The sequence below is a fragment of the Eubacterium coprostanoligenes genome, from assembly GCF_900167205.1.
GTDB classification, from domain to species: domain Bacteria; phylum Bacillota; class Clostridia; order Oscillospirales; family Acutalibacteraceae; genus Eubacterium_R; species Eubacterium_R coprostanoligenes.
On record NZ_FUWW01000017.1, the window covers coordinates 1 to 41710 of the forward strand.

A 41710-nucleotide genomic window follows, 5' to 3' on the forward strand; every position below is an offset into this window, starting at 1 on the left:
GTGCATTTTTTGGTATTACAATTTGCCCCTTGCTTCCGATAGTAACTGTTCCCCAAAGATGTTTGCCGATAGGTGCAGGTGCTATCTTTGTTTTGCCTATTTTTTCATCAGAGTGAATCAGTGAGTCAATAGTAACGCCATAAAACTTTGCCAGCTTATCGCATTTATCAATATCGGGAAAAGTATCTCCTTGTTCCCATTTGGAATACGATTGACGAGAAATTCCGACTGCTTCGGCAACTTGTTCCTGCGATAAACCTTTAATGTTTCTTAAATATAATAAATTATCCGAAAACATAAATACGCCCCCTTAACTATAAATTATTATAGCATTGAGGGAGCGTACTTTCCACCATATAAACTTGTCAGATAAGTAATTCTTTTGTTAAGTTTGCCTGCGTTGGTAAAGATTACTGTATTAAGATTTTTTACTTAGTGGTTATATTAAGTATTTTATTACTTTCCGAGGTCGAAAAGTTGTTCTCTTGTGAGGGTTGCTTTTCGTGAGGTTTCGTCATCCGGAATTACACGGATGGTTTTGCCGTCATAGGCGGAAACCTTAACCTTTGCGGTCTTGCCGTCAATTGTAACCTCTTTTTCGCTGTATTCTTCTTTGAGCGGAACTTGCTTTGTAAGTGCTGATTTTTCTGTCAAAGCACCTGTTGGGCAAAGTTCAACGCAAAGTCCGCAGTTTGTGCACTTGGTTTGGTCAAGCGGAAGATTAAACGCAGGAGCAACCTCTGTTTTGAAGCCTCTGCCCATAAGACCGATTGCCGAAATATTCATAACTTCCTTACAGCTTCTTACACACAATCCGCATAGAATACATTTTGCACTGTTGCGTTCAATGAATTCGTTTGAATTTGCTGTGTATTTCTGTGGCATTTCGCCCTTGAATCTGGCAGGATTGATGTCGTATCTCTGTGCAACGCTTAAAAGTTTACACTTGAAGTATTCCTTGCATCCGCATTCAAGGCAACGGCTTGCTTCAGCCTTTGCTTCTTCCTCTGTAAAACCGAGGCTGACTTCGTCAAAGTTGTTTCGTCTGTATTCAGGGTCAAGAACCTTTGGATTGGTCCTTGCACATTTTTGCTTTGCAGAGTAGTCAATGAGTTCTTCATCTCTTCTGCTGATGTACGGCACTCTTGTGTCGATTGCTTCGCCGTTCAAAAATGCGTCAACAGCTTCTGCACATCTGTCTGCTTCGCCTATTGCTTCAATAGCTATTGATGCACCTCTGTTTGTTGCGTCACCGATAGCAAACACTCCGTCAAGATTTGTTTGGAATGTGTCTATATCAGCCTCAATGTTGCCTCTGTCTGTGAGTTTAAGTTCGCTCACATCCTCGCCGACAAGTTTTTGACCGATAGCCATAATAACACTGTCAACTTCGATTTTTTCAGTCTTTCCCTCAACAGGAACAGGCTTTCTTCTGCCCGATGCGTCAGGCTCGCCGAGTTCCATAATTTGAAGTGTAATGCTCTTTACCTTGCCATTTTCACCATTGAACGAAATAGGGTTTGTAAGGAATTTGTACTGTACGCCCTCTTCCTCTGCTTCTCTGATTTCGAGGTCGTCGGCAGGCATTTCGTTTCTTGTTCTTCTGTAAACGACATAAACATTCTTTGCACCGAGTCTGACAGCAGTTCTGCAAGCGTCCATTGCTGTGTTACCGCCACCGCAGATAACAACATTGTCGCCGATTTCTTCAGGCTTGCCGAGAATTACGCTACGCAAGAAATCAATACCGCCGTAAACGCCGTCAAGTTCCTCGCCCGGAGTTCTCATTGAACTTGATTTCCAAGCGCCGACAGCAACGATAACAGCGTCATTTTGCTCTTTGAGGCTTGCGATAGTGAAGTCCTTGCCGAGCTTAACATTGTTAATCATCTTAACGCCGAGCTTTTCGATAATCTCAATTTCGCTGTCAAGCACTTCTTTTGGAAGTCTGTATTGCGGAATACCGTAGCGGAGCATACCGCCCATTTTTTCCATCATATCATAGATTGTTACATCATGACCTTTTATTGCAAGCTGATATGCAGCTGTAAGACCTGCCGGACCGCCGCCGATGACAGCAATCTTTTTGCCTGTTGCTTCTGCTTTTTCAGGAATATATTTATCGCCGTTGAGGTCAAGGTCAGCGGCAAAAGCCTTTAATTGAGCAATGTTGATAGGTTCTTCAACATTCTTTCTTCTGCAAGCACTTTCGCATGGGTGCGGACAAACTCTGCCGATTGAAGCAGGGAGCGAAACTTTGTTTTTGACAAGTTTCAATGCGGATTCGTATTCGCCGTTTGCAATAAGACCTACATATCCTTGGCAGTCTGTTCTTGCAGGGCAGTTGAGTTGGCACGGAGCAACGCAGTCGCCGTCATGGGCAGACATAAGAAGCTCCATAGCGATTTTTCTTGATTGAACAACTCTGTCGCTTTCGGTGTTGATTACCATTCCGTCTGTGCATTTTGCAGAGCAAGAACGCAAAAGTTTTGGGATACCCTCGGCTTCAACAATGCAAAGACCGCACGCACCGTAAACTTTTACGGCTTCGTCATAGCAAAGGGTAGGAATGTAAATGCCGTTGTCTTTTGCGGCTTGGAGGATTGTTGTACCCTCCTCAACCTGAATGTTTTTTCCGTTAATAGTTAAGTTAAGCATTGTGTTTCCTCCCTCCTACGCCTTGATAATTGCACCAAATTTGCATGATGAATAGCACTTACCACACTTGATGCACTTTTCGGTATCTATTTTGTGAGGCTGTTTAACTGTTCCGCTGATTGCATCAACAGGGCAGTTTCTTGCACAAAGGGTACAACCTTTGCACTTGTCCTCAATAATTTTGTATTCGATAAGGTCACTGCATTCACCGGCAGGACACTTCTTTTCGTTGATGTGAGCTTCGTATTCGTTTCTGAAATACTTGATTGTTGTAAGTACAGGGTTTGGCGCAGTTTGACCCAATCCGCAAAGAGCGCCGTCTTTGATTGAATGGCAAAGTTCTTCAAGAAGTTCAATGTCACCGTCTTTACCCTCTCCCTTTGTGATGCGCTCAAGCATTTCAAGCATTCTCTTTGTGCCGATACGGCAGTGGATACACTTGCCACAGCTTTCTTTTGCGGTGAAGTCAAGGAAAAATTTAGCCATACCTACCATACAGGTGCTTTCGTCCATAACAACCATACCGCCGGAGCCCATAATCGCACCTGTTGCACCGAGTGCCTTGTAGTCGATTACGGTGTCGATAAGTTCAGCAGGAATACAACCGCCCGAAGGACCGCCCATTTGAACAGCCTTGAATGCCTTGTCGCCTTTCATTCCGCCGCCGATGTCAAAAATAACATCACGGAGAGTTTTACCCATAGGAATTTCAACAAGACCCGATCTTTTAACCTTGCCTGTAACGGCAAATACTTTTGTACCTTTTGAATTTTCAGTTCCCATAGCGGCAAAAGCCTCACCGCCGTTGTTGATAATCCAAGACACATTTGCAAAGGTTTCAACATTGTTGATGTTTGACGGTTTGAGCCAATATCCTGCGGCAGCAGGGAACGGAGGTTTCAATCTCGGCATACCTCTGTGACCTTCAAGGGATTCAATGAGCGCTGTTTCCTCACCGCAAACAAATGCACCTGCACCTGCCTTTATTGTGAAATCACAGCTAAAGTCCGAGCCAAAGATATTTTCGCCGATTATGCCTTTCTCTTTTGCTTGCTCGATAGCACGGTTAAGTCGCTTGATTGCAAGCGGATATTCCGCTCTTACATAAACAACTGCGTGCTGTGCACCGATTGCATATGCACCGATGAGCATACCCTCAATAAGTGTGTGCGGGTCGGATTCAATAACGGCTCTGTCCATAAACGCTCCCGGGTCACCTTCGTCAGCATTGCAGATGAGATATTTTACATCGCCCTCACTCTGTCTTGCGGCATTCCACTTGAACCAAGTAGGGAAGCCTGCACCGCCACGGCCTGCAAGTCCCGATGTTTTGATGATGTCGATAACTTCTTCCGGAGAAAGTTCTGTAAGGCACTTTTTGAGTGCTGTATAACCGTCTGCCTCCAAGAAAGCAGAAATCTCATCAGGATTGATGATACCGCATCTTCTGAGCGCAATTCTTGTCTGCTTTGTCAAAAATTCGCTGTCCTCGTCCGACACGATGAGCTTTTCAATTTTGCTTGTATCACCTGTTTTTGCATAGTCCGCAATATTTTCTGCATCATCAGGGGATACCTTAACAAGACGGGTGAGCTTTTCGCCCTCGTAAATGTCAACGATAGGTTCAAGATAGCACATACCGATACAACCGGTGATGCTGACCTCTGCACCGCCCAAATCATAATTAAGAAGGGCTTGACGCACCTTTTCTGCTCCTGCGGCAATTCCGCATGAGCCTTCACCGATAACAATTCTCATTGTGCAGCCTCCCTCAATTCCTTCAAGATTTTCTTTGTCTTATCAGGTGTAAGACTGCCGTATGTATTGTCGTTTATCATCATAACAGGTGAAAGCGAGCAACATCCGAGGCACGCAACACATTTGAGCGAGAACAAACCGTCCTCGGTGGTTTCGCCGTCATCAATGTGAAGCTCGTCCTTGATTGTTTGGAGTATCAACTCCGATGAGTTAACATGGCATGCAGTGCCTTGGCAAAGCATAATGAGATACTTGCCGACAGGCTGAAATCTAAATTGAGTGTAGAATGTTCCGACGCCCATAATTTCGCTTGTTGCAATGCCTGTTGATTCAGATATTTTTTCAATGGCTTCCTTTGGAAGATAGCCGTAAATATCCTGTGTTTGCTGCAAAATTGTAATCAAACTGCCAGGCACGCTTGCATATTTTTCAAGCACGCCGTCAATTAATTCAAGATTAACAGAAGACATTTCTTTTCCTCCCAATAATTTTAGTAATAAATATTATAATATATAATATACTATCATATAGAATAATACTACTTTGATTTTTTTTTAGCAAGCAATTATTCTATTTTCATTTATTTTCCACAAAAATATTCCCCATTCTTTCTTGCTGTTTGCTGTTGTTTTGTTTTATTTTTACAAAAAACTATCATTTATTTTATATAAACAATGGGCAGTATTTAACAAAAAGTATTGACATAAGTTTAAAAATACTGTACAATTTTAACAAATGATAAAATTTAAAAGGGGTGTGCTTTATGAGCATAGTTAAGAATGTGGCTATTGTAGGCCACGCATCTAAAGGTAAAACTACTCTTGCAGAGGCAATGCTTAATGTGGCAGGCGTTACCGAAAGAATGGGCAAAATCGCAGACGGAAACACAGTATCCGACAGTGATGCTGAAGAAAAGAAAAGAGGAGTTTCTATTTCTTCATCTGTTTTGCAGTTTACATATGATAACACAAAGATTAATGTTATTGACACTCCGGGACTTTTTGATTTTGCATTAGGTCAGGCAGAGGGACTTCGTGCGGCAGATAGCGCAATTGTTGTTGTTTCCGCAAGATCAGGCATCGCAGCAGGCGCAGAAAAAGCGTTCAAGGATGCAGGCAAAAAGGGTATGGCTCGCATTATTGTCACATCAAAAATGGATGACGACAGAGCCGATTTCTACAAATCATTCAACGGTTTGGTGGCAAAGTTCGGCACAGCAATGTGTCCTGTTGTTGTTCCGATTTTGAACGGTGGCAAGGTTGCCGGCTATTATAATATGATTGATGACACTTCATATGTATATGACGGTGTTCACAAAAAGGCTTCTGATGTGACCCACGATGACCAGGCTCGTTTTGATGCCATCAAAGAAGTGTTTGCCGAGGCAGTTGCCGGTGCAGACGATGAACTTATGGAAAAATATTTTGAGGGCGAACCTCTCACAAAGGAAGATAAAATTAAGGGTCTTTCACAGGGTATCGCAGACGGCACAGTTGTTCCTGTGTTTGCACTTTCGGGTCTTACCGGTGTAGGCGTTGATATGCTTCTTGATTTCATCAAGGATTGCTGTCCTGCACCAAAGGCAGAATATGCTATTGATTCAAACGGCGAACCTGTTGAAATCACTGTTGACGAAAATGCGCCTCTTGCAGCAGTTTGCTTCAAGACAGTTGCCGACCCATTCATCGGCAAGCTCAACTATTTCAAGGTTGTTGCAGGCAAGATTGTTCAAGGTTTATCTGTTGTGAATTCACGCACAGGCAAGGAAGAAAGAGTGGGCAAGGTTGTCACTATCCTTGGCACAAAGCAAACAGATGCAAAGGAAATTCCTGCCGGCGAAATCGGTGCTGTTGTAAAACTTGACGGCTTTAAGACGGGCGATACTATGTGTACATCCGCAAAGGTTGTTACTCTTGACGGCGTTGCCGTTCCTACTCCTTGCTATTCAATGGCTATCAATGCAACAAAGAAGGGCGAGGAAGAAAAAATTGCCAACGCTATTGCGAAGATTATTGAGGAAGACCCGTCAATCGCATATAAGGCAAATAACGAAACAAGACAAACTGTGCTTTCAGGTTTGGGCGAGCAACATCTGGATGTATGCTTGTCAAAATTGGGGGCAAAATATAATGTAACAGCAACACTTTCACAGCCAAAGGTTGCATACAGAGAAACTATTACTCGCAAGGTTTCTGCACAGGGCAGACATAAAAAGCAATCGGGCGGTCATGGTCAGTTCGGTGATGTATTTATTGAATTTGAACCGTACGATACCGAAAAACTTGAATTTGCGGAAAGAATTGTAGGCGGTTCTGTTCCTAAAAACTTCTTCCCGGCTGTTGAAAAAGGACTTCAGGAGTCTATGGAAAAGGGTGTGCTTGCAGGTTATCCTATGGTAGGCGTTAAGGCAACTCTTTATGACGGCTCATACCATCCTGTTGACTCATCAGAAATGGCATTTAAGATGGCAGCTTCACTTGCATTCAAGGCAGGTATTGCAGATGCTTCTCCTGTTCTCCTTGAACCGATTGTAACTCTCAATGCACTTTGCAATGACGAAGCTATGGGCGATATTATCGGCGACATCAACAAGCGTCGTGGCAGAGTTTTGGGTATGAATCCTACCGGTGACGGTATGCAGGAAATTCTTGCTGAAGTTCCAGAATCGGAAATGACAACTTTTGCAACCTCAATGCGCCAAATCACACAAGGCAGAGGCTCATTCACCACCGCCTTTGCAAGATATGAAAAGTGCCCTGAACATATTGCACAAAATGTAATTGCAGAGGCTGCTCAAGAAAACTAACGGTGATTTTATGTTGGACTTTTTAAAAGGGCTAAAACGATTTTCAATAGCCACAATAATTGTTTCGGCGATTATGGGTGTACTGTTCATTGCGTTCCCAAGCAAATGTATTCAGTATATTTCGCTTGTCGTGGGCGTTTCGCTGATTGTAACGGGCATAATTTCGGTTGTGTCGTATATTATTGAAAGGGATACAAAACTCCCGCTTGTGCTTGGCACGATTTCGTTGATAAGCGGTATAATCGTTTGTGCAAAGTATCGGGCAATCATTTCGATAATCGTTGTGATTTTGGGAATATTCATTCTCACTTCGGGCATTGTCGATATGGCAACCTCAATCCGTTCAATTATGCTTTTCAGAAAATCGGGATGGTTCACAATGCTGTTGTCGGTGATTACGATTATTTTCGGAATTGTCGCAATAACAAAGTCGGCACAGCTGACAGACGGAATTGTTCGATTTATCGGTGCGGCACTCATTGTGTATGCGGTGCTTGATTTGGCGACTTATATTCAAGTCAATTCAAAGGTCATGCAGGTCAAAGATGCAGTTGATTCAATCTCCGATATAGAGGTTGAAGCCACCGAACAACAGAATGACTAATAAACAAAAAAACAACACGCTATGGATTTTTCCGTAGCGTGTCTTTTGTTATTCTGTTACCATTCGCTCTTGGTGTAAGAACGGATGATGTTTGTTATGATGTTATCTCGCTTAAAGCCTTTGCCCTTGCCGCCTTTGACTTGGTCTTGAATTTTGCCGGCTCTGATTGTGATAAAGTCGGCTTTGTCAATGATTTTGTCAATCGGTGGAATTTCACCAAAGTTGTATTTTTCATCAACTTTGTCAATTAATTCTGTTGCAAGGTATGTGTTTGAGAATTTTTTGATTCCTGTCATCGCAAGGATAACAACCTTGTTGTTTTCAGGCATTGTAACGGTTTTGCAACCTCTCACATCAATTTCGTAAAGATAGAAATATGCCTTGCCGTTGGCAATGTTACCCTCCGGATGGTGCGTGTGGGTGAATTCTATAGCAATTGGCTGATGTGTGATTTTTGCCGTCTGTCCAAGTCCTGCCATATCCCATCTGCCAATCGGTTCGCTCATCGGGTAAATCGTCATATGGCGCTCTTTGTTATCTGCCATAATAACAATATCCTGCTTGCCGAACACCGAACCTGCAATCATATACAACTTTGTAATGCCTTTAGGGAGTTCGATTTCCTGCTCTCTCGGAATATAAATATTCTTGTTCATATCCACATTCGGCATTTTGAATGTAATGCCGTGAACTGTGAGATTGCTCGGAATAAGCTCATTCGGAAGGCTCATACCACTGCCTTGCATAATGCAGTTGACCTTGTATTCGTCTGCCGTGATACCTGTTGAATTGTATTCAAGGTCAAGCTTTTTGTAATTTTCTTTCGCCTTGTTTCTTTCATTTGCAAGTTTCAACTTGAATGTCTTAACTTCAAACGGCTTTAGGTCAAATACCAAAGCACCGTCTTTGATTTCGGCATCCTTGATGTATTCTTCGCTTGCATAGGTTTCACAGGCTTCTGTGATGTCGCAGTAGAATTTGATTCCTGCACCCTTGTGCTCTTTGCCGATTCCCTCGTTGATTCTTACAACAATGCTGTCATCATCAATTGCTTGCTTAACAGCTCTGACAATCACGCTGTCCGAGGTTGTGCTCATAAGACTGAAGCTGTCGCCGAGTGCACCTTCTCGTCTTGATGATGTTGTAAATGCAACCAATTTTTGATTGAAGCATTGTGCTTCAATTTGAGTTGTGGCACCGATTTCACCCTTGTGGCTGAAAATGCCGAAAGAGAATTTGTTTCTGCCGATGTCCTGCAAATCCTGACGGGCGTCTTTTGTAAATGCACCTGCCGGGGTGTGAATACAGGTTAAACGGAGCGTGTAGTCGTTTGGCTTGTCCCATCCGTATTTGCAGTCGGAGAAAATGCTCACGCCGTATCTGCCAAAACGGTCGGTAATGTCTGCCCATTTCTGTGCAGGCACTTCGTATAAATTATCTTTATTGTTGCCTCGTTTGATGTAACCCAAGCCGAGGTCGTAGCTTGCTTCTTCGTTTGAACAGGTAACAGGGAACTGTGCCTTGAGAAGCGTTCTTCTGCTTTGCCAGTCAATGTTGTTGTCAACACGGATTGTGTCTGCATATGCGTCAATGCTGACAATCTGCTCAATTTTGCTGTATTCAGCCTCTCGTGTAACCTTGATTGCAATTCTTGCCGGCCCGTTTTCAATCAGCTCAAAGGTAGGCGTGTTGGCATAGCAATACGGCTCTGCGTCAATGTCCTCTTTCCTCATTTCCCACGATGGATAATTAAGTTCGCCCAAATCGTGCAAAAGTGCCAATTTGATAGGTGAGGTGAGAAGTTGAACCTTTAATTTTTTATCTACAATAGAACCTATGTCACCGTTCTTGTTGAACATAAGTTTGTACTTGTCGTTTTCAAGCGTGTGTTCGGTAGCCTTGAGGTCGGATGTGAGTTTGCACTTTTCGTCAGAACCCTGTGCGTCATAAACCTTGTAGCCCACACTGCCGACATTTGCAAGGAAAACAATGTCAAATTCCTTGCCTGTTTTCTTTATAATTTGGCTCGGAATCTCCTTGCCGTTTTTGTCAAATACCTTAACATATTTTGCATTTCTGTTCAGCTTGATATGTGCCTCAACAGCGCCTTTACGCTTGGTTGCAACCGGATTGTTGACTATTATCGCACATTCTTTGCACCAAGATGTGTCAAGCTCGTTTGCAATCGCACCGACAGCCCCCTCGTATTCTGTTTGAAATTGATTGAGTGAAACAAAGTAATCGTTCCAGCTGTCGTTGTATTGAAGCATTGTTGATGTTCCCGGCAAATCATCGTGGAATTGATGCTGAATAACACGCTTCCAAGCCTTGTCTATAATGCTCTTTGGATATTTGTATGATGTCAAAAGACTTGCTGCAACAGCCGATTTTTCGCAGTTGTCCGCAAGGTTTTCGTTTTGTGCATTGAGCCTTTTGCTCATGGCTCTTGATGTATAACCGCCTGCACCGTGACTGCGCATGACAAGTTCGTTGTTCCATACCGGCAAGCCGTCTTTTTGGCCTTGTGTCAGCTTGTCCATTTCAACAAAGATTTCGTCAGACGAAGCAGAATAAACGCTTGTGCCGTTATTCTCATTGTTTGCTTCAACGCTGTTGTTGACTGCCTTTGCACTTTCGTTATCGGGTGCACCGCCCCAATCGCCTGTGCCATAGTAGTTCATTGTCCACGGCAAATCGTGGTTTATGCCGTTTTGCGCAAGTTTGTTGATGATTTGCAAATCACCTCGTACATCATCGCTGAACTTGTATCTGTACGAAAGGGGATTGAGTGACGCAAAGATTTTGTCACCGTTGACACCCTGCCAAACGCCGATGTCAAACGGCAATTCGTATGCACCGCCCCATCCTAATTTTTGAGAAGAAACACCGAGCAAATTTGAGTGCCTTGCCACACTTGGAAGTGCATAGCCAAAGCCGAAGCAATCAGGCAAAAATACATCCTTTGATGTTTTGCCGAATTTTTCCTTAAAGTAGTGGTTACCATAGAGAAAATTGCGGAAAAGTGCCTCCGGTGACGGAATGTTAACATCTCCGTTTTCATACGCAGAACCGCTGACGCACCATCTGTCATCGGCAATGTATTCCTTGATTTTTTCAAATGCCTCGGGATAGTATTCTTCAATTAACTCATATCTAAAACTACCCTCAAAGTTAAAACGATAGTGAGGATATTTTTCTATAAGTTCAAAATTTTTCTCAAAGGTGTCGGGTATGTATTCTTCAATGGTCTTTGGCAACTCCCATCTCCACACGGTGTCAAGGTGAGCTGTCGCAACTGCAAAAATCTTGTTTTCAGCCATGATGTATCTCGATTCGTTAATTACTGTACTTCGATGATTTCGTATTCAAAATCGTATTCTTCCTGCAAAGCCTTAACCTTTGCTTCGTTGTCCTCGATGAAAGACGGAGTGCGAACGCTCTTGCCGTCAACAGAGTAATCCTTTACGATTTGGTTGAGCTTTTCCCAAGCTTCAGCCTCAAGTGGATAATTGTCAGGGAATTTGATTTGGAATTCTCTGTGCTTTGGAATTATTACCTTCATAGTTATTCTCCTTAAATATCTTAATTTAGTTATAATATTATATAATTATTTGAGTATGATTTCAAGATTATTTTCTACTTTTTTAGCAAGCACTTCGGCAGGGTGGGCGAGCGCTTCCTCAAGCGTGGTGTTTTCGTCAACAAGGGTGAGCAATAAGTCGCCGATTTTTACATCGTCTGCACTTCCGCTGATTACAACACATTTCTTGCCGTGCTTTTTGCATAATTCGCTGATTTTGTACGGCAATTTGCCCATCAGAGTTTGCTCGTCGGTTTTGCCCTCACCGCTTATCACAATGTCAGCGTTTGCAATTTTTTCTTCAAGGTTGCTGTATTCGCTCAAAATGTCAAAGCCGGATTTAATTTTTCCGCCGAAAACAGAATATAAACCGCCACAGATTCCGCCCGCAGCGCCTGCACCCTTGACCTTGCTTACATCGGTTTTGAAAAATGCGTTGAGCCTTTGAAGTCCTGCGTCAAGTTCTTCCACATCGGTTTTTCGTGCACCTTTTTGCGGAGCAAAAACATATGCCGCACCTTTTTTGCCGTAAAATTCGTTTTCAACATCACACGCAAATGTAAAGTTAATGTCCTTTACTTTGTCTTTTGTGCTTATGCCGAAGATATAATTCATATCGTTGCTTTTCGGCATTTTCATAATGTTTTGATTTTCGTTATACAGCCTTACACCGAGGGCGGAAAGTGCACCGATACCGCCATCGCAACAACCTGTTCCGCCAAGTCCGAGAATGATGTTGTTGTAGCCGTTTTCAATTGCAAAATGGATAAGTTCGCCTGTTCCGTAGCTTGTGCTTTGCATAACATTTTTGCGTTGTTGCAGTCCGCTTGCAACAGCACATTCAACCACAGCGGTTTTGTCAAAAACAGTTATGTATCCGTCAATTTCTTTGCCGTAAATATCGTGACATTTTGTGTAAAGTCTTTTGCCATTACAAATGTTCTCCATAGCGTCAGAAAAGCCTTCACCGCCGTCTGCAAATGGCAAGGTAATAACTTTACAGTCTGATGATTTTTCAATCACGGATTTAATTGTTTCGGCAACTTCAACGGAGGTCAAAGTGCCTTTGTATGAGTCGGGAACAATCAAAATATTCATATTCATTACCTCGGAAATATTGTATAATGTAATTCTATCATACTTCATCAAATTTGTAAATTATACATAATTAGTCAATTTATGTTGCTTTTTGTGAGAAATTACATATTTTTGTTTTGTTTTTAGTCAAAATTACGGAATTGAAAATTTTTTTTTAAATTTTCTTGACAATAAAAAATCAATGTTGTACTATATATGTAACCACTATTGGTGGTGGGCGTGATGGTAATAGCGCCCGGTGTTGTGTCTTTCAGCAACTTCACAACACATGAGATTGTTTTATTAAACAGCGAAGATGGGTAGTTTAAGAGGACACTTAGGCTACCCGTTCTTTGTTTTTTATGCACTTTTTTATTCTTTTTCAAAAAGTGCAAAAAACCTCTTGACATTCGCAGATTATCTGCTATAATATTAGTACGCATTGAGGCAATGCAGTGCACAACTAAATATCGCGGGGTAGAGCAGTTGGTAGCTCGTCGGGCTCATAACCCGGAGGTCGCAGGTTCGAGTCCTGTCCCCGCAACCACAAAATGAGGTCTTTCAAATAAATTTGAAAGACCTCTAAAACTTTTAAAGTACTTTGATTTACGAAAAATTAAGGCTGTTGAAAATTTTTAATTATTGCAAAATTTTTTTGATAGTTAAAAATTAGTTACATTGTATTAAATATGTGTTGTATTTATATGAAAATAAAATCACCTAATAGTTTTAGGCAGTTAGAATTTCCTAACCGCCTGTTATTGCTTTAATAATTCGGATTTTTAATTTTGTATATTTGTAATCGACTATGACTTTACATAAACCTGATTTTCTTATATAATATACAAAATGTACAATTTTAATTGGGGTGTTAAAATGATTAGTGATGTCAAAGCGGTTTCATCTCTTGAAAAGGTGTTTGTTGATTCGTCAATAGATAACCTTGTGGAATTGAAGCAGTTTTCAATGCTGAAAAATGAAAAGAAGTCGTTTCAGATTGCGTTCAAAGCAACAAAAAATGAGCGTGTTGCAATAAGCGTTGAGTCGCCGATTGATGACTTTTTGAATGTTTCGGTTGTTAAAAATATTCAAAGCGATTTTCCGGTAATGAAAAACGCAGATGATTATTACATTAAAAAAGAAGCAGGCATGTATCCTGATTTGCTTTATCCCGTTGATGGCTGTTCCACTTTTGAAACAGACGGTGCTTATGCGTTTTGGATTGAGATTTCACCTGCAAAGGATGATGTTTTGCCTGTAGGTGAACATAAGATTTCAATCACATTGAAAACCGATGATGCAGAATGTAAGTCCGAAGTGTCGGTTGAAGTTATAGACGCGCTTTTGCCAAAGCAGAGCTTGATTTATACTAACTGGATTCACACAGACTGTTTGATGACTTATTACAATTTTGAAGCGTTCTCCGATGAATATTGGGAGACACTTCGCAATTATCTCACCAAAGCATCGGATTATGGAATGAACTGTGTTTTAACTCCTGTTTTCACCCCGCCTTTGGATACTGAAATCGGCAAGGAGCGACCGACCGTTCAGCTTGTTAAGGTGTTCAAGCAGGGCGAAAATAAGTATGCTTTCGACCTTTCTTTGCTTAAAAAGTGGATAGATATTTCAAAGGAATGCGGAATTGAATATTTTGAAATTTCGCATTTGTTCACACAGTGGGGAGCAAAGCACGCACCAAAAATTATGGCAGAGGAAAACGGCAAGGAAGTAAAGATTTTCGGCTGGGAAACAAGGGCTTCGTCAAATAAATACAAGCAGTTTTTGAGCCAATTTGCAACAGCACTCAAAGGCTTTTTGAAAGAGGAAAAACTTGAAAAAAATGTGTTTATCCACATTTCGGATGAGCCGCCGTTCGGCTACCTTTTGTCATACAAAAAGGCAAGTAAAATTACATATGACCTTTTTGGCGATTATAAAATTATGGACGCTATGTCATCTTATCCTCTTGCCAAGATTTGCAATATTCGTTATCCGATTCCTGCAACCGATTTCATCAATAATTTCATCGGTAAGTTTGATGACCTTTGGACTTATTATTGCAGTGCGCAGGCTCGCAAAAATGTTTCAAACAGATTTTTCTCAAACGCTTCCGTAAGAAACAGAATTATCGGTTATCAGCTTTATAAGTATGATATAAAGGGATTTCTCCATTGGGGATATAATTTCTACTACACCCGACTTTCAAAGAAAGCTATTGACCCGTACAAAATCACAGATGCCGGCAAGGCTTTTGCTTCGGGCGATTCATTTGTTGTGTATCCGGGTGAAAATTTGAAACCTCTTAATTCACTTCGATTGAATGTCTTTTATGACGGCTTGCAGGATATGCGTGCTCTTCAGCTTTTGGAAGAAAAAATCGGCAAGGACGCTGTTGTAAAACTTATGGAAAACGGCACAGACGAACCTATCACTTTTTCCGAATATCCTCACAATGCTTCGTGGCTTCTTGAAAATCGAGAGATGATAAATCAAGAAATCAAAAAGTATGTCTGATTATACAGACTGTCGATAAAATTCCTGAAACACGCCGAATTGTATAATTTGTATAAAAATTAAATAGAATAGTTTTCTGAATGTTCCCGATTGTAAACCTGTTTTAAATTTTAAGTTGACAATCGAGAATTGTGTGTTAAAATATAAATCGATTTGGTGAAAGTCAAAAATAATATATCGAGGTATGTGACTATGGCACAGACAGAAGTAAAAAAGAAAACTAATTCAAAAATAACCGATATGGTTTACATCGGTCTTTCTGCGGCAATTATTGCGGTTTGCTCGTGGATTTCAATTCCGCTCACAGTTCCGATTACATTGCAAACAATGGGCGTGGTGCTCATTTCAGGCTTGTTCGGTGCAAAAAGGGGAACACTCTCAACCCTCCTTTATATCCTCATCGGTGCAATCGGTGTTCCTGTTTTTTCAGGATTTAAGAGCGGATTCGGCGTCCTTCTCGGTTCAACGGGCGGATACATAATCGGCTTTATTTTCACGGCACTTATTGTTGGTACCGTTTCTGACAAAACAAACAAATTGTGGGCACTTATTTTGTCAATGGTTGTGGGTATTCTTGTTTGCTACGCCTTCGGTACAGCGTGGTTTGCCGTTGTTTACGCGAAGACAAATGAACCGGCTTCACTTGCAACAATTCTCGGCTGGTGCGTTATTCCGTTCTTAATTCCGGATGCGATAAAAATTGCACTTGCCGCTGTTCTTACAAACAGACTGAAAAAATTTGTAAAATAATATCTCTATACGGTTGTTTTTACTTCCGTGATTTGTTATAATATTTGCGACAAATTAGAGAGGAAAGCAGAGAACAACTCTGTAAGGTAAAACTATGGGTGGATTTTTCGGTGCAGTTTCAAAAGACGATTGCGTGTTTGACCTCTTTTTCGGCGTAGACTATCATTCTCACCTCGGCACTCGCCGTGCGGGTATGGCTGTTTATGACAGAGAAACAGGCTTTGACAAGGCAATTCATAATATTGAAAATGCTCCTTTCAGAACGAAGTTTACAAAAGAATCAAATTCTATGCACGGTCAGATGGGTATCGGCTGTATCAGTGATTTTGAGGCACAACCTATTCTCGTGCGTTCACATCACGGCACATTTGCGGTTGCTACCGTGGGTAAGATTAATAATATAGACAAACTTGTTGATGACATTATCAAAAACAACACTCACTTTTTTGAAATGCACAACGGCGAAATTAACCAAACCGAATTGGTTGCTGCTTTGATTAACCAAAAAGAGAACTTCATTGACGGCATCAGATATGCACAGGAATCCGTTGAAGGCTCAATTTCTATCCTTGCACTTACACCAAAGGGAATTTATGCCGCAAGAGATATGCTCGGCAGAACTCCTATTTCAATCGGTGAAAAAGAGGATGGTTATTGTGCTTCTTTCGAGAGCTTTGCTTATCTCAATTTGGGATATAAGAACTATAAGGAACTCGGTCCGGGTGAAGTTGTGTTTATAGATGAAAACGGTGTCAAAACTCTCATCCAACCCGGCAAAAAAATGCGTATATGCACATTCCTTTGGATTTATTACGGCTATCCTTCAGCTTGCTATGAGGGCATAAGCGTTGAAGAAATGCGTTATAAATGCGGTAAGGCACTTGCAAAAAGAGACAATGTTCATCCTGATGTTGTTGCGGGTGTTCCTGATAGCGGTATTGCTCATGCAATCGGATATTCAAACGAAACAGGCATTCCGTACTCTCGTCCGTTCATCAAATACACACCGACCTGGCCTCGTTCGTTTATGCCACCAAACCAAACAAAGCGTAATCTCATCGCAAAGATGAAACTCATTCCGATTCCTGATTTGATTAAGGATAAGAGCTTGCTTCTTATTGACGACTCCATTGTTCGTGGCACACAGCTCCGTGAAACAACCGAGTACCTCTTTGAATCGGGCGCAAAGGAAGTACACATCAGACCTGCGTGTCCTCCTCTTTTCTATGGATGCAAGTATCTCAACTTCTCTCGTTCAACTTCCGATATGGACCTTATCACAAGGCGTGTTATCACCGAACTTGAGGGCAGAGAGCCTGATGATGAACTTATCAAGGAATATGTTGACCCTGACAGCGAAAAGTATCAAAATATGATTGATGTGATTTGCAAACAACTTCACTTTACATCACTTCGTTATCATCGACTTGATGATATGATTTCTGCTGTCGGAATTGACAAAGACAAACTCTGCACTTATTGTTGGGACGGTCAGGAATAAATTTAATTTAATAGACCATAATATTGATGGGCTGTAAGTTTATTGAACCTTACAGCCCTTTTGTGTTGACATTTTTTAGTAAGACAAATATAATTAATAATTATAAGGTGGTGTTATTTTGTTATCTTTGGTTGTTCCTTGTTTCAACGAGGAAGATAATGTGGAAAAGTTTTATTCTCAAACTGTTATGGCTTTTGAGAATAATATTGATGAATATGAGTTTGTTTTTGTTGATGACGGAAGTTCGGATAAAACACTTGAACGATTGCATAGCCTTTTTGATAAGGATGGGCAAAGGGTTCAGGTTTTGTCGTTCAGCCGAAATTTTGGCAAAGAGGCTGCCATTTATGCCGGATTGAAAAATGCAAGAGGCGATTTTGCGTGCATAATTGATGCTGATTTGCAACAAAGACCCGAAGTTGTCGTTGAGATGATGAATGTCATCAAAGAGGATAATACTGTTGATTGCGTCACAGCTTATCAGGCGGAGCGTAAGGAAAACAAACTGATGTCGGCTTTCAAATCATCTTTTTATAAAATGATAAATCGTATGTCCGAGGTGGATTTTGTAAACGGTGCATCGGATTTTAGATTGATGAACAGAAAAATGATTGATGCCGTTATCAGTATGGGTGAATACCACCGTTTTTCCAAGGGAATATTTGGTTTTGTCGGTTTCAATACAAAGTTTATTCCATATAAAGTGCAGGAAAGGGAAAACGGCACTTCAAAATGGAACTTCTTTAAACTTTTAAAATATGCTGTTGAGGGTATAATTTCGTTCTCGTCATTTCCGCTTAAATTGTCGGCATATGTCGGCTTTTTCTCGGCTTTTGTGTCGGTGATTTATCTTGTTTTGGTAATCATCAAGCGACTTGCTTACGGAGTTGATGTTCCGGGCTATGCGTCTATTGTTGTGCTTGTTTTGTTCCTTGGCGGTTTGCAACTTATGAGCCTTGGAATTTTGGGCGAGTATATGTCGAAGGTTTATGACCAAGTGAAAAATCGACCGATTTATATTTTGAAAGAGCATTTAAAGGACGAGGAGAATGTTCAAGATGATTAAAAGTAAAAAACGACTTGTCGGGTTTTATGCCTTGTTTTTCGTCTTGTTTGCATTGGTGATGTATTTTTCTCCGCATACGGTAGATGATGCTTATTATGATTATTTGAATATCACTAATTTGCACAAGATGATCCATTTTTCGGCAGGCTACGGCAACGGCAGAGTTCTTGGTAATTTGCTTGCAGTTGTTTTGTGCAAATCGCAACTGTTTTCTGCAATTTTTAGAAGTGCGTCTGTGTGCGCTATGGTATATTTTCTTGTCAGGTTGGTTGATGACAAAAAGGGGCACACCGAATTGTTGACTGCGTCTGCAACGGTTCTGACAGTCGGAGTTGACGGATTGTTTTTCGGCGAGGTTTATTCTTGGATTAGCGGATTTTCAAATTATATTCCGCCGATTGTTTTAACTCTCATTTGCCTTTGTTTGATTAAGGAAAGAAGCAATAAAAATTCTGCTTTGCCTGTTAGGATTTTGACTGTTGTTGAGATTTTGGCTTTTGGCAGTTCGGCTCAACTTTTCACGGAGAGCAGTACGCTCAATGCAGTTCTTTTGTCGGTCATTGTTTTGGCTTATTGCATTTTTAAGAAAAAAGATAAACTTTTGTATGCGCTTACATATCTTTGCGCTTCGGGAATCGGAACTCTTGTTATGCTTTATGCACGAAAGTTTGTTCACGACAAAGACGGAATATACGAAACCGTGAATTATAGCTCAAAGATAGATTCGTTGAGCACAATGCTTTTGAACATTAGGGATATATACAGCAAGTTTGTTTGCTGGCTTCCAAAATATTATTTGCTTTATATCGCACTTTCGGCAGTGCTTTTGGTGCTGATTTATAACGGCAACAATGTTTTGTCAAAGGGCACAAGGGCATTTGTCACAGCTTCACTTTGTGCATATCCTGCGTATTCCGTTTTGGCAAGCGTTATGCACAACGGCGACTTTGCAAACAGCAAAATGAAGTATTTGTATATGATGTTCACAACCTTGCTTTTCGGTTTGTACATTGTTGCTTTGTTCGTTTGCGGTTCGTTGCTCAACAAAAAGAAACGATTGGCTTTTGATTTTCTTGTTGCTTTCGCTTTGTTCACATCGGCATATTTCGCAGTGCTCAACCCTGTAAATCCAAGATGTATTTTCTATTCTTATATAGTGTTTGTGGTTGCATTCTGCTTGGTGCTTGATGAGGCGTTGAGTTGCGTTAAGATAAACAAAAAGATTGTTTTCAAAGCGTTGAACGCAGTTGTTGTCGGAATATTTGCATTTTTGATTCTGCTTTATGCCAACATAACCGTGATGAACAATCAGGTGAATGAATATATTGATTATCAAATCGAGCAAGGCAAAAAATCTGTTTATATCTGTGTTTTGACAAATACGGATTATTTCCATCACAGCTATGCTGTTGACCGCCTTGGTTATGATCATTATCGAAAAGTTCCAAAAGATGTTGAATTTGTGATAATTGCTCAAAATTCTTGGCTTAATTATTATTACAAAGACGGAGCGTATAAAACTACAAATGAATGATTAAAGACTGTAAGGTTAGCACTTATCCTTGCAGTCTTTTTTGTGTTTGAAAGTAAAAATCACAATATTTTTACAATTTATTAATTTTGGTGCGTTGACATTGGCTTTTATACAATAGTATAATAATATAATAAGTAAAAATACAGCGCTATGCTGTTTACCTGAAAAGAGTGAGAAAAATGCATATTCCAACCGACGATTCTCATTTTATTGAGATAAAGACCTTTGATGAAGATTACAAGGAGTCGCTGACAGCAGACGGCTTTGATTCTAAAAAGTGGATATATGTTCCCGGTGAGTATCGTGATTATCGTTATTTGCTTGGAACAAGAGGCGAAAATCCGGTTATATGTATCGGCATAAATCCGTCAACTGCTGAGCCTGAAAACCTTGACAACACCCTAAAATCTGTTGAGCGTTTGGCATATTTCAACGGTTATGACAGTTTTGTTATGTTCAATGTTTACGCTCAAAGGGCAACAAGACCAAAGGATATGGATGCCGAGGTTAACACTTTTTTACATAACGAAAATATGAAAGCGTTTGAATATGTGCTTTCTCATTCAAAAAATGCAACTGTTTGGGCTGCTTGGGGAAGCATAGTAAATGAACGAGGCTATCTCAAATCTTGCGTCAGGGAAATGATTGAAATCGGCGAAAAATATAATGCAAAATGGGTGCACGCCGGCAAACTTCTCAAGAACGGGCATCCGCATCATCCTCTTTATCTTTGCAAAACAACAGAGTTTGAGGATTATGATATAAAGACCTATGTTGACAGCCTTTAACTGTTGACCGAAAACAAGATAATCAAAACACGAATACTTATTTACAACGGAGTAGATTTTATGAAATTTAATCATAATTTTGATTTGGTGGAATACACAAATAATTACAGATTGTATGCTTGCGATGATGTAAATGCAAGACTTGACTTTGTTGAAGAAAATATTGTCAGGGTTGCAATTTACCGTCACGGTGAGGATATTTTGCCTACTTTTTGCATAAATCCGTATGGTCAACCAAATTCTCCTGCACGAAACAGACTTGATACAGAGGGGTTCCATTTTGACACACCGGAGGTGGAGGAAACTGTTAACGGTGAAAAAATCACATTGGGTTCAGGTATAGAAATTGATGTTGATTTCCACAATTTTCTCCTTTCGTTCATTGATGACGGCGAGGTGCTTTTTGAGGATAGACGCCCTCTTTCGTATAATCTTGAAAACGAATTTGGCAGAGGATACTATCATTATATTTCAAGAGAAGAGGACGAAAAAATATTTGGACTTGGCGATAAAAGCGGATTTATGGACAAATCGGGCAGAAGTTTCAGGATTGAAGCCACCGACGCAATGGGATACGATGCCGAAGCTTCCGACCCTTTGTACAAACATATTCCGTTTTATATTTGCGAAAACAGCGTTGGCGATTACGGCGTGTTTTACGACACAAGTGCCGCCTGCTATATGGATTTTGGCGTTGAAATCAATAATTATTATCAGCCGTATAAGTTCTTTAAAACAGAGGATAACTGCATAGTTTATTATGTTATTTTCGGCTCAAAACTTGAGATTTTGCGTTCGTTTGCAAGATTGTGCGGGAAACAGGCATTCCCACCAAAATGGAGCTTCGATTTTTGCGCATCTGCAACAGAATATGCTTATGCCGAAAATACTGACGAAAAAATGCAAGGCTTTGTAGACAGCCTGAAAAAATATGACCTTTCGTGTTCAGGCTTGTATTCGTCAATCGGGGACAAGGGTTGCGTGTTTAATTGGAATACCGAAAAATTTCCCGATCCTGCAAAGTTTGTTAACAGCCTTGAGGAAAAAGATATTCATTTTATTCCAAACATCAAGCCTGCGTTTCTTCTTACTCATCCTATGTATGATTCAATTGCAGACAGAGGGCTTTTTGTCAAAAATGATGACGGCACTCCGTTTGTGACCCAGCTTTGGGATGGACTTGGTTCGTATCTTGATTTTACAAATAAAGATGCCTATGATTTTTGGTGCACTCAAGTAACCGAAAAATTGCTTGATAACGGCATTGTTGCCACTTGGAATGACAATAACGAATTTGATATTAAGGACTCCGGAGCCACCGTCAATGGATTTGGTTTCGGCAAAATCAAGGCAAGAGATGTCAGACCGGCTTTGACTTATCTTATGGTCAAGGCTTCTTATGAAGCACAGAAGAAAAAACACCCCGAACTTCGTCCGTTTCTTTCTACTCGAAGCGGAAATATTGCTGTCAGACGAATGGCTCAAACTTGGTCGGGCGATAATATGACCTCGTTCCATGATTTGTATTATTGCCACTATATCGGGCTTACTCTTTCGATGTCGGGTATGTTCTTCTTTGGCCACGATTTGGGCGGATTTGTCGGCGATATGCCGTCAAAGGAACTGTTCCTTCGTTGGCTTCAGCACGGACTTTTTGAACCGAGATTTACCGTTCGTTGCCACGATACTGACGTTATGGATGCTGTTATGCCGTGGAAATATGAGGATGTTGTTGGCTCGGTGAGGGATATTTTTGCACAGCGCAAGCAACTTGTTCCGTATCTTTACAGCTCGGCATATAACAGCGTGTCTTATGATGAACCTATGAACGCACCGCTGTTTCTTTATTATGACGACGAGGATATAGAAGAGGATTGCGAATCGTTCTTGGTCGGCAGAGATGTGCTTGCAACCTGCGTTCTTGATGAGGGAATAGAAAATATTTCCGCTTATCTTCCGGAGGGCGATGATTGGTATCTTGGAAGCAAACTCTACAAGGGCGGTCAAAATGTCAGCCTCCACATTCCGCCAACCTCAAAAATGCCTTATTTTGTTCGTAGCGGTTGCGTGTTCCCAACCGATGAGGGCAAGTACGGATTTGAAAACGAACAAAAACTTGTGTTTACCGTTTATCCGCAGGAAACAGGCTTTTTCCAAAGTTCATTCTTTGATGATGACGGCAAGAGTTTTGAATACAAAAAGAACGATTGCACCCGACTGATTTTCTCGGTGGTTTGCGAAAAAGATAAGGTGTCTGTTTTCTACAAAAATATCGGCAAGGTTCGCCTCGCCCCCAACATCAAACTGGTTGACGGCGACGACCGCAAACTCATAATCGAATCAAGAGATTAAAAAACAAGACTGCTTAACAAATTAAGTTAAACAGTCTTATTTTTTGCGTTATTTTAACAGTGATTTTTGGTAATAATCGAGGGCGTTGTCGATTGCCTTTTGACCGTATTCGTCAAACGGGTCGAGCACGCTGAAAACATGTGGCAATTTTTTGCCGTCTCTTAAATCGGTGAAATCCTCAATTTCGCACTCGTAGCCTTTTTCAACAAAATAATTATATGCGTTCACTGTTTGGTCGTGTGCAAGAGTGTCGCCCGAACTTGTGATGAAATATGTTGGTGGCATATCATTTGCAAGTTCCATAATTTCGTTTAAATCCATATAATTGTAGGTGCTCTTTGTTTTGTAATCCTTGCCCCACATCTTTTTTGTGTAAATGCTGAACCATCCGCCTGATTTTGCATATGTAACAGGTGAGGTGAGCAACAAGCATTTGATGTTGAGCTTTGTGTCAACCGTGCCGAAAATCTCTCTTGCGTCAGGGTTGTTGTTGAGGATTGTGCTGTATAATGCGAGTTGTCCGCCTGCGCTGTCGCCCGTGAGCATAACAGTTTTTTTGTTGGCAGGATAGTCTTTCATATTAGCTCTGATGAACGCAAGCGCCTCTGTGCAGTCCTTGATTTGCTCGTTTACCGTAACATCAGGCACAAGACGGTAGCTTATGCTGAACACACAATAGCCTTTTTTTGCAAGTTCCATACAGTAGTATTCGTTGAGGTCCTTTGTGGCATACATCCAGCCTCCGCCGTGAATGTCAATGATAACAGGCAAGCCCTCTTTGGCAATTTTGCCCTCCGGATAAAATACATCAAATTTGTGGTATGGGTTGCCGTCATCAATGTATGGTATGTCTTTAACCTTAACAACATTTTCAGGTGGTGTTTGTGTTGCCATTCTTTTTTTGTCCGACTTGTCACAGAATTTCCACGAAACCTGCATAATCTTTACAATGAGGTCGTTTTCAAGTCCGTCTGCCGAAGCCTCTTTGTAGTCGATGTTTTGCGATGTCAGCATACCGCCGACATTAATTGCCTTGTCGCTTGTGTCGTCAACAGGCTTTGTAAGGTAATATATAACGCCAAAACCGATGCCGACTATCAATGCAATGATCAGTATAATAACACCCAAAACTTTCAACCCCTTATGCTTTTTCTTCTCTTTCACTTTTTCAGCCATTTTGCACAGCCTCCGTATAATTTATATTTTTATTTTATATTTTTAGCTTGTTGTTGTCAACATCACTTTTTCAGCGATTTCAAATACTCTTTTTGTTCGGCTGTTATGCGATAACTTTCCCGTGCTTTTTGAATTGCTTTGTTATGCACCCATTTGTCAAGCACGCCGTTTTCAATATACACTATTGTGCTGTCCCATTGCTTTGCAAGAGCTGTTGCATAGAACCATGCAATCATCATATTTATATAGTATTCGTCACTTTTTATTTTCGCAGGGATTTTGAGATATTCATTTTTGAAATCGTTGTCCAAAAAATGAGCCATTAGGATTTTTAGTCCAAAACGGATGGTGTAGGTTTGGTCGCTGTCCACCCACCGCAAAATATCGTTCATCAATCTTTCGTGCTTGTTTTTAAAAGCCTTTGGCGACATTGTGTCGCAAACCGCCCAGTTGTCAACATACGGCAAAAACTCGTCAACATATTTTATGCACTCGTTATAGTCTTTTATTTCGCTGATTAAAATCGAGTGCAGAATGTTCTCATCATAGTATTTGTGTGGCAGGCTGTTCAAAAAATCTTTGTGTTCGTTTTCTTTTATGATTTCTTTTGCAAGTTTTCTTGAAGCGGGGATTCGCACACCTAAAAATTTTTCTCTGTCGATACCGGGTGTCAGTTTCGCTGAAAAATCGGCATTCTTTTCGTCACTTAGTTCAAACAATCTTTTTTGAATGTTCATAGCATTAGTCCCTTTTTAAAGTAAAAAAGAACCGAAGTTATTATCGGTTCTTTGTGCGCATTAAGCATCTTTTTTGAGTTGACGCTCAAGCCAAGTAGCTCCGAGGTCAAGGGCTGTGAAAAGGCCCTTCTTTTCGCTCTTTTTAACGATTCTTTCCTTTGGTGACAATGACTCATCTGTGGCAAGCAACTGAATTGTGATGTCACCTGCAAGAGTAATGTCCTTGTATTCTTCGGCATTTTTAATTGTAAGACATACAACATATGCATCGTTCATATCTCCGTAGTAAATTGTATTGCCGCTTCTAACCAAAGGTCTTCCTTTGTATTCAAAAAACTTTTCTGCCAAAGGTAACCCTCCTTATATTGTATTAGCTGAGGTAATACTTTACCATTTCTGCCAAAAGCTCATCTCTGTCTATCTTACGGATCAAGCTCCTTGCGTTGTTATGAGTGGTGATGTATGTCGGATCTTCGGATAAAATATAACCGACTATTTGGTTAATCGGGTTGTAGCCCTTTTCCTTTAATGCGTCATAAACAGCAGTAAGGGTGTCTTTCATAACATCCTCGTTGTCATTTGCAATTCTAAAGGTCATAGTCTTATCTTTCACTTTTGATCCACCTCCGCTTAAAGTATTATATACCGCAGTTTTAGTATATGTTAATTTAAATTATATTATATACTTTATTAAATAAGATTTCAACTCTTTTTTTAGTATTTTGAACAAAATCTTGAAATAACTTGACTTAATTGTCTTTAAGGTTTATAATTTATGCAACAATTGAAGAATTAATGCGATGAACAGGTGTAAGTAGAGTGTCCGTTTGATGAAAGAGAGTGCACGGTCGGTGTGAGTGCATATCGGCGGGGATTTGAATTTCAGCCTGCGAGCACCCTGCGAGCAATTAAGTAGGGCGTACACCTGCGATAAAGGTAAGAGTGGCATATTTTATGTATGCAATTTGAGTGGTACCACGGAAATTTTCGTCTCATATTTATGAGGCGCTTTTATTTTTTTATGGAGGAAAATCAATGGAACAAAAGATTAAAGACTTAAGATCCAAGTTTGAAAAAGAACTTGAAAATATTAAGGATTTGTCTGAACTTGAGGATGTTCGTGTTGCATATCTCGGCAAAAAGGGAAGTGTAACCGATTTGCTCAAGGCAATGAAGGAACTTTCAGTCGAAGACAAAAAGGCTTTCGGACAAAAAGTAAACGAACTTAAGGGCGTTGTTGCTCAAAGAATTGCCGAAAAAACAGCAGAAATGAAAGAAAAGGAAGTTCAAAAGGAAATCGAGCTTATGCCTGAATTTGACCTTTCTCTTCCTGCAAATTTGGCAAGAGGTTCATATCACCCTGTAACAATCGTTCAGCGTCAGTGTGAGCAGATATTCAAGTCGATGGGCTTTACAGTTGAGGATTATCCCGAGGTTGTAACCGACTATGAATGCTTTGAATCTGTTAATGTGCCAAAGGATCACCCGGCTCGTGATATGCAGGACACCTATTATCTCACAAACGGTCAACTTTTGAAGTCGCAGACTTCAGCTGCACAAAATGCTATTTTGAAAAAATATAAGGATGACCTTATCAATAACGGCACACCTATCAAGGCTATTTTCCCGGGCAGATGCTTCCGTAACGAAGCAACAGACGCTTGCCACGAAAACACTTTCTTCCAAATGGAAGGTATGATGGTCGGCAAAGATATTTCTATTTCAAACCTTATCTACTTTATGAAAACTATGCTTTCGGAAGTGTTCCAAAAGGACATTAAGGTTAGACTTCGTCCGGGCTTCTTCCCATTCGTTGAACCCGGCTTTGAACTTGACATCAGCTGTCTTATCTGTGGCGGTGAGGGTTGCCCAAGCTGTAAGCACAGCGGTTGGCTCGAACTTTGCCCTTGCGGAATGATTCATCCGGAGGTTCTCCGTATGGGTGGCATTGACCCTGATGAATACACAGGCTTTGCGTTTGGCTTGGGTCTTACAAGACTTGTTATGATGAAATACGGCATTAAAGATATTCGTGATTTGAACGGCGGCAGCCTCAAGGCTATGAGCCAGTTCACCGATGATGAATAAGAAAGGGGAGTGACATTATGTTTTTATCTATGAATTGGATTTCGGACTTTGTTGATTTGTCCGGACTTGATAAGATTAAACTTATCAATCAGTTTTCACTCTCTACCGCAGAAGTAGAAAACGATATTTTCTTCAAAGGCTCTGATTTGTCAGGAGTTGTTGTTGCAGAGATTAAGTCTGTAGAAAATCACCCTGATTCAAAAAAACTTCATTTGCTCAAGGTTGACGCAGGCGAGGCAGAACTTACCGATGTTGTTTGCGGTGCACCTAATGTCAGAGTTGGCATGAAAACCGCATTTGCAAAGGTTGGCGCAAAAATTGGTGAGATTGAGATTGCTCCTCGTCCTCTTGCCGGCTATATGTCATACGGTATGTGCTGTTCAGAAAAGGAAATCGGCATTTCTGATGATAACAGCGGTATTATGGAAATCACAGATGATATTCCAAACGGCACAGACTTAAAAGAAGTTTATGCTATTGATGATATTATCTTTGAAGTAGACAATAAGTCGCTTACAAACCGTCCTGACCTTTGGGGACACTACGGTATCGCAAGAGAATTTGCCGCACTTTCAGGCAGAGAACTCAAACCGCTTGAAACAGTTGACCTTTCAAAGTACGACAATCTTTCAAAGGTTGATATGAAGATTGAAGACCCGCTTTGCCAAAGATATTCTTGCTTGCAGGTTGAAAACATCAAGCGTTCGGTTTCTCCTGTTGATATGCGTATCCGTCTTTATTATTGCGGAATGAGAGCCATCAACTTCCTTGCAGACCTTACAAATTATCTTATGCTTGAAATGGGTCAGCCTATGCACGCATTCGATAGCCGTAAGGTTGAAAAAATCAGAATTAAGCGTTTTGATAAGCCGTTTACTTTCCAAACTCTTGACGGAGTGGAAAGAAATATTGACGAAAATACACTTATGATTTGCAACGATAACACTCCTGTTGCAATTGCAGGTATTATGGGCGGTCTTGACAGCGAAATTGTTGACGACACAACAACACTCACTCTTGAATCCGCAACATTTGACGCTGCTTCAATCCGTAAGTCAACTGTTCGTCTTTCACACAGAACAGACGCTTCTATGAGATATGAGAAGTGTCTCGACCCTGAAATGACAGTAACAGCTATCGCAAGATTTGTAAATCTTCTTCAAAAGTATGATGCAGATTCAACAGTTGTTTCTGCTCTTACCGATGATTACGCTTATCATTACGAAAAGGTGGAACTCAACTTTAACAAGTCTTTTGTTGACAAATATACCGGTATTGAAATTTCAAACGATACTATCATCAAAACTTTGACTTCTCTCGGCTTCACAGCAAGCGTTGACAATGACGAATTCACTGTTGATGTTCCGTCTTGGAGAGCAACAAAGGATGTCACAATGAAGGCTGATATTATCGAGGAAATTACCCGTATTTACGGCTATGATAACTTTGATGTTCACACCTGCCTTGCTCCGCTTTATCCTGTTCGCCCTGATGTTGAAAAAACCGTTGAGGATAAAATCAAGGATTTGCTTGTAAAGAGATTTTCTCTCCATGAGCTTCACTCATATGTATGGGCTTATTATGACGAACTCAAGTCTCTCGGCATTGATGTAGAGGGTGAAATCAAACTTGAGGGTGCATCAAACCCTAATATCGAAACTATTCGTAAATCAATTATTCCGACTCAACTTTGTCAGGTTAAGCAAAACACTTCATTTGCACTTCGCTTTGGTATTTTTGAAATCGGCAGAGTTGTTACAGGCCTTGACGAAAACAATCTTTGTGTAGAAAAGAAGAAGCTTGCTATTACACTTTTCAGCAAAGTTTCTCCTGTGTCTGTGCTTTTCTATAAACTCCGTGATATTTTGGAAGTTATGTCCGATGATATTAAGCACAAGTCGCTTTCATTTGAACCGATTGAAGCAACTTCAAATTATCAACATCCAAGAAATCTTAACAGAATTATCTGTGACGGCGTTGAAATCGGTCAAATCGGTATTGTTCACCCAACTGTTCAAAAGAAAATTGACAAGAAGGCTGCTATCGTGTTTGCCGAGGTTGATGTTGAGGCATTTGCAAATATTGAAAACGCTTCAATCCAATATGTTGAACCGTCAAAGTTCCCTGAAATTGAAGTTGACCTTTCATTTGTTTCACAAAAATTTGCACCTATCGCAAAGGCTATTGCAGAAACAAGAAGTCCACTCATCAAAAATGTTTATGTAACAGATATTTATGAGGACGAAAATGACGGCACAAAGTCAATCACAACTCGTATTGTATTTTCTCACTCTGACAAAACTCTTACAAGAGAGGAAGTTCAAGAGGTAACAGACAGCATTATCGAGTCACTCAAGAATGACGGAATCGAGCTTAAAGGCTAAGACAGCTGTAGGCTGTTGAGAAAGGTTCTGAATTTCGTTTTCTTGCGAACTTTGCTGTACCTCGTCAAAACATATTCCGTATAGAACAAAACAGAGTTTTGTAAGTATACTACATATGTTTTTCCTCTTTCCAAAAAATCTACTGATTTTTTGGAAGCCTTATATTTGCTTGTTCGCAAAAAACGAAAAACGCCAAAAGTGCCGCAAACTCGATGCTTGCGGCACTTTTCTTAAATAGTAATATTAAATTAATAGTATTCCGGGATAGGCAAGCCTATCCCCTACTTAATGTGTGTTAATATAATTTTGGCGTGGTTCAGGGGCTTTATCGACAGTCTGAAAGGTGTTCATTTTGAAGAATGAGCACCTTTTTTGTATAGACTTTAATCTAATGCGTCTTTTACCGCATCGCCGGCTTTGTCAACGCTTCCGCCAACACCGTTTGCGATTTTGTCAGCGCCCTCACCGATGTCATCGCTCACCTTGTCGGCACGGCGAGAAACATCGTTTCCGGCTTTGGATAAATCTTCCTCAACCTTGGTTGTGGTGGTTTCTATTTTTGTTGTGGTTTCCTTGGTGGTTGCGATTGTTGGCTTTTGTGTGGTTGGAGTGTTGTCTTTTTTGCTTGAACATCCAACAAAAATTATAGCCGACATAATAACTGCAAGTGCAATAATGATTATTTTTTTCATAGTTTGTATCATCCTTTCAGTGGTAGTATTTGCATATCATTTTGTGTTATTCAAATTTATTTTACCAAAGTGCCGTTTGCGGATTTCAGAAGAATCATAATGTCCTCCTCGTCACCTGTGTCGCAGTTGATATAAACAAGAGTGTCCTCGCCTGTGTCGTTGCTTTTGCAGGTGAACTCGTAGCACTGAACTTCTTTTCCGCTCTCCTTTGGAATAACGCACATTTTTGAACTTTTCACTTCAAGGTATCGAGAAAGTTTTTTCTTCGCTTGATTTGTTGATAACTTTGCGATTTTCGGTTCTCTTTTGATGTGATTTGTCAAATATGTTTTTGCATCAATGCCAATCAAATTGCCGTCATTCATAGAAATTGCAACTTTGATTAAATCCGAATAGTAGCAGGTGTTGTCTTTTTGGTATGCACAGTTGACCGTGCAAATGTTGTTTTCAACATTGTAGTAGCAAACCGTCATATTGTCGTAGCCTAATTTTTCAAGAGCTTTGATAGCAAGATTGCACGCATTTTCTGCCGTGATGTTTGAACTTTGAATTCTGCCGGAATATAAAATTTCTTTTATATATCCGCCTTGCTTGGTGACAAGTCCTGTGTATCGTCCGCATTTGAAGGTGTAGCACGGAATTCTTGATTTGTCGTCTGTTTCGTATGATACATTCTTGATGTCGATGCCGAGAGCGTCTGCAAAGATTTGTCTGCATTCTTCTTGTGTTTTCACTTCTCCCGATTTCACAAGCCTTGACGCTTTTCTCAACACTTGGTCAGAAAAAGGTCCGTCATACAGCAGGGTGGGGAAATCTTCAAATATTTCTGCCCCTGTGCTGAAGCCGTTTGCAAGCGGAGTGACATTGATTTTGCTTGTGCTTTTCACCTCGTTGTCGGTGATCATTGCGCCCGAATTGACTGTTGCAACCATATTTTTGGTCTGCTCGTTGAATTTTTCGGCATAGCGTAGCAGTGCTTTCAAGTTGTCGTGTTCTTCATGCGTGATTTGCTCGCCGTTGTCGATTTTTGTGCCGATATATTGTGCGTAGTCACTGCATTGGCTCAAAAATTTGTATGCGTTGGTCAGCTCCATTTGGTTTATCGGCAGTCGGCTCATTGCGTTTTTTGCAGTTGAACACTGTGCATATAAATCTCTGCTTAAATCATAGATTTCACCGTTTGAATTTGACATCAAACTTTTGGTAATATCCGTGTTCACTTTGTCAAGACATTCGCTCAATTCCGCAAGACTTTGTTGGTACGAAACTTCAAGCTCTGTTTTGTATGCTTTCATATTTGATGCACTCAAAACACTTGATGCAACGATGATTATCAGCATAAATCCGATGTAGGAAACAATCCTGATGTAGCTTCTTTTTGTCATATATATACTCCTTTATCATTTTTCACCTCTATTGTTTACACAATTTAGCCAAAAATACATCTTTTTAATTGCAACGCTAATATTACTGTGCTATAATATTAAACTGAATTATAATATTGGAGCAAAAATTTATGCAAAAGAAGAGAATTGTAGTAAAGGTCGGCACTTCCACCCTTACTCATAAGACAGGAAAAACAAATATCCAAAAAATCGGGGAGCTTGTATCCGTGCTTGCAGACTTGCATAATATGGGACACGAGGTTATTCTTGTGTCATCGGGTGCTATCGGAATCGGCACGGCTCGTCTTGGTTTGCATAAAAAGCCCCAGAGCATAAAGGGCAGACAGGCGGCAGCTGCTGTCGGTCAGGGTGAACTTATGTTCCTTTATGACAAGTTTTTCGGCGAATATGATGTTATTGTTTCACAGCTTCTTTTCACATATGATGCACTTGAAAACAAGGAAAACAAGATGCACCTCACAAACACATTTAATCAGCTTATCGAATACGGCGTTATTCCGGTTGTAAACGAAAACGACTCCGTGTCAATCGAGGAACTTTTGAACGGCGACAACGATTGTCTTTCTGCAACGGTGGCAGAACTTATTGATGCGGATTTGCTTGTTATGCTCACCGATACAGACGGCTTGTACGACAGTAATCCGTCAGAAAATCCCGATGCAAAACTCATCCCTGTTGTAAAAGAAATCACTCCGGAGATTGAAGCGGTTGCAGGCGGAGCAGGCGAAAAGGGAACAGGCGGTTTTGCAACAAAGGTTAAGGCTGCAAAGATTGCCAACGGCGCAGGTATCCCGGTTGTTGTTATGAACGGTATCACACCAAAGAAAATTTACAATGTGCTTGACGGAGAAAGTGTCGGCACAAGATTTTTACCTAATTGATTTATTTTTCCGAATGAACGGAGGAGTTTTGATATGACAGTTTTTGAACAGGGCAAAAATGCAAAGCAAACGCTTACCTTTATGTCGCAGGTCACAACCGAGCAAAAAAACAACGCTCTCGGTATTATTGCCGATATGCTTGAGGAAAATATAGAAAAGATTGTTTCTGCCAATGCAGTTGATATTGAAAACGGCAGAAAAAACGGACTTGGTGACGGACTTATTGACCGCCTTATGCTCAATGCCGACAGAATTAAGGCTATGGCAGACGGCGCCCGTCAGGTGGCTTCTTTGCCCGACCCATGTGGCAGATTGCTTTCCGAATACAAGAAGGATAACGGACTTGATATTAAAAAAATTACCGTGCCGTTGGGTGTTATCGGAATAATCTTTGAAGCTCGTCCGAATGTCACAGTTGATGCGGCGGCTCTGTGTCTTAAAAGCGGAAATGCCGTAATTCTTCGAGGTGGCAAGGAGGCGATTAATTCAAACACAGCTCTTGCCGATATTATGCGAGAGGCACTTGCAAAGGCAGGCTTTCCGCAGGATGTTATTCAGCTTGTCGGCGACACTTCAAGGCAGTCGGCAACTGATATGATGAATATGAACGAATACCTTGATTGCCTTATTCCGAGAGGCGGTAAAGGTCTTATCAAGGCTGTTGTTGAAAACTCAACAGTGCCTGTAATCGAAACCGGTTCGGGCAATTGCCATATTTATGTTGACGAAAGTGCAGATATTAATATGGCTGCAAATATTATATTTAATGCAAAAACACAGAGAATATCTGTGTGCAATGCTTGCGAAAGTCTTGTTATCAACAGCAAGATTATTAACAAGGCTTTGCCTATTATTGCAAAAAAGCTCAAGGAAAAGGATGTTGAAATCCGTGGTGACGAGCGTGCTCAAAAGGCTTGCGAACTTGTTGCACCTGCAACCGATGAGGATTTTGCAACCGAATACCTTGATTATATAATCAGCGTAAAAACTGTTGATACTATTGATGAGGCAATTGCTCACATCAATGCAAATTCAACGGGTCACAGCGAAGCTATTATTACCGAAAACAAGGAAAATGCCGAAAAGTTTTTGAAGTGCATTGATTCTTCTTCCGTTTATGTAAATGCTTCAACAAGATTTACTGACGGCGGAGAATTTGGCCTTGGTGCGGAAATCGGCATTTCAACTCAAAAGCTTCATGCAAGAGGTCCTATGGGACTTGAACAACTTACATCAACAAAATATTTGATTTACGGAGACGGACAAGTCAGATAATGAAAAGAAAAGATAACGAATATTCATACATTCAACCACAGGTTGATAACAAAAGAAAAAAGAAAAAGAGGAAAAAGAAAAAAGGCGGTTTCGGCAAGGTATTGCTTGTGATTATTGCTTTGCTTGTGATTTTGATTGCAGGCGGACTTGTTTCCGTTAAGTATATTTTCACCGATTTTTATTTCAGTGAGGTTTTGCCAAACAAGGAAGTTGCGGATTTTGTTGATGAAAACATCATCGGAAGAACAACTACAACCATAACCCAACCTCGTGAAACAACCACCGAGCCGACCACTTTGTCGCAGGTGTCCTATCTTGACCACTCTGATTTTGAATTTGAGGCAAGCAAAAAGGGCGGAATGATCGGCAATCTTTTGAACGGTGGCAAGGTCGAAAAAGACAACGGAATTGTCTATCACATTGTTGACGGCAGAGGTATTTACAAGTTCTTGCCCGATAGTGAAAGTTACGCCTGTGTTTATAAATCAAGTGACACACTTTCATCGTTTAACATCAGAGGCGACTACTTCTATTTTGTTAATGAAAGCGATAATTCGCTTTACAAAATAACTATGACCGGCAAAAATCTTGCCAAGGTTGCCGAAAATGTAAAACTTGCGTATATCTACGACACAACAGCTTACTGCCTTTCGACAAACAACGAGGTTGTGGCTGTCAACACACAGGATTTCACATACAAAGTGCTTTATTCAGGCTATGGCGATAAGGTTAATTTGATTGGCATTTCGCTTGACAGAGTGTTCTTTACAAGCGAGGATATGTCGGGAAATGTGGCTTATTTCTGCGTGCTTTCAACAGGCGGGGAAGAAGAACGCTTCAGACCTGACAGCAAAAACGGCGAGATTGCTTCTATGATTATGGAAAGCGGTTTTATGTATTATTATGAAAAACAGCCGGACGGCAAGTACAACATCATTCGTCAAAAGTACGGCTCACAAAAAAAGGTCACTTTGGTTGAGGGCGTCAGCCTTTGTAAGCCTGTTGTTGTTGACCAAAACAGAATGTTTTATGCCGACCTTGACGGCGACAAGTTCAAGATGTTTGAGCTTAATATGAACAGCGAAGCAACAAAAATGATGCTTTATTCAGGCAATGTCACAGCAGGTGATGATGTGTTTATTCAGCACGGCGGTGAATATGATTTTATTATAGGTGAGCGTTCAAACGGCGACAAGATTTATCGTGCGTCATCGAATCTCACGGGTTCGTCAAATGTTATGACCTTTGGCAACGGCAAATGGAGTTACTAATTTAAGAGGTAAAGATTTTTGGATAAATATAAAAAATTAGCCACAAATACAATAATATTTGCAATCGGTACATTTTCTTCAAAGATTTTGTCCTTTTTGCTTATGCCTTATGTCACAGGCAAACTTATGCCGGAGGATTATTCGACTGCCGATTTGATTCAGCAAACCGCAAATGTCCTCATTCCGATAGTGTTTTTGCAAATAAACAGTGCGGCACTTCGCTTTGCTCTTGACAAGAACGAAAACAAAAGCGATGTTTTCACCATCGGTGTGCGAACAACGCTTAAAGGCTTTTTGGCATTTTTGATTTTTTACTATCCTGTGACCTTGATAAAAATCAACGATATGGCACTCGGCGATTATGCTCCCTTACTGTATCTTTTCGTGTTGGTTTCGGGTATGCGCCAGCTTTGCCAGCAGTTTGTACGAGGCTGCGGACAGGTTAGGATTTTTGCAATTGACGGTATTATTGCAACCGCAACAACCCTGCTCTTTAATCTTTTGTTCCTCGGTCCGCTTAATATGGGTGTTACCGGCTATGTACTTGCTATCATTGCATCCGATTTTATGTCGGTTGTGTTCCTCTTTGTTGCAACAAAATTGTGGAACGACCTTCATTTCCATAAGGTGAATAAGAAAACAAAGATTGATATGCTCAAGTATTCTGTTCCGCTTATGCCAACAATTATTTTGTGGTGGATAATCAATGTGTCGGACAGATATATGGTAACAGGCTTTATCGGTTCTGCCGAAAACGGACTTTATACAGCTGCTTCAAAGATTCCGAACTTTGTTGTTATGTTCTCGTCAATTTTCATTGATGCGTGGCAGTTGTCTGCTGTTGATGAATACGACAGTGAGGATAAGGCAGACTTCTTCACAAAGGTGTTTCGTGTTTATTCTGGCGGTATCTTTGCCGTTTCGTCAGCACTCATCTTGGGATGTCAGCTTATAACAAAAATTTTGGTTAAACCTAATTATTATGATTCTTGGCAGTTTGTTCCTATTCTGATTATTGCAACAACACTTTCGTGCCTTGTAAACTTCCTTGCATCCGTTTATATGGCAGAGAAAAAGTCGGTTATGGCTATGGTTACCGCTATGTCGGGAGCATTGACAAATATTGTGCTCAATTTGATTTTGATTCCGAATGTTGGTGCAATCGGTGCTGCAATAGCAACTGTTGTTGCATTTGCCGTTGTGTTCATTTTCAGAGGGGCAAATACAAAAAAATATATCGCAATCAATTTCAACACACCGCTTCTTATTGCCGAGGTTGCAATCCTTGCAGTTCAGTGCATTGTTATGATAAAGCTAAAGTCGGGGGCAATGATGTACGGCATCGAATCGGCTCTTGTTTTGGCTATGCTTTTGGTAAATATCAAGCCTATAAAAGAACTTGCAAACAAGATTTTTGGCAGATTTTTAAAGAAAAGTAAGTGATTTTTGCAAAAAGACTTCTTATTTATACAAGAGGTCTTTTGTGTTTTTGTGTAAAATGTATATATTTGGCTGTGACTATTGAAAAACTTGCATTTTTAGTGTACAATATACAAAAAATAAGAAATAACATATCATTTTTAAATAAATTTTTGGAGGAATTGTATGAAAACGACTATTTCTACAACACAAGCAAAGAAGCTTATAACCGATAAGCTTTCTCATTTCTTCGGTGTAGCACCTGATGTTGCTACTGACGAGCAGTTTTATAAGGCTGTTGCTATGATAGTCCGTGATGAACTTTCAAAGAAAAACAGTGATTTCAGACATACAGCAAAAGGACAGGACTCAAAAGAAATCTATTATCTTTGTATGGAATTCTTGATGGGTCGTTCACTCAAGAACAATCTTTATAATCTCGGACTTACCGAAACATTTGACAAGGCCCTTTCATCAATGGGCGTAAAGCTCGATAATCTCTATGAACAAGAGCCTGATGCAGGACTTGGCAACGGCGGTTTGGGTCGTCTTGCTGCCTGCTATCTTGACGGGCTTGCAACAACAGGCTTTCAGTCAATGGGTTATTCACTCCGCTATGAAGCAGGTATTTTCAAGCAGAAGTTGATTGACGGCTGGCAGACAGAACTCCCTGATTTCTGGCTTCCGGGCGGTGAAGTTTGGCTTGTTCCTCGTGAGGAGCGTTCATGCAAAGTTGCATTTGAGGGCTATATCGAGGATAGCTGGGACGGTGATTTCCACCATGTAAATCATAAAGACGCCAATGTTGTTGAGGCTATTCCGTACGATATGTATGTTTCGGGCAAAGGCGAGGGTGTTTCTCGACTTCGTTTGTGGGCAGCCAAGAAGCCTGAACTTGATATGACTCTTTTCAACGAGGGTTCATATATGAAGGCTATGGAGCAATCTGCTATGGCAGAGGCTATCACAAAGGTTCTTTATCCTGCCGATAATTCACCTGAAGGCAAGTCACTCCGTCTTCGTCAGCAGTACTTCCTTGTTTCTGCTTCGATTCAGGATATTATTCAGCGTCACCTCACAAAGTACGGCACTCTTGATAATCTTCCTGACAAGGTTGCAATTCATATTAATGATACTCACCCGACAATGGCTATTCCTGAACTTATGAGAATTATGCTTGACGAATGCGGATATAGCTGGGATGATGCGTGGTCAATCGTAACTCGCACAGTTGCATACACAAACCACACTGTTATGAAAGAAGCACTTGAATGTTGGAGCGAAGAACTCTATTCTCGTCTTCTTCCTCGTATTTATCAAATTACCAAGGAAATTGACAACCGCTTCCGTGCATATGTTTGGTCGGCAACCTATGATGCAGACAGAGTTGAGCGTATGGCAGTTGTTTCAAACGGCGTTGTTCGTATGGCTAACCTTTGCGTTATCGGTTCACATAGCGTAAACGGTGTTTCCGCACTTCATTCGGAAATTCTTAAGGAAACCGTATTCAACGATTTTTATAATCTTACTCCGGCAAAATTCTGTAATGTAACAAACGGTATTGCATTCCGCCGTTGGATTTGCCAGGCAAACCCTGCTTTGACCGATTATATCACTTCTCTTATCGGTGACGGATTTATCACAAAGAGTGATGAACTCGAAAAGCTCCGTCAGTTCAAGGACGACAAAAAAGTTCTTGCAAAACTTGATGAAATCAAGCACGAAAACAAGGTTCGCTTTGCAAAGATTATCAAAAAGCGTAACGGTGTTGATATTAACCCTGATTCCATTTTTGATGTTCAGGTTAAGCGACTTCACGAATATAAAAGACAGCAACTCAATATTCTCAACATTATTTCTGAATATCAGATGCTCAAGGAAAATCCAAATGCGGATTATTATCCAAAGACATATATCTTTGCTTCAAAGGCCGCTCCGGGCTACTTTATGGCAAAGAAACTTATTCAGCTTATTGACGCACTTTCAAATGTTATCAACAATGACCCTGATGTAAACGACAAACTCAAGGTTGTGTTCCTTGAAGATTACAATGTTTCTCTTGCAGAGGTGCTTATGCCGGCTGCCGACATCAGTGAGCAGATTTCTCTTGCAGGCACAGAGGCATCGGGCACAGGTAATATGAAACTTATGCTCAACGGTGCTATAACTCTCGGCACTCTTGACGGCGCAAATGTAGAAATTCACGATGCTGTCGGTGAGGATAATATTTACATCTTCGGTATGAAAACTCCGGAGGTTGAACAGCTCAAAAAGGCTGGATACTTCCCACAGAGCTATATTCAAAACAACGAAGCACTTGCAAAGGCTATGGCATTTTTGCAAAACGGTGTAAACGGCAAGAAGTTTGATGAGGTTTACTATTCACTTGTAAATACCGACCCATATATGGCACTTGCAGATTTCACCGATTATCAGCGTGCTCAAAGAGAAATTTCAAAGGCTTATGCCGACAGAGAAAAGTTTGTCAAAATGTCTTTGATGAACATTTCGGGTGCAGGCATATTCTCTGCCGACCGTTCCATTATGGATTATGCAAACAACATTTGGCACACAAAGCCTGTTCAGTTTGCAAAGGAAACTCCAAAGGCAGCCAAAAAGTCAAAGCCTATGGCTCCAAAGAGCGAAATCAAGGCAGAGCCTGAAAAGGAAGAAAAAAAAGAAGCAAAGGTAGAACCGAAAAAGGTGGAAAAGAAAGCAGAGAAAAAGGTTGCTCCAAAGAAAGAAGCACCAAAAGCCCCTGCAAAGAAGCCGGCTTCAAAATCAAAGAAAAAATAATTTTGAAAACTCCCCTTATACGTAGGCTGTTGAGAAAGTTTCTGAATTTCGTTTTCTTGCGAAGGAAGATGTACGATGGTACCTCGACTGAGCAAAAAATGAAAAACGCCAAAAGTGCCGCAAATTCGATGTTTGCGGTACTTTTACAATCCCTCCGTCAACACTTTGCGTTACCACCGTCTCACCTGCCGGTTCGGTCGGTGCTTCTGCATTAAAATGCAGAGGTCTCCACAGGAGACCCGCACCCTTTACACAAAGAAGGCGTTAGATGGTTAGATTATTGCTTTGGCGTGTTTCAGATACTTTATCGGCAGCCTAAAGGGGAGTTGTCGTGTGAATAGATAATATATAATATGGTATTTAATTCTCGCAGTAAAGAATATAAAGATAAAATCCGTGCCATCGCAACCGATGAGCCTGTAAAGCTTCGTATAATTGTGCCTCGCTCAATGAAATGCAGCGGGGCTACTCTTTGTGTTCACAAGGAAAACGAAAACAATGTCTACAACTCTATGTTCTGGGCAGGTATGTGCGGTGATGACAAGGAGTATTGGGAACTTCATTTTGTTGCCGACACCCCCGGTCTTTATTGGTATCATTTTGAACTTGACACCCCATGGGGCAAAAGTTTCGTGCGAAATGTCGGTCACGGTCACGGGGAGTTCTCGCCTGATGGGGCAGACTTTCAGCAGACGGTCTATGACAAGGATTTTGCCACTCCCGACTGGCTCAAGGGTGGCATAATTTATCAGATTTTTCCTGACCGTTTTTATAATTCCGGCAAGAAAAAAACAGGATACAGAAAAAGTCGTGTTCTTCGCAAATGGGGCGAAGAGCCTTTTTGGCGAGAAGAACAGATGAACGGCATTTGGAACAATGATTATTTCGGCGGTGACCTTTTGGGTGTTGAGGAAAAACTTCCTTACTTAAAGGATTTGGGCGTAACTTGTATTTATCTCAATCCGATTTTTGAGGCAAATTCCAACCATAGATACGACACAGCCGATTATGAAAAAATCGACCCGCTTTTGGGCACCGAAAAGGACTTGAAAAATCTCTGCAAGGTTGCAAAAAATGAGTACGGCATTTCGATTATTCTTGACGGTGTGTTCAGTCACACAGGTTGTGACAGCAAGTACTTTAATTTGTACAATAATTACAACAGCATCGGTGCGTACAACAGCCAAAACAGTCCGTATTATTCGTGGTATAAATTTATCAATTATCCCGATGAATACGATTCGTGGTGGGGCATTAAACTTCTGCCTGAAGTCAGAGAAGAGGACGAAAGCTATCGTGAATATATCTGTGGCAAAGACGGAATTTTGCGTAAATGGCTCAAATGCGGCATAGCCGGTTGGCGTCTTGATGTTGCGGATGAACTTCCAGATGTGTTCCTTGATGATTTGCGCAAGGCGGTCAAGGAGGAAAACAGCGACGCCGTTATTATCGGTGAGGTTTGGGAAGACGCAACCACAAAGTTTGCCTATGGTCAGCGTCGCCGTTATCTCCTCGGAGAACAGCTCGACAGCGTTATGAACTATCCGTTTGCAAATGCGGTTTTGGATTTTGTGAAATACCCAAATGCCCATGAATTTTTTGACCGTGTGATGACGGTTGTTGAAAACTATCCGCCGCAGGTTACAAATGTTTTGATGAATCATATCGGCACTCACGATACGGAGCGTGCAATCAGTCGACTTGCGGGTGACAGTTGTGAGGGCTATGGCAGACATTGGCAGTATGAACACAACAAACTTTCCGAATATGAATATTTGCGTGGACTTTCGCTGATGAAAATCGCATCGCTTATTCAGTATACATTGCCGGGTGTGCCGTCACTTTATTATGGTGATGAAATCGGTATGGAAGGTCGCAAAGACCCGTTCAACCGTGCTTGTATGAATTGGGAAGAACCGAACAACGAACTTCTCCGTTGGTATAAGCGACTCGGAGAAATCCGAATTGGTTGCAAGGTGCTTGCAAAAGGCGAGTTTGTGCCGTTATATAGCGAACACAAAACTATTGCATATCTCCGCACGGACGAAAACAGCGAACTTTTGGTGGCTGTCAATCTCGATGACACCGATGTTGATATTTTCGTCGGTGAGCAGTGGGATAATTCGTATTGCTTTTTTGACGAGTCGGCAACAGACGGATATATCCACCTCGAACCTATGCGATATACTTTGTTAACCAGAGTAATAGAATTTTCAGACTGTCGATAAAGTCTCTTAAACACGCCAAAATATAATCAACCGAATTATGCCTCCTTTTTTTTAAAAGGTGATTCCCCCGTTAATCGGGGGAAATGTCTGCAACGCAGACAAAAGGGGGCGTCTACGCAGTAAAGGTGGCAACACGAAGTGTTGACGGTGGGGTTTAAAAAATGCTGTAAGTATCGAACTTACAGCATTTTTGGCGTTTTTCGTTTTTTGCTCAGTCGAGGTATTTATATACATCTTCCTTCGCAAGAAAACGAAATTCAGAACCTTTCTCAACAGCCTACAGCGTGTTGAAAATAATTATTTAAATACACTCAAAGGGACTGATTTTAGTCCCTTTTTCTTTTTGCTATTTGCCAAATAATGTTT

At 40.9% G+C, this 41710-nt stretch carries 30 protein-coding genes, 1 tRNA gene and 1 other annotated feature; of the genes, 18 read left to right on the forward strand and 13 right to left on the reverse strand.

What is annotated here, in order from left to right; all coding sequences use genetic code 11:
• From B5D29_RS07040 to nuoE, 4 genes are all read right to left on the reverse strand, one after another.
• Positions 1-298, reverse strand: a 298-nt coding sequence (locus tag B5D29_RS07040) for a helix-turn-helix transcriptional regulator (RefSeq protein ID WP_078768874.1), incomplete at its 3' end; no start/stop codon positions are given.
• Positions 299-456: 158 nt separating this feature from the next.
• A complete protein-coding gene (locus tag B5D29_RS07045) occupies positions 457-2658 on the reverse strand; it encodes an FAD-dependent oxidoreductase (RefSeq protein WP_078768875.1) in 2202 nt (733 codons plus the stop codon).
• Between the two features lie 15 nt (positions 2659-2673).
• Positions 2674-4416, reverse strand: coding sequence for an NADH-quinone oxidoreductase subunit NuoF (locus tag B5D29_RS07050; protein WP_078768876.1), 1743 nt, complete (start codon positions 4414-4416; stop codon positions 2674-2676).
• A complete protein-coding gene (nuoE, locus tag B5D29_RS07055; RefSeq protein ID WP_078768877.1) occupies positions 4413-4886 on the reverse strand; it encodes an NADH-quinone oxidoreductase subunit NuoE in 474 nt (157 codons plus the stop codon). Before nuoE ends, B5D29_RS07050 begins: the two co-directional genes overlap by 4 nt.
• A gap of 293 nt (positions 4887-5179) precedes the next feature.
• Between nuoE and fusA the strand changes: the two genes are divergently transcribed.
• Together fusA and B5D29_RS07065 are read left to right on the forward strand one after the other, a co-directional pair.
• Complete coding sequence (fusA, locus tag B5D29_RS07060; protein WP_078768878.1) at positions 5180-7222, forward strand: elongation factor G; 2043 nt, start codon at positions 5180-5182, stop codon at positions 7220-7222.
• Between the two features lie 10 nt (positions 7223-7232).
• Positions 7233-7826: an HdeD family acid-resistance protein gene (locus B5D29_RS07065; protein WP_078768879.1), complete on the forward strand. Its 594-nt coding sequence runs from the start codon at positions 7233-7235 to the stop codon at positions 7824-7826.
• A gap of 56 nt (positions 7827-7882) precedes the next feature.
• Here the strand turns inward: B5D29_RS07065 and B5D29_RS07070 are convergent, their stop codons facing one another.
• Genes B5D29_RS07070 through B5D29_RS07080 form a run of 3 tightly spaced genes read right to left on the reverse strand, consistent with a single transcriptional unit; the run spans position 7883 to position 12504 of the window.
• Complete coding sequence (locus B5D29_RS07070) at positions 7883-11146, reverse strand: alpha-mannosidase (protein WP_078768880.1); 3264 nt, start codon at positions 11144-11146, stop codon at positions 7883-7885.
• 20 nt (positions 11147-11166) lie between these two features.
• Positions 11167-11388, reverse strand: coding sequence for a methylenetetrahydrofolate dehydrogenase (locus tag B5D29_RS07075; RefSeq protein ID WP_078768881.1), 222 nt, complete (start codon positions 11386-11388; stop codon positions 11167-11169).
• 45 nt (positions 11389-11433) lie between these two features.
• Positions 11434-12504, reverse strand: a complete 1071-nt coding sequence (locus B5D29_RS07080) for a glycerate kinase family protein (protein WP_159443427.1) — start codon at positions 12502-12504, stop codon at positions 11434-11436.
• Positions 12505-12954: 450 nt separating this feature from the next.
• Between B5D29_RS07080 and B5D29_RS07085 the strand changes: the two genes are divergently transcribed.
• From B5D29_RS07085 to B5D29_RS07120, 8 genes are all read left to right on the forward strand, one after another.
• Positions 12955-13030, forward strand: a tRNA-Met gene (locus B5D29_RS07085).
• Positions 13031-13359: 329 nt separating this feature from the next.
• Entirely contained in the window at positions 13360-15000 is a 1641-nt protein-coding gene (locus B5D29_RS07090; RefSeq protein ID WP_159443428.1) for a DUF4091 domain-containing protein, read from the forward strand.
• A gap of 192 nt (positions 15001-15192) precedes the next feature.
• Entirely contained in the window at positions 15193-15750 is a 558-nt protein-coding gene (locus B5D29_RS07095) for a biotin transporter BioY (RefSeq protein ID WP_078768884.1), read from the forward strand.
• Positions 15751-15844: 94 nt separating this feature from the next.
• Positions 15845-17251, forward strand: a complete 1407-nt coding sequence (locus B5D29_RS07100) for an amidophosphoribosyltransferase (RefSeq protein ID WP_078768885.1) — start codon at positions 15845-15847, stop codon at positions 17249-17251.
• 118 nt (positions 17252-17369) lie between these two features.
• Positions 17370-18317 carry a glycosyltransferase family 2 protein gene (locus tag B5D29_RS07105; protein ID WP_242941761.1) on the forward strand — a complete coding sequence of 316 codons (948 nt, stop codon included), beginning with the start codon at positions 17370-17372 and terminating at the stop codon, positions 18315-18317.
• The gene (locus tag B5D29_RS07110; RefSeq protein WP_078768887.1) at positions 18310-19851 is read left to right on the forward strand and encodes a DUF6056 family protein; all 1542 of its coding nucleotides are present in this window, start codon (positions 18310-18312) and stop codon (positions 19849-19851) included. Before B5D29_RS07105 ends, B5D29_RS07110 begins: the two co-directional genes overlap by 8 nt.
• 179 nt (positions 19852-20030) lie before the next feature.
• Positions 20031-20639: a DUF1643 domain-containing protein gene (locus B5D29_RS07115; protein ID WP_078768888.1), complete on the forward strand. Its 609-nt coding sequence runs from the start codon at positions 20031-20033 to the stop codon at positions 20637-20639.
• 60 nt (positions 20640-20699) lie between these two features.
• Positions 20700-22991, forward strand: coding sequence for a TIM-barrel domain-containing protein (locus B5D29_RS07120; protein ID WP_078768889.1), 2292 nt, complete (start codon positions 20700-20702; stop codon positions 22989-22991).
• Positions 22992-23039: 48 nt separating this feature from the next.
• On the opposite strand, the gene B5D29_RS07125 is transcribed toward B5D29_RS07120, so the two are convergent.
• The 4 genes from B5D29_RS07125 to B5D29_RS07140 all read right to left on the reverse strand — a co-directional run bounded on the left by B5D29_RS07125 (position 23040) and on the right by B5D29_RS07140 (position 25517).
• Complete coding sequence (locus B5D29_RS07125; protein ID WP_078768890.1) at positions 23040-24167, reverse strand: alpha/beta hydrolase; 1128 nt, start codon at positions 24165-24167, stop codon at positions 23040-23042.
• Positions 24168-24229: 62 nt separating this feature from the next.
• Positions 24230-24904 (reverse strand): DNA alkylation repair protein, encoded by a 675-nt coding sequence (locus B5D29_RS07130; RefSeq protein ID WP_078768891.1) that lies wholly within the window; start codon positions 24902-24904, stop codon positions 24230-24232.
• Between the two features lie 60 nt (positions 24905-24964).
• Positions 24965-25252: a hypothetical protein gene (locus B5D29_RS07135; RefSeq protein WP_078768892.1), complete on the reverse strand. Its 288-nt coding sequence runs from the start codon at positions 25250-25252 to the stop codon at positions 24965-24967.
• Positions 25253-25274: 22 nt separating this feature from the next.
• Entirely contained in the window at positions 25275-25517 is a 243-nt protein-coding gene (locus B5D29_RS07140; RefSeq protein ID WP_078768893.1) for an IreB family regulatory phosphoprotein, read from the reverse strand.
• A gap of 178 nt (positions 25518-25695) precedes the next feature.
• Positions 25696-25902, forward strand: a binding site (T-box leader).
• 37 nt (positions 25903-25939) lie between these two features.
• On the opposite strand from B5D29_RS07140, the gene B5D29_RS07145 reads away from it, so the two are divergent.
• Positions 25940-26992: a phenylalanine--tRNA ligase subunit alpha gene (locus B5D29_RS07145; RefSeq protein ID WP_078768894.1), complete on the forward strand. Its 1053-nt coding sequence runs from the start codon at positions 25940-25942 to the stop codon at positions 26990-26992.
• Positions 26993-27009: 17 nt separating this feature from the next.
• A complete protein-coding gene (gene pheT, locus B5D29_RS07150) occupies positions 27010-29376 on the forward strand; it encodes a phenylalanine--tRNA ligase subunit beta (RefSeq protein ID WP_078768895.1) in 2367 nt (788 codons plus the stop codon).
• A 383-nt stretch (positions 29377-29759) separates the two neighbouring features.
• Here pheT and B5D29_RS07155 read toward each other — a convergent pair whose 3' ends face one another.
• Together B5D29_RS07155 and B5D29_RS07160 are read right to left on the reverse strand one after the other, a co-directional pair.
• Positions 29760-30068 (reverse strand): hypothetical protein, encoded by a 309-nt coding sequence (locus B5D29_RS07155; RefSeq protein WP_078768896.1) that lies wholly within the window; start codon positions 30066-30068, stop codon positions 29760-29762.
• A gap of 56 nt (positions 30069-30124) precedes the next feature.
• A complete protein-coding gene (locus B5D29_RS07160) occupies positions 30125-31453 on the reverse strand; it encodes a PepSY1/2 domain-containing protein (protein ID WP_078768897.1) in 1329 nt (442 codons plus the stop codon).
• A 131-nt stretch (positions 31454-31584) separates the two neighbouring features.
• On the opposite strand from B5D29_RS07160, the gene proB reads away from it, so the two are divergent.
• The 6 genes from proB (at position 31585) to B5D29_RS07190 (ending at position 41344) form a co-directional block, all read left to right on the forward strand.
• Entirely contained in the window at positions 31585-32355 is a 771-nt protein-coding gene (gene proB / locus B5D29_RS07165; protein ID WP_078768898.1) for a glutamate 5-kinase, read from the forward strand.
• A 33-nt stretch (positions 32356-32388) separates the two neighbouring features.
• On the forward strand, positions 32389-33630 hold the full coding sequence (locus tag B5D29_RS07170) for a glutamate-5-semialdehyde dehydrogenase (RefSeq protein ID WP_078768899.1): 1242 nt from the start codon (positions 32389-32391) through the stop codon (positions 33628-33630).
• A complete protein-coding gene (locus B5D29_RS07175; protein WP_078768900.1) occupies positions 33630-34901 on the forward strand; it encodes a DUF5050 domain-containing protein in 1272 nt (423 codons plus the stop codon). The genes B5D29_RS07170 and B5D29_RS07175 overlap by 1 nt, the downstream gene beginning before the upstream one ends.
• 18 nt (positions 34902-34919) lie before the next feature.
• Positions 34920-36344, forward strand: a complete 1425-nt coding sequence (locus B5D29_RS07180; protein WP_078768901.1) for a lipopolysaccharide biosynthesis protein — start codon at positions 34920-34922, stop codon at positions 36342-36344.
• Positions 36345-36506: 162 nt separating this feature from the next.
• Entirely contained in the window at positions 36507-39116 is a 2610-nt protein-coding gene (locus B5D29_RS07185; protein WP_078768902.1) for a glycogen/starch/alpha-glucan phosphorylase, read from the forward strand.
• A gap of 353 nt (positions 39117-39469) precedes the next feature.
• A complete protein-coding gene (locus tag B5D29_RS07190; RefSeq protein ID WP_078768903.1) occupies positions 39470-41344 on the forward strand; it encodes a glycoside hydrolase family 13 protein in 1875 nt (624 codons plus the stop codon).
• Positions 41345-41710 lie beyond the last annotated feature (366 nt).

Bases quoted from the DNA above. Each gene is read 5' to 3' on its own strand.
- B5D29_RS07045 (WP_078768875.1), bottom strand. From the start codon at position 2,658: ATGCTTAACTTAACTATTAACGGAAAAAACATTCAGGTTGAGGAGGGT.
- B5D29_RS07050 (WP_078768876.1), bottom strand. From the start codon at position 4,416: ATGAGAATTGTTATCGGTGAAGGCTCATGCGGAATTGCCGCAGGAGCA.
- nuoE (WP_078768877.1), bottom strand. From the start codon at position 4,886: ATGTCTTCTGTTAATCTTGAATTAATTGACGGCGTGCTTGAAAAATAT.
- fusA (WP_078768878.1), top strand. From the start codon at position 5,180: ATGAGCATAGTTAAGAATGTGGCTATTGTAGGCCACGCATCTAAAGGT.
- B5D29_RS07065 (WP_078768879.1), top strand. From the start codon at position 7,233: ATGTTGGACTTTTTAAAAGGGCTAAAACGATTTTCAATAGCCACAATA.
- B5D29_RS07070 (WP_078768880.1), bottom strand. From the start codon at position 11,146: ATGGCTGAAAACAAGATTTTTGCAGTTGCGACAGCTCACCTTGACACC.
- B5D29_RS07075 (WP_078768881.1), bottom strand. From the start codon at position 11,388: ATGAAGGTAATAATTCCAAAGCACAGAGAATTCCAAATCAAATTCCCT.
- B5D29_RS07080 (WP_159443427.1), bottom strand. From the start codon at position 12,504: ATGAATATTTTGATTGTTCCCGACTCATACAAAGGCACTTTGACCTCC.
- B5D29_RS07090 (WP_159443428.1), top strand. From the start codon at position 13,360: ATGATTAGTGATGTCAAAGCGGTTTCATCTCTTGAAAAGGTGTTTGTT.
- B5D29_RS07095 (WP_078768884.1), top strand. From the start codon at position 15,193: ATGGCACAGACAGAAGTAAAAAAGAAAACTAATTCAAAAATAACCGAT.
- B5D29_RS07100 (WP_078768885.1), top strand. From the start codon at position 15,845: ATGGGTGGATTTTTCGGTGCAGTTTCAAAAGACGATTGCGTGTTTGAC.
- B5D29_RS07110 (WP_078768887.1), top strand. From the start codon at position 18,310: ATGATTAAAAGTAAAAAACGACTTGTCGGGTTTTATGCCTTGTTTTTC.
- B5D29_RS07115 (WP_078768888.1), top strand. From the start codon at position 20,031: ATGCATATTCCAACCGACGATTCTCATTTTATTGAGATAAAGACCTTT.
- B5D29_RS07120 (WP_078768889.1), top strand. From the start codon at position 20,700: ATGAAATTTAATCATAATTTTGATTTGGTGGAATACACAAATAATTAC.
- B5D29_RS07125 (WP_078768890.1), bottom strand. From the start codon at position 24,167: ATGGCTGAAAAAGTGAAAGAGAAGAAAAAGCATAAGGGGTTGAAAGTT.
- B5D29_RS07130 (WP_078768891.1), bottom strand. From the start codon at position 24,904: ATGAACATTCAAAAAAGATTGTTTGAACTAAGTGACGAAAAGAATGCC.
- B5D29_RS07145 (WP_078768894.1), top strand. From the start codon at position 25,940: ATGGAACAAAAGATTAAAGACTTAAGATCCAAGTTTGAAAAAGAACTT.
- pheT (WP_078768895.1), top strand. From the start codon at position 27,010: ATGTTTTTATCTATGAATTGGATTTCGGACTTTGTTGATTTGTCCGGA.
- B5D29_RS07155 (WP_078768896.1), bottom strand. From the start codon at position 30,068: ATGAAAAAAATAATCATTATTGCACTTGCAGTTATTATGTCGGCTATA.
- B5D29_RS07160 (WP_078768897.1), bottom strand. From the start codon at position 31,453: ATGACAAAAAGAAGCTACATCAGGATTGTTTCCTACATCGGATTTATG.
- proB (WP_078768898.1), top strand. From the start codon at position 31,585: ATGCAAAAGAAGAGAATTGTAGTAAAGGTCGGCACTTCCACCCTTACT.
- B5D29_RS07170 (WP_078768899.1), top strand. From the start codon at position 32,389: ATGACAGTTTTTGAACAGGGCAAAAATGCAAAGCAAACGCTTACCTTT.
- B5D29_RS07175 (WP_078768900.1), top strand. From the start codon at position 33,630: ATGAAAAGAAAAGATAACGAATATTCATACATTCAACCACAGGTTGAT.
- B5D29_RS07185 (WP_078768902.1), top strand. From the start codon at position 36,507: ATGAAAACGACTATTTCTACAACACAAGCAAAGAAGCTTATAACCGAT.
- B5D29_RS07190 (WP_078768903.1), top strand. From the start codon at position 39,470: ATGGTATTTAATTCTCGCAGTAAAGAATATAAAGATAAAATCCGTGCC.